The following is a 56,886-nucleotide window of genomic DNA, read 5'->3' as shown; positions in this document are numbered from 1 at the left end:
TGGCGGCATGCTCTACTCCCTGCCATCGCGGGAGCTGATCGCCGACTCGGTGGAGTACATGGTCAACGCCCACTGCGCCGACGCCATGGTCTGCATCTCCAACTGCGACAAGATCACCCCGGGGATGCTGATGGCCGCCCTGCGTATCAATATCCCGGTCATTTTTGTCTCCGGCGGCCCGATGGAAGCGGGCAAGACCAAGCTCTCCGACCAGATCATCAAGCTGGATCTGGTGGATGCCATGATCCAGGGCGCCGATCCCAAGGTGTCGGACGCCCAGAGCGAACAGGTTGAGCGCAGTGCCTGCCCCACCTGCGGCTCCTGTTCCGGCATGTTTACCGCCAACTCCATGAACTGTCTGACCGAGGCGCTCGGCCTCTCCCAGCCGGGCAACGGCTCCCTGCTGGCGACCCACGCCGATCGCGAGCAGCTGTTCAAGCTGGCGGGCCAGCGCATCGTGACTTTGGCCAAGCGCTGGTATGAGCAGGACGATGCCTCGGCACTGCCGCGCAACATCGCCACCAAGGCGGCGTTCGAGAACGCCATGGCGCTGGATATCGCCATGGGCGGTTCCACCAATACCGTGCTGCACCTGTTGGCGGCGGCGCAGGAGGCGGGCGTCGACTTCACCATGGCCGATATCGACCGCATGTCCCGCAAGGTGCCGCAGCTCTGCAAGGTGGCGCCCTCTACCCAGAAGTACCATATGGAAGATGTGCACCGAGCCGGTGGCGTGGTCGCCATTCTGGGTCAGCTGGAAAAAGCGGGTCTGGTGCATGGGGATACCCGCACCGTGCTGGGTTGCTCCCTCGTCGAACAGCTCGATGAATATGACGTCAGCCGCCAGCCGAGTCAGGAGGTGGTGGACTTCTACCGCGCTGGCCCTGCCGGGATCCGCACCACCAAGGCGTTCAGTCAGGATTGCCGCTGGCCGGAGCTGGATCTGGACCGCGCCGAAGGCTGCATCCGCTCGCTGGATAACGCTTACAGCCAGGAGGGCGGCCTCGCCGTGCTTTCCGGCAACCTCGCTGTCAATGGCGCCATCGTCAAGACCGCAGGAGTGGATGAGGAAAACCTCACCTTCCGCGGTCCGGCCCGGGTGTTCGAGAGTCAGGAGAGCGCGGTGAACGGCATCCTCGACGGTACCGTGAAAGCGGGCGAAGTAGTGGTGATCCGCTACGAAGGGCCGAAAGGGGGCCCGGGCATGCAGGAGATGCTCTACCCCACTACCTATTTGAAATCCATGGGATTGGGCAAGGCGTGTGCCCTGATTACCGACGGCCGCTTCTCCGGCGGCACCTCGGGTCTCTCCATCGGCCACGTCTCGCCGGAGGCCGCTTCCGGCGGCACCATCGGTCTGGTGGAGGACGGCGACATCATCAGCATCAACATTCCGGCTCGCAGCATGGTGCTGGAGGTGGCCGACAGCGTGCTGGCTGCCCGCCGCGTTGCCGTCGAGGCCCGTGGCTGGAAGCCGCTCGATCGCCAGCGTCAGGTCTCCTTTGCCCTGCGCGCCTACGCCATGTTCGCCACCAGTGCCGACAAGGGTGCGGTGCGCGATCGTTCGATGCTGGGGGAATAAATCATGGTCTCTGCGGCGGATTATCTACGCAAGGTGCTGCTCTCCCCCGTCTATGAGGCGGCGCGGGTGACCCCTTTGCAAACCCTGAAGAAACTCTCCGAACGGCTCGGCAATCACGTCAGCCTGAAGCGGGAGGACCTGCAACCGGTCCACTCCTTCAAGCTGCGCGGCGCCTACCACAAGATCGCCACTCTGACCGAGGAGCAGAAGGCGCGCGGCGTCATCGCCGCCTCCGCCGGCAACCACGCCCAGGGGGTCGCCCTGTCGGCTGCCAAGCTCGGCATCAAGGCGATCATCGTGATGCCCAAGACCACGCCGGATATCAAGATCGACGCGGTGCGCCGTCAGGGCGGCAACGTCATGCTGTTTGGCAACAGCTTCGACGAGGCCTACGGCGAGAGCCGCCGCCTCGCCGAGTTGGAGGGCTACACCCTGATCCCGCCGTTTGACGACGTCGAGGTGATCGCCGGGCAGGGCACCATCGGCAAGGAGCTGCTGGAGCAGGATACCCACCTCACCCACGTGTTCGTGCCGGTGGGCGGCGGTGGTCTGGCCGCCGGGGTGGCGGTCTATATCAAGCAGCTGCTGCCGGATGTGAAGGTGATCGGGGTGGAGGCGGAGGGCTCCGCCTGCCTCAAGGCTGCGCTGGCGGCCGGCGAGCCGGTCAATCTGGAGCGGGTCTCGCTGTTTGCGGACGGGGTGGCGGTCAAGCGCATCGGTGAGGAGACCTTCCGCCTGTGCAACCAGTATCTGGACGAGGTGGTGACCGTCTCCAACGACCAGATCTGTGCCGCGCTGAAAGACATCTTCGATGACTGCCGCGCCATTGCCGAGCCGTCTGGCGCCCTGTCCTTGGCCGGCCTCAAGGCCTACAGCGAGCGGGAGCAGGTCAAAGGGGGGCGGATGGCGGCCATTCTCTCCGGCGCCAACGTCAACTTCCACAGCCTGCGCTACGTGTCGGAGCGCTGCGAGATCGGCGAGAAGCGTGAGGGCATGCTGGCGGTGACCATCCCCGAGCGCAAGGGGGCCTTCCTCGACTTCTGCCGTCAGCTCGGGCCGCGCATGGTGACCGAGTTCAACTATCGCTACGCCGATGCCGAGCAGGCGTCGCTGTTCGTCTCGGTGCGCCTCACCGGCGGTGACGAGGAGCTGGGCCAGATCATCGATCAGCTCGGTGGCAACGGCTACCCGGTGGTCAACATGACCGAGAGCGAGCTGGCCAAAAACCACGTGCGTTACATGATTGGCGGCCGCCCGGCCCGGCCTCTCGGTGAACGGCTCTACAGCTTCAAGTTTCCGGAGCAGCCGGGCGCCCTGATGCGCTTCCTCGAGACTCTGGGCTGTCGCTGGAACATCAGCCTGTTCCACTACCGCAACCACGGTGCCGACTACGGCCGGGTGCTCTGCGCATTCGAGCTGCCGGACGAGGACGTAGCAGCCTTCCACGACTACCTGCGCGAGATTGGCTACGGCTGGAAAGAGGTGAGCGACGACCCCGCCTACCGGCTCTTTCTGGCTAGTTGAGCAAGGGGGGCTTCAAGGGAGGCGTTATGCCTCCCTTTTCTATTGCTGCGTGTGGATAGGTCCACTCCGTACGACGCAACGTCATGGTTTAACTGGCAAAACAGTGTGAATAGGTACACAGGTGATTTTTACGCCGGATATTGCTGGCAAGCTCACACTCCTGATGGCTTGGTCATTTGAGGCTGCGTTCGGATGGGATACCCTGAATAGCGGAGAGGCCGCCTGACGGCTTCACACAGGGAAAGTGCGCACTCAGGCGCCCATAACGACTTATTGCAGAGGCGAAAATATGAATAAATCCATGCTTGCCGTATTGGTCAGTGGTTTGCTGGCGGCCGGAGCCGTGCAGGCCGCCGCTCAGGACAATACCTGGTATGTCGGTGGCAAGGCCGGTTGGTCCAATTACTATGGCGTTGACCACAACCAGTATGCCGAGTCGATTGCCCAGACGTTGGGTAATACCAGCGAGAACACGGATGATCTGGGTCTGGGCCTGTTCGCCGGTTACCAGCTCAACCCCAACCTGGGTTTCGAGCTGGGTTATGACTGGCTTGGCAAATACGACACCACTTCGGGCACTGGCGCCAATACCCTCAAGACCGAAGCCAAGAGCCAGATGATTCAGGCCACCATGAAGATCAGCTTCCCGGCAACGAATGTGCTCGATCTTTATGGCCGACTGGGCGGTGCTTATGCCTGGACGGATAGCGAGATCAGCTTCGCCAATACCAGCGAGACCGGCAAGAAGCATGGCGCCGCCTTCGTTGGTGCGCTGGGTGCCGAATATGCCATCGATCGTGACTGGGCCGCCCGTCTGGAGTACCAGTACACCACGCCGCTGGGAGATGCCTCTCTCGATCGCTCCGGTATCGAGATGGATAACGGCCTGATTTCGTTCGGGATGCTCTATCGCTTCGGTCAGCAAGGTGGCGAGGTCGTAGCACCGGCGCCCGCTCCGGCCGCCGAACCGGCACCTGTAGCCGTGGTTGAGCCCAAGACTTTCAGTCTGAGTTCCGATGTGCTGTTCGAGTTCAACAAGGCGACCCTGAAACCGGCTGCCAATCAGGCGCTCGATGCCCTGTTCAGCCAGATTGTGGCGGCCAATCCGAAAGATGGCGTCGCAACTGTCATCGGTTATACCGACCGCATCGGCTCCGACAACTACAACCTGGCCCTCTCCGAGAAGCGGGCCCAGAGCGTGGCCAGCTATCTGGTATCCAAAGGCTTGTATGCCGACAAGGTACGAGTCGAGGGACGTGGCAAGGCCAATCCGGTCACTGGCAGCAGCTGTGCCAGCCGCTCCAAGCAGGAGCTGATCGCCTGTCTGGCACCGGATCGCCGGGTAGAAATCCATCTGGAAGGGGTTTCCCAGCCTGTCCAATAAGCAGAGCAACGGGAGCAATAAATGTAAAAACGGGAGGCTTGGCCTCCCGTTTCTTATGGGGTGTTTACGATGTTGAGCCTCAGAGCCCGAACAGCGGGCGCAGGCGGATGCCGATGAGGCTGCCAGCGAGGGCCATCAGCATCCAGACCCAGCCGTGCAGGCTGCCAGAGGCGGTGCCATCGAAGAAGCCGCCGAGGTTGCAGGCGGCGTACATGGCGCCCATCCCCATCAACAGGCCGCCGATGATGGAGGCCAGACTGTTGCCGATCCGCATCGGGGCGAAGGTGCCGCCACCGCTCAAACAGCGCGCCAGCATGGCCCCCAGAATCCCGAGCCAGAACATGCCGACCATGGGGTTGATAAAGAGTGGCTGGGCCAGCTTGGGGTTGCCCTCGAACAGGCCGAACAGGGAGGCGCCGCGCAGCGCCATGTCATAGACGGCGCCGGTGATGGTCCAGGCCGAGCCGTGCAGAGCGACCACGGACGAGTTGAGCAGGGCGATGATGATGCCGCCGGTCAGCACGGTGAAGCGACCATCGCGCCAGAACAGGTTGCCGCCGCTGAAGAGGGGCTTGAGCTCGCCGGTGCGCTTGAGTTCGCTCTTGCGAAACAGCAGGAACAGCGCGGCGACCAGCGCCAGGTTGAGCAGCATGCCGCTCCAGATATTGCCGGTCAGATCCCGGGCCAATACCACATGGCTGGAGAAGGTAGCCTCCAGTTCGGGGCGGAACTGGTTGCTGATGAGGGTGCCAATGCCGTAGCAGATCAGCACCAGCCAGAAGCGGGGTTGCCCCTCACCGCAGCAGTAAAGAGTGCCGGTGGCGCAGACGCCAGCCAGCTGCATGCCGATGCCGAACAGGAAGGCACCGACGATGAAAGGAATGCCGATAGCCATCACGTTACCCACCATGGCATCGCCAAAGAGGGCGTGGCTAAAGGAGAGAAAGGTGGTGAACAGCAGAATTTCGATGGCGATGGTGAGCAGGTGAACCCGCACGTAGTAGCTGTTGCGCTTGGTCAGCATTTCGCGCCAACCGAATACGATGCCGAAGCGACTGAAGGAGAGGGTGAAGCCGAAGCCGAATCCGATCAGGGCCATCAGAGCCCATTTCATACCAAAGGTGTTGCCAAGCCAGAGTAACGCTCCCCCCGCGATTGCCACGATGGGGAGCGACCATTTTCGAGTCATGTCAGTTGATCCTTGAAGTTGGTTTTTAGAGGGGCGGATCCTATTCCCTCATGGAGTCTAATGCTACCCATTTAACCAGTGCAGAGAAAAAGGGGAGCGCTGACTCCCGTCAGCGCCGGGGATCAATGGCGGGTGGTGTCGAGATGGAAGTGGTGAGTCTGCCTGGTCAGGATGCGGGCGTGCTGGGCGACCATGGTCGCCTCTTCGGCGGCCTGACTGGCGCTCTGGTTGGCCTCGGCCGCCAACCGCGACATCTCGCCGACCTGATGGTGGATCCCTTGTACCAGCCGGGTCTCATCGCTCATCAACTGATCGACCTGAGCGATGCGCTGGTTGATCTCCTCGCAGCTCTGCGCGATCCGGGCGACACTTTGGCGCGCTGTCATCGTGTGAGTGACCGCCTGTTCGACCCGGGCCAGCTCGGTATCCATCTCGCTGGCGGCGCGCAGGCTGACATCCTGGATCTTGCCGATGATGGTGTTGATCTCGGTGGTGGCACTGCCGGTGCGGGTCGCCAGCGAGCGCACTTCATCGGCCACCACGGCAAAACCGCGCCCCTGTTCACCTGCCCGCGCCGCTTCAATGGCGGCGTTCAGCGCCAGTAGATTGGTCTGCTCCGCTATATCGTGAATGGCGCCCGCCAGCCCGGCAATCTGCTGCGAGAGGCCAGCCAGATCCGAAATGGTATGGGAGACCTGCTTCACGCCCGTGACTTGCTCCCCGATCACCTGTTCCACGGTGTGGATGGCGAGTGTCGCCTCTTGTGCCCGCTCTGCTGACTGCAGGGTTTGCTCCCCCACCTGATGCAGCTGGCTACCCGCCTGTTCAATGGAGTGGGTGAGCTGTTCGATGGCCTGTTCGATATGGTGGGCCGCCCCGACCTGTGCCTGACTGTCATCGGTGTGCCGTTGTGCCATGGCGGTCAGGCTGGTGGCGCGATCATCCAGCGTACTGGCGCTGCGCTGCAGCGACTCCACCAGGGTTGCCAGCTGGTCACGCATGGCCCCGATCTGGCGGATCAGCTCGCCGATGGCGTCGAGGCCCGGCTCCGGCATGGGGCGGTTCAACTCCCCTTCGGCGATGGCGGCGGTGGCTTTGCCTGCGGCCAGCAGCCGCTGTTGGGTGGGGCGTCCCAGCCAGAAGATGAGCCCAGCCCCCAGCAGTGCGGCGCACAACAGCAGTCCGTAGCAGAGTCGGGTGGTGTTGGCGAGATGGGCCATCTGCTCGGCGGCATACTCGTTGCCGTGGATGACGGTGGCGTCCACTCCTATCCGGTGGGCGTTATAGAGGGTGTGCAGGCGCGCCGCAATCGCGCCCGCATGCGCCAGATCCCCCGCCTTGATGGCGGGGACAAACTTGTCGTTGAGCAACTGCCAGAACAGCTCTCCCTGCATTTTTTGCTCCCCCAGCAGCAGCTCTCTGAGGGGCTCGTTCAGGCTGCTCTCTTGCCAGAAGCGGTTACGGCTCTCGAACTCTTGCTGAAGCCGGGTGAGGGTTTGCAGCAGGTGCTCCCGCTCCTCCGGTTTGGCATGGAGCAGGGTGTAGACCTGCAACTGGGATTCGATGAGGTAGAGAGGCGGCGGCAGAATATCGGCTACCACATCCTTCCCCTGTCCCATCTGATCGGCTGCGCTCCGGACCGAATAAAGCCCGAAAAAGCTGATGGAGATCAGCGTGATAATGACCATGATCCCCAGAACCTGACCAAAAAGCAGGGATCTGTCGTGAATGTGCTTGAGCATGTTGCCTCCATTCGGCTCCGTTCATGGATAGCATAGCTCTCTGGCGGGATAGTGAGACTCGGGTATGGTCTGTTGATGGCGAGTCGGCTCTGGAGAAGGGGAAGTCGCAGTCTGAAGGCCGCTGGTGGCACGAAAAAGAACCCCGGCTGATGAGCCGGGGTCGATGGTGGTGAGGCGGTGTCAGGTCCGGCTTGGCGCGGCTTTGCCGCTGCGCAGCCCATCCAGACTGAACAGTACCAGCGCGCTCCAGATGCAGGCAAAGGTGAGCAGTTTGTCCATCGCCAGCGCTTCCCCATAGAGGGTGACCGCGAGGATGAACATCAGGCTGGGGCCTATGTACTGGAAGAAGCCCAAGGTGGAGAGCTTGAGCCGGGTCGCGGCGGCGGTGAAGCAAAGCAGGGGGGCCGTGGTGACGGCGCCTGCGGCGATCAGCAGCAGGTTGAGATGCCAGTCGTTCTGGGTGAGATGGCTGGTGGGGCTGTCGGCAAAGCCCCACAGATAGATGGCCGCTGGCGGCAGCATGATCATGGTTTCGATCAGCAGACCGGTGAGGGCATCGAGGGCCAGTTTTTTGCGCACCAGCCCATAGATGGCAAAACTCGACGCCAGCACCAGCGCAATCCAGGGCAAGGAGCCAAAGGCGATAAGCTGGATCGCCACGCCGGCAAAGGCCAGCGCCACCGCCCACCACTGCAGGCGGCGCAGCTTCTCGCTCAGAAACACCATTCCCAACAGTACGTTGAACAGCGGGTTGATGTAGTAGCCGAGGCTGGCATCCAGCATATGGCCGTTGTTGATGGCCCAGATGAACAGCAGCCAGTTGCCGCCGACGGTAACCGAGGTAAACGCCAGGGTGAGCAACACTTTTGGCTGGCGCAGCACCGCCTGCACCTTGTGCCACTGGCGTCCTGCCAGGGTGAGTACCATCAGCAGCACGCAGGACCAGATCATCCGGTGGGTCAGGATCTCGGCGGCCGGAACGGCAGAGATGGTCTTGAAATAGATGGGGGCTATGCCCCAAAGGGTATAGGCGCACAGGGCGTAGATGACGCCCTGACGCTGGATCTGTTGCGGCATGCGGATGACCTTTACTGAAGCGTTGGATGCGGGAAAACATCGCAAAAAATCAGTGTAGCGATCCTTTTGCGGGGAAAGAAGCGAATAAACGAAGTTTGAGGGATAAGAGGAGTGTGGCTGACCGGTCAGCCTTTACCGCGGCGGATCTTGTCGACATCCATCAACAGCCACAGCATCAGGGCGATGGCGGAGATCCAGGGGCCCCAGGTCACGTAGGCCTCGCCGTGCCCCAGCACGAAGAACAGCAGGGGCAAACCGATCACCAGAAAAAGTACGCTTCCCAGAAAAAATAGCATTTTTGTCTTTATATTTAACATGTTGGCTTTTTTATCATTATAAGGATTGAGCCCGGTGATGGAAGGCCAAAAATGCAAAAGGGGGATTTCTCCCCCTTTTTGATCCGATAGTGCTGCTTTGTCGTGTTAATCCAGCTGAATCCAGGTGCTTTTCAGCTCGGTGTACTTCTCCAGCGCATGAAGTGACTTGTCGCGACCGTTACCGGACTGTTTGAAGCCGCCAAATGGCATGGTCATGTCACCACCGTCCCAGTTGTTGACGAACACGGTACCGGCGCGCAGGGCGCGCGAGCCTTTCACCGCCTTGTTGAGATCCGCCGTCCAGATCGCCGCCGCCAGCCCATAGTCGGTGTCGTTGCCCAGCGCAATGGCTTCTTCCAGGGTATCGAAGCCGGTCACCGCCAGCACAGGGCCGAAGATCTCCTCGCGGAAGATGCGCATCTGCTGGGTCACGTCGTCGAAAATGGTGGGTTCGATATAGAAGCCGCCACTCTCCATATTGGTGCGGTTGCCGCCCAGCAGCAGCTTGGCCCCCTCCTGCTTGCCAATCTCGATATAGCGCAGCACCTGCTCCATCTGGATGTTGTCCACCATGGCGCCAATGCGGGTCGCAGGGTCGAGCGGGTTGCTCGAGATCCACTCGCGGGCATGGGCCAGCAGTCGCTCCATAAATTGCGGTTTGATGCTGTTTTGCACCAGCAGGCGGGAGGCTGCGGTGCACACCTCGCCCTGGTTGTAGAAGATGGCGCCAGCGGCGCTCTTGGCCGCGGCGTCCAGATCCGGCGCATCCGCCAGTATGATGTTGGGGCTCTTGCCGCCGCACTCCATAAAGGCGCGCTTGAGGTTGGACTTGCCGGAGCACTCCACCAGATGTTTACCGATCTTGGTGGAGCCGGTAAAAGTGATGCAATCCACGTCCATGTGCATGGCCAGCGCCTCGCCCACGGTGTGGCCAAAGCCCGGCAGCACGTTGAACACACCGTCCGGAATGCCCGCTTCCTTGGCCAAACTTGCGATACGCAGGGCGGTCAGGGGGGATTTTTCGGAAGGCTTGAGAATGACCGAGTTGCCGGTAGCGAGCGCCGGGCCCAGCTTCCAGCAGGCCATCACCAGCGGGAAGTTCCAGGGCACTATGGCTGCGACCACCCCGAGCGCTTCGCGGGTCACCAGTGCCAGGGCGGACTCCTCGACCGGCGCGACCTGATCGTAGATCTTGTCGATCGCTTCGGCGTTCCAGGCGATGCAGTTGGCGGCGGCGGGAGCGTCATAGCCCATGGCATCGCCGATGGGTTTGCCCATATCCAGCGACTCCAGCAGCGCCAGCTCCACCTTGTTGAGACGCATCAGCTCGGCGAAGCGCTGCATGATCTGTTTGCGCTGTTTCGGCGGCAGGCCGCTCCAACGCTTGTCGTTGAAGGCGTCACGGGCAGCCTGTACCGCCAGTTCGGCATCGGCGGCATCGCAGGCCGCCACCTTGGTCAGCAGCTTGCCGTTGGCCGGGTTGATGCAATCGAAGGTGGCGCCATTGACGGCATCCCGATAGCTGCCGTTGATAAAGGCTTGCGAGGGCAGGGTCAGATGGGCGGCCTTGTGTTGCCACTGGGCCAGGGTCAGGTCACTCATGTTCACTCCTTGAACCGGCAAAAGTCAGTTTCCGCGTATCAATATGCTAAACATCCTGCTGCTTGTAAATCCATCTTGTAACAATTCATTAAACATTGCTCTCCTGCCGATGCGCGTCTGAATGTCAGAAACTGGCGGGGGTGTTGGCCGAGATCAGCACGCACTCCTGCTCGCCACTATTGCGAAAACGGTGGGGGGTGCGGCTGTCGAAGTAGTAGCCATCCCCGGCGCCCAGCAGGTAGATCTGCTCGCCCACGGTCACTTCAACTTCGCCCTTGATGACGATGCCGCACTCTTCACCCTCGTGGCTCAGCATGTCGTCGCCGGTGTCGGCGCCCGGTGGCAGCACCTCCTGCAACATGCCGATGGCGCGGTTGGCACGGCTGTGCCCGACCAGCCGGTAGCTGATGGGATGCGTGCCGAGATCCGGCATATCGGCGGCGCGGAAGATCACTTCGGTGCCCATTTCGGTCTCTTCGGTGAAGAAGCTGGCCAGCGACATGGGGATGCCTTCCAGCACCTTGCGCAGGGAGGCGACAGAGGGGCTCACCTGATTTTTCTCGATCTGGGAGATAAATCCGTTGGTCACACCGGAGCGCTTGGCCAGCTCGCGCTGGGAGAGGGCTGCCTTGGTGCGAACCGCCTTGAGGCGGTGACCGATATCCATCTATAGACACTCCTTGACTGTTTACTATTATTAAAATTGTGTTAAATATCTTACACCACCCTGCTGATGCGTCTAGCTAGGGGTGGCACCAGACAGGGCGATAACGGGCCCTTTTTTATGGATTTAGGTGTTTAATTTAATAGGCATTGGCCGACAGTTGCTAAACACCTTAAGGATGAGGTGACCATGAAACCGATCAGCGACATCAATACGCCCTCCGACATGTCCGCGTTCTGGATGCCGTTCACCGCCAACCAGCAGTTCAAGGCGGCGCCGCGTATCCTGAAGTCGGCAGAGGGGATGTATTATCACTCAGAGGATGGCCGCAAGATACTGGATGGCACAGCCGGACTCTGGTGTTGCAACGCGGGCCATGGTCGGCGCGAGATTGCCGAGGCGGTCTCCCAGCAGATTTCCCACCTCGATTTCGCTCCGACATTCCAGATGGGCCACCCCCTGCCGTTTGAGCTGGCCAACCGGCTGGTGGAGATCGCTCCCAAGGGGTTTGGCCACGTTTTCTATACCAACTCCGGTTCCGAGTCGGTCGATACCGCGCTCAAAATCGCGCTGGCCTGGCAGCGGGCTCGCGGTCAGGGCACCCGCACCCGGCTGATTGGCCGCGAGCGTGGCTATCACGGGGTCGGCTTTGGCGGCATCTCTGTGGGGGGGATTCCCGGCAACCGCAAGTGGTTCGGCTCCCTGCTGACCGGGGTGGATCATCTGCCCCATACCCTCAACATCGCCAAAAACGCCTTCACCAAAGGGCTGCCCGAGGAGGATGTGGCGCTGGCCGACGAGCTGGAGAAGATCGTCTTTCTGCACGATGCCAGCAATATCGCGGCGGTGATCGTCGAGCCCATCGCTGGCAGTACCGGCGTGCTGATGCCGCCCAAAGGCTACCTCAAGCGGCTGCGGGAGATCTGCACCAAGCACGGCATTCTGCTGATTTTTGACGAGGTGATCACCGGTTTCGGTCGCCTTGGCTCTCCCTTTGCGGCACAGGAGTTCGATGTCATCCCCGACATGATCACCTGCGCCAAGGGGCTCACCAACGGCGCCATCCCCATGGGGGCGGTGCTGGTGCAGAAGCACATTTATGACGACATGATGGCGGCAGGCAAGGGGGCCATCGAGCTGTTCCACGGCTACACCTACTCCGGCCATCCGGTGGCTGCTGCTGCGGGTCTCGCGACCCTCGAGATCTATCGCAACGAGAACCTGCTCAGCCGCGCCGCCGATCTGGCTGGCTACTGGGAGGAGGCGGCCCATTCGCTGAAGGGCTGCAAGCATGTGAAGGATGTGCGCAACTACGGGCTGGTGGCGGGTATCGAGCTGGAGTCCATGCCGGATGCGCCGGGCAAGCGCGCCTACGAGGTGTTCGTGCGCTGCTTCGAGAAGGGGGCATTGATCCGGGTGACCGGCGACATCATCGCGCTGTCGCCGCCCCTCATCATCGAGCGCAGCCAGATCGACGATCTCTTCACCCTGCTGCAGGATGCCCTGCAGGCACAACCTTAACCCATTTGATGGCCCCGCACTGGCGGGGCCTTGCGTTGATTTGCTCAGCGCATTTACCGCATCAGTTATCACGGAGGATACATGACATACAGGGTCAGCAACTTCATCAACGGCCAGCCGCAGGAGAGTCGCAGCGAGCGCCAGGGGGCCATCTTCAATCCCGCCTGCGGCAAGCAGCAGGGGAGCGTCGGGCTGTCCAGCGCCGCCGAGTGTCAGGAGGCGATCGCCATTGCCGAGCGCGCCTTTGCCGACTGGTCGCAAACTCCGCCGCTGGTGCGGGCCCGGGTCTTTTTCCGCTTCAAGGAGTTGATGGAGCAGCACAGGGACGAGCTTGCCCAGCTCATCAGTCGCGAACACGGCAAGGTCTTCTCCGATGCGCAGGGTGAGTTGACCCGCGGGCTGGAGGTGGTGGAGTTTGCCTGCGGCATTCCCCATCTGCTCAAGGGGGATCACTCCCTCAACGTCGGTCGCGGGGTAGACAGCTACTCCATGATGCAGCCGGTGGGGGTCTGCGCCGGCATCACCCCGTTCAACTTCCCGGCCATGGTGCCGCTCTGGATGTTCCCGGTCGCCATCGCCTGCGGCAACACCTTCATTCTTAAGCCCTCTGAGAAGGATCCCTCCCTCTCGTTGCGGATGGCTGAACTGCTCAAGGAGGCCGGTCTGCCGGACGGCGTGCTCAACGTGGTGAACGGTGACAAGGAGGTGGTGGATGTGCTGCTGACCGACCCGCGAGTGGGTGCCGTCTCGTTTGTCGGTTCCACCCCCATCGCCCAGTATATCTATGCCACCGCCTCGGCCCACGGCAAACGGGTACAGGCGCTGGGCGGCGCCAAGAACCACATGGTGGTGATGCCGGATGCGGATCTCGATCAGGCGGTCTCTGCCTTGATGGGGGCCGCTTATGGGGCAGCGGGCGAGCGCTGCATGGCCATTTCGGTGGCCGTGGTGGTGGGTGACGACACCGCCGATGCGCTGGTGGCCAAGCTGACACCGCTGGTGGAACAGCTGCGGGTGGGCCCGGGGTTGGGCCAGAGCCCGGAGAACGAGATGGGGCCGCTCATCAGCAAAGAACATCTGGCCAAGGTGCGCGGCTACGTTGATCAGGGGGTGGCCGAAGGGGCCGCGCTGCGGGTCGATGGCCGCACGCTGAGCCACGATGAGGGTTACTTTATCGGGGGCTGCCTGTTTGACGAGGTGACCCCCGAGATGCGCATCTACCGCGAGGAGATCTTTGGCCCTGTGCTCTCCATCGTGCGGGTGCCTGACTACGAGACGGCGCTGCGCCTCATCAACGAGCACGAGTACGGCAACGGCACCGCCATCTTTACCTGTGACGGCGACACTGCGCGGGACTTCACGGCGCGGGTGCAGGTCGGTATGGTAGGGGTGAACGTTCCCATTCCGGTGCCGATGGCGTTTCACAGCTTTGGCGGCTGGAAGCGCTCCATCTTCGGGCCGCTCAACATGCACGGGCCGGATGGGGTTCGCTTCTATACCCGGATGAAGACGGTGACGGCGCGCTGGCCCCAGAGCCTGCGCAGTGGTGCCGAGTTCTCCATGCCGACCATGAAGTGACGTGCTGGCGCGTGTTCATGGCCTAACCTCTTGCCCCCGCCGGTCAATGATTGGCGGGGGCGAACTCTGTAAAGGAACAACAGATGCGATTGGGAATTCTCGATTGTGACCGGCTCGATCCCGATCTGGCGGATCGTTTTGGCCCCGTTTACTCCGAGATGTTTATCAGGGGCTTTGCTGCCCTGGCCCCCGAACTGGAATTTCGGGTCTGGTCGGCTCTTGATGGGGAATTGCCGGAGGATCTGCACGAGTGCGATGCCTGGCTCATCACAGGCTCGCGCCACGATGCTTACAGCGATATCCCCTGGATTCAGGCACTGCGGGCGTGGATCCGCCAGGCGCACGATGCCGACGTCAAGCTGGCCGGTGTCTGCTTTGGTCATCAGGTGATCGCCCAGGCGCTGGGCGGAGAGGTGGTGAAGTCCACCAAGGGATGGGGGCTGGGAGTGTCGGTGCACCCCATGCTGGCAGATGAGCCCTGGATGGCGCCGGCGCGGGATCAGATCCGCATTCTGGCCAGCCATCAGGATCAGGTGGCCCTGCTGCCGCCGGGGGCGACCCGGCTGGCGGGCAACGATTTTTGCCCCAACTTCATGTTCCTGCAGGGGAACAACATAGTGGCCATTCAGGGACATCCGGAATTTTCGGTGGAGTATAACCGGGCGCTGATCGAGCGGCGCCGTGGCCTGTTGCCCGACGAGCGCTACCAGAGCAGCCTCTCCTCGCTGGAGGGGGAGGTGGATTCGGCGACCATGATGCAGTGGCTGCTGCAGTTTCTGGGGATCCTGCCGCTGCGGGCTGGCGCGGCCTGAACCCGGTTTGTCAGCCACCCCTTCGGATGCTAGATTTTGTAGCAAAATGAAGGATCAAGCGCTGAGATGTCGGGATCGGATGGTACACTGGCCGCCCATGTGGCGGCCTGTTTGTCAGGCTTGATTGCCTTCCCGGCCTGAGCCAAAGCTGTCTGAGCCAAACCAGTGTGAGAGTGTGACGCCTTGAAACTACAGCAATTGAAGTATTTGATCGCGATCCGGGACCACAACCTCAATGTGTCCGTGGCTTCCGATGCGCTCTTCACCAGTCAGCCGGGGGTCAGCAAACAGATTGGCCTGCTGGAGAGCGAGCTGGGGGTGCGGATCTTCGAGCGCCGTGGCAAGCATTTGCACCGCATCACCCCGGTGGGGGAGGAGATCATCAAGTGTGCCGAGGCGATGCTCAACATCGAGAGCAAGATCAAGGCGATCTCCCGCGAGTATCTGGATCCGACCGTGGGCACCCTCAATATTCACACCACCCACACCATTGCCCGCTATCTGCTGCCCAAATCGGTTACCTACTTCACCAAGAAGTACCCCAAGATCTCGTTCCACCTCCATCCGGTGATGTCGGCGAGCAAGGAGCAGATCAGCAAGGGTTACTCCGATTTCTCCATCGTTGCCCACGAGATTGGCTTCGACAAGGAGCTGATCGCGCTGCCCGCCTACCTCTGGACCCTCTCGCTGGTGGTGCCGCAGGATCACCCGCTGGCCAAGGTGAAGAAGCCGACCCTGGAGCAGCTCTGCCACTACCCGATCCTCAGCTACGAGAGTGGCGCCACTGGCCGACAGGTGCAGGACGAGGTATTCCATGCCGCCGGTCTCACCCCTAGTTACTACATGACGGTGATGGACGCCGGGGTGATCAAGCGCTACGTGGAGCTGGGCTTTGGCATCGGCATCATCTCCTCGCTGGTGGCCAACGACACCGACAGCCCCGGGCTGGTCTCCATCAATCTGGAGCACCTGTTCAAGCCCTGTCCGGCCCAGATCTGCTTCAGCAAGAGCATCCTGCTGCAGAACTATATGTATGACTTCATCAGCTCCTTCTCGCCCCACCTCACCAAGGAGGTGATTCAGAGCGTGATGCAGCAGCCGAGTCAGGCGCGCATTGACGAGCTGCTGGCCGGGGTGGAGCTGCCCATCTATTGATCCCGATCGGATTCCCGATCGCTGCCGGTTGTCTCTTCTGTCAGGCTGGGCTCTACTCGGGGTTCAGCCTGTCTCTTTTGGGCTATCTCTATCGTCCGAGGTCTCTATGTCCCGCATTCTGCTGCTTGCCAATCTCAACTGTGATCATGTGCTCTCCCTCTCCGAACCGCTGGTGGCGGGGGCCCGGCTGCAATATGTGGATCAGGGGCGCAGGCTCGGCGGTGGCGCCGCCAACACCGGCATCGGGCTGGTGTGGGCGGGTCACGAGGTGACCATTGCCTCCCGCATCGGGCTGGACGAGACCGGCGACTGGTTGCTGGAGCAGGCGGCCGGTTACGGGCTGGATTGCAGCCAGGTGGAGCGCTTTGGCGGCGAGACCGGCGAGTTGCTGATCCTGGTGGACTCCACCGGCGAGCGCACCATACTGCGCCGCCCGCGGCGTCCCGACCTGCCCGGCGATCTGCCGCTGGAGGGGATCGACTGCCTCTATGTGAACTATCCCGGCACCGCCATCATCAGCTACATGCGCCAGATGCTCGGCAAGAGCTTCGTGGTGGCCCAGTATCCCAAGGGCGGCCAAGCGCGCCGCCCCTGTCATGTGCTGGTGGCCTCCCGCTCCGATCTCGGTGAGGTGAGCGACCCCTGGCAACATGCCCGCCAGCTGGCGGGGGAGCAGCTCGAATGGCTGGTGCTGACCGAAGGCAAGGCGGGAGCAGTAGCGATCCATGGCGAGGAGCAGATCCGGGTCGCCGCCCGGCCGGTCTCGGTGGTCGATACCACGGGGGCAGGGGATGCCTTCGCTGGCGGATTGATCCATGGTCTGGCGCGGGGCATGGCGATCAAGGATGCGTTGCAGTGCGCGGTGGACTGGGGCGCGTTTGCCGTCGCCTCCGAGAGCTCCATCCCCTCGGTTGCGCTGAAAAACTGGCTGAAACAACCCCACTGAACCATCTCTTTGACAGTCGATTGAGGGGCGGTTTGCGGGCCATATGGCCGCTGGTCGAAGGGGCTTGGCGAGGGGGACTATTCGGTAGATTTACCCGCCATAAAGCGGGCAAACGCCGGGCTAACCCGGCAAGTTTGCGATCAATCAAAGAAAGTGTCGATTTATGTGCATCTTCATCGACACCCGGTTGTGCTGCTCTTAACCTGTCACTCCGCAACTCAGATTAAGAGACAGGCCCCCTCTGGCGAACCAATTGGCAAACAGAGGCAAACCGGTTGTCTCCTGCCTCTTAGCTCAACGTTGTCGTCCTGATTCCTGGCTTGTAGTAAGAGGCAAGTGCGACCATGCAACTGACACGATTTACCGACTACGCCCTGCGTACCCTGACCTTCCTGGCGGTTCAGCCGGGGGATCGTCTGTCGACCATTACCGAAGTGGCCGATACCTTCGGCATCTCTCGCAACCACGTGGTCAAAATTGTGCACCAGCTTGGCATCAAGGGGTACATCGAGACGGTACGCGGCAAGCACGGTGGCATCCGCCTCGGTCGCTCGGCGGTCTCCATCAACCTGCGGGATGTGGTGATGGACATGGAGCATGTGCTCTGTCCGGTCGACTGCAAGCGCGAAAACTGCCGTCTCTCCGGTGGCTGCCGCATTCAGGGCATTCTGCGCCGCGCCATGAACGCCTTCCTCGAAGTGCTGGGTGAGTACACTCTGGCTGATGCGGTGCGCGATCCCAATCGTCTCTGCCACCTGCTGGGTATCGAGCAAGAGACTATTGTGACCATGGCCTGACGGGGCGTGGAATATCGAACAAGATGTGAAAGGGGCCTGATGGCCCCTTTTGCTTTTGTAAGCAGGTGGTTTTTAGCGACTGCCCGGCTGGCGGATCAGGGTGATGGCGCCATGCAGACAGGCGAGGCCGCAGGCACCGCAGCCATTGCAGGCATCCATATTGACGTTGATGCCGTCGGCGGTGGCCTTGATCGCCTGCTGGGGACAGGCATCTTCACAGAGCAGGCAGTAGAAGCCCTGCCGTGCCTGGCAGCTCTCTTCAATCTGCACCCGGGTCTGCACCTGACGGCCCAGTTGCAGGTCGAGGGCGCCGGTGGGACAGGCTCTGGCGCAGCTGCCGCAGTAGCTGCACTGGCCGCAGGCGAGATCGAGCACTGGCGTACCGGCGATGGGACTCCCCTCGTACTCCTCCTGGGTGGCCGGTTTGAGCAGACCGCGCGGGCAGGCCTTGAAACACTCGCCACAGCGGGTGCAGAGGGAGAGGTACTGGGACTCCTCGATGGCCCATGGCGGGCGCGCTTCATGGCAAACCACGGCGGGCTTGCGGGAAGCTTGCCAACCTTGTGTCAGCCAACGGAGGAAATAGTGAGTCATGCTCGCCCCTGATACCTATTAGGGGTTAATTTTATCGAAGTTTCGGGAAGCAGGCCAGAGAATAGCGGCCGTCAGGATCGCAAGCGCAGTTGCCCTTGTGTAAGCTAGGCGGGTCTTTTTACGTGGTTGAATGAAAACATATGTGGCTATTTCTCTGGCGTGCGTCCCTGCTCTATGTCTTTCCCCTGCTGATGTGGGCCTACTGCCGCATCAAGGATATCGAGTTCGCCGAGCTCGATACCGGCGTCAACACCCACAAGTGGGTGGTGCTGGCCGCCTACCTCATCTACGTGGTGATCTGGATTCTGGTTAACCGCTATCTCGAACTCTTCCTGCGTCAGCGGAGCCGCAAATGATCGACCCCGGGCTCTGGGGGATCTTGCTGCCTGCCGCCGTGCTGGCCCTCGGACTGGGCTGGCTGATCGGGCGGCGGGCCGCCACGGCGCAGGCTCAGGAGCTGATGCTGGCGCAGGAGCGTTATCAGGTGCTGCAGGATCGCTTCGACGAGTTGCAGGATGAGCGGATGCAGGGCCAGCAGAAGCTGGATCAGCAGCAGACCCTGCTGATCAAGCTCACCGCCCGCCTCAAGGATGCGGAAGCGACCCTGCGCAGCGAACGGTTGGCCGCCGCCGAGAAGCTGCAACTGCAACAGGAGGCGGAGCAGCGCCTCAGCCAGCAGTTCGAGAACCTTGCCAACCGGATCTTCGAGCAAAACTCCGGCAACTTCCGCGAACTGAACCAGAATAGCCTCGATCTGCTGCTCACACCGCTCAAAGAACAGCTCGAGGGCTTTCGCCGTCAGGTGGGGGAGACTCACGCGCAGGAGACGGCCCAGCGCCACAGCCTCAAGTTCGAACTGGAGCGCCTCGCCGAGCTCAATGCCCGCATGACCGAGGAGGCGGCAGCGCTGACCCGCGCCCTCAAGGGTGACAGCAAGCAGCAGGGCAACTGGGGTGAAGTGGTGCTGGCGCGGATCCTCAGCGAATGCGGCTTGCGCGAGGGCCACGAGTACCACACCCAGGTCAATATTGAGGTGGAGAAGGGCAAGCGCTACCAGCCCGACGTGATTGTCCACCTGCCGCAGGAAAAAGACATCATCATCGACGCCAAGGTGTCGCTGACCGCCTACGAACGCTGGTACAACGCCGATGACGAGCTGGAGAAGGCGGTGGCGCTCAAGGAGCACGTCGCCTCGGTGCGCAACCATATCCGCGAGCTGGGCCGCAAGGATTACCAGCAGTTGCCCGGGGTGCGCACCCTCGACTATGTGCTGATGTTCGTGGCGGTGGAGCCCGCCTTCCTCACCGCCATGGAGGCCGATCCCTCGCTGGTGCGTTACGGCCTCGACAACAATATCCTGCTGGTGAGCCCAACCAATCTCATGGTGGCGCTGCGCACCATCGAGAACCTGTGGCGCTACGAGCGGCAGAACCAGAATGCTCGCCAGATCGCCGAGCGGGCCGGTCGCCTCTACGAAAAGCTGCGGCTGTTTGTCGAGGAGATGCAGCAGATGGGCGGCAGCCTGCACAAAGCGCAGGAGAGCTACGACAAGGCAATGGGACGGCTGGTCAACGGCCGTGGCAACCTGATTGCCCAGGTCGAGCGTTTCCGCGAGCTGGGGGTGGAGGTGACCAAGAGTCTGCCCGAGCCGCTGGTGGAGCGGGCGCTGGAGCGCGACAAGGAGCGGGAGTAGTTATTTCCCAGTGTCGCCATCAGCCAAGGCCCAAACCCTGTTTGGGCCTTTTGCTATCTGCCAGCTGGCCCAGTGCTGACCCATCATCTGAAATCCGCAAAGCAAACGGCCCACCGAAGTGGGCCGTTTTTATTTGCAGTGCCGTTGTGGATCAGCGGCTGGCTGCGCGGGCGCTCAGTTCGGCTTTCTCGCTATCGCTCAGGAAGGCCAGGGTCAGGCCGTTCTGCTGGGCGGTGCGGATCTCGCTGGCGGTCATGCCAGCGGCCGGAGCGGCCACCTCATATTCGTGGGGCAGGTCGATCCCTTCCACCGCCGGGTCATCGGTGTTGAGGCAGGCCAGCACACCGGCGGCCAGGAACTGGCGGATCGGGTGTTCGGTCAGGCTCGCCACCGTGGTGGTCTGGACGTTGGAGGTGAGGCAGGATTCGATGCCGATGCGGTGCTCGGCCAGATAGGCCATCAGGGCTGGATCCTGAATCGCTTTGACGCCGTGGCCGATACGCTCGGCACCCAGCTCGCGAATGGCCTGCCACATGCTCTCGGGGCCAGCGGCTTCACCGGCGTGTACGGTGACGCGCATGCCTGCATCGCGCACCTTGCGGAAGTGGTCGACAAAGAGTTCGCCCGGGAAGCCCAGCTCGTCACCGGCCAGATCGATGGCGACCAGCTTGTCGCGGTGGGCCAGACAGGCTGCCAGCTCCTGATTGCACTGCTCGGTGCCGAAGGTGCGGCTCATGATGCCGATCAGGTTGGTCTTGATGCCGAAGTCACGGCTGCCCGCGGCCACGCCGTCGATGATGGCTTCCACCACTCCCTGCGGGTGCAGCTTGTGGGCCATCGCCATATAGGCCGGGCTGAAGCGCAGCTCGGCATAGTCGATACCGGCGCGCAGCAGATCTTCCACATTTTCGTAGGCAACCCGGCGGCAGGCGTCATAGTCGGCAAGCACGGCCACGCCCCAGTCCAGTTTCTTCAGGAAGGCAACCAGACTCGGCTCGTTTTCGACGATCTGCACGTGGGGACGCAGCGCCTCCAGCTCGAAGGCGGGTAGCTGGATATTGTGTTGGCGACCCAGCTCGAGGATGGTTTGCGGGCGGATGTTGCCGTCCAGATGGCGGTGCAGGTCGGTCAGGGGGAGAGATCTGTCAATCATGGGGGCGCCCTCGTCGAGTCAGGTTTGAAAGCCTGCCATTCTAGGCGGGGCTTTCAAAAAAGATACCCCGTTTATGGTTAAACGGGGTTCTGGCGGACGGTGATTTGTCAGGGCGTGATGGGAATCGTTTTTCCCCGGGACTCAGGAGAGATCGAGTTCCTTCAGCTTGCGGGTCAGGGTGTTGCGGCCCCAACCGAGCAGGCGCGCCGCCTCCTGCTTGTGGCCGTGGGTGTGTTCCAGCGCCGTCTCCAGCATGATCCGTTCGAACTGGGGCATGGCATCGGCCAGGATGTCTGTCTCTCCCAGCGCCAGCTTGCTGGCCACCCACTCCTGCAACTGTTGCTGCCAGCAACCGGGCAACGCCGGTTGACCCGGTTCGGCGTTGTGGGTGATGGGGGTGAGCAGCTCGGCAGGCAGGTCGCCGACCAGCACTTCTTGCCCCGAGGCCATCACGGTAAGCCAGCGGCAGACGTTCTCCAGCTGGCGCACGTTGCCCGGCCAGGGCAGGCGGCTGATATAGGCCTGGGTATCGGGGTGCAGGCTCTTGGCCTCGACGTTCAGCTCCTTGGCTGCGCGCAGCAGGAAGTGACGGGCCAGCTGGGGGATATCCTCACGGCGCTCCTTGAGAGCGGGGATGTGGATGCGAATGACGTTGAGGCGGTGAAACAGATCCTCGCGAAACTCGCCATCGGCGACCCGCTTCTCCAGATTTTGGTGGGTGGCGGCGATGATCCGTACATCCACCTGCACCGGCTGATGGCCGCCTACCCGGTAGAACTGGCCGTCGGCCAATACCCGCAGCAGCCGGGTTTGCACATCCAGCGGCATGTCGCCGATCTCGTCGAGAAACAGGGTGCCGCCGTCGGCCTGCTCGAAGCGGCCGTGGCGGATGTTGTTGGCACCGGTGAAGGCCCCCTTCTCGTGACCGAACAGCTCCGATTCGATGAGATCTTTCGGAATGGCAGCCATGTTGAGGGCGATGAAGTTCTTGTGGGCGCGCGGGCTGTGCTTGTGCAGCGCATGGGCGACCAGCTCCTTGCCGGTACCGCTCTGGCCGTTGATCAGCACCGAGATGCTGGAGCGTGACAGGCGGCCGATGGCACGGAACACCTCCTGCATCGCTGGCGCCTCACCGATGATCTCCGGGGTGGCGGTGGCCTCTTGCTGACGAGACTTGCGCTTGGTGCGCTGCTCCTTGAGGTGATTCTCGGCGCGGCGCACCAGGGTAACCGCTTCGTCGATGTCGAACGGTTTGGGCAGGTACTCGAAGGCGCCGCGCTGGTAGGCGTTGACCGCGCTGTCGAGATCCGAGTGGGCGGTCATGATGATGATGGGCAGATCGGCCTGACGACGGTGGATCTGCTCCAGCAGGCTCAAACCATCGATGCCCGGCATCCGGATATCGGAGAGGATCACATCGGGCGAGCGCAGCTCAAGGGCGTGCAGCAGGGCTTCGCCATCGGCAAAGCTCTCGCAGTTGAAGCCTTCGCTGCCGAGAGTGCGCTCCAGCACCCAGCGGATAGAACTGTCGTCATCGACGATCCACACTTTGGCGGTCATGGGGTTCCCTTACTTGCGAAGCGGTAGAAAAATGGTGAATTCGGTGTGACCCGGCCAGCTGATGCAGTCAATTCGCCCCTTGTGCTGGTCGATCAGGTTCTGGGCGATGGAGAGGCCGAGCCCGGTTCCCCCCTCCTTGCCGGTGATCATGGGATAGAACAGGGTGTCGCGAATGGCATCGGGAATGCCGGGGCCGTTGTCGATGATCTTGATCTCCGCCGCCAGCCGGTAGCGCTGGCCGTGGATGGTGATCTGGAACGCGGTGCGAGTCTTGATGCGGATAAGCCCGGTCTGATCCCCCAGCGCTTCGGCGGCGTTGCGCACTATGTTGAGAAACGCCTGCTGCAGTTGATCCGGCTCCATCTCGAATTCGGGGATGCTGGGGTCGTAATCCCGCTCGATGCGAACAGAGGGAGGGAGTTCGAGCTCCACCAGTCGGCGTACCTGCTCCAGCACCGAATGGACATTGTGCATCTGGTGACGGCCGGGGCGCTGGGGGCCGAGCAGCCGATCGACCAGTACCCGCAGCCTGTCAGCCTGTTCGATGATGATGCCGGTATATTCGCGCAGCGCCGGATCCGGCAGCTCTTTTTGCAGCAACTGTGCCGCGCCGCGCAGGCCGCCGAGGGGATTCTTGATTTCGTGGGCCAGCCCGCGCACCAGCTCCTTGGCCGCCAGCTGCTGGGCATGTTGCTGCTGCTCCTGACTGATCTTCTTCTGCTGGTCGATCTTGCGCAGCTCCACCACCAGCAGACGCTGTTCATGGTCGGCCATCGGGGTCGCGCTCAGTTCCACCAGTCGCGGTTCTCCCTCTACCACCAGAGTCACTTCGCTATCGGTAAAGCCTTGCCCTGACACGAGGCACTGCTTGAGCCGCTGCAAATCGAGGGAGATATGTTCCAGCAGATGGGGCAGTTCGATGCCGATCAGCCTGCGTTCACTGAGGGAGAGCAGCTGTTCAGCCGCCGGGTTGACGAACTGGATGCAGAGCCGCTCATCCATCAGGATCACGGCGGTCAGCAAATTATCCAAGAGTGTTTTGGCGTTGTCCGAGCGGGTTGGCACAGGTTTCTCCCTAAAACGGTGCTACACACCTGTCATGCACCGATATGGTGCATAGAGTTTACCCGCATCGGTGCGCTATATCACCCCTAGTCGGCTTTGGGGGTGGGTTTGGGAGCCGGCGTCACGCTCGCTCTATGCAGGTAAAAGGTGACTGCACTGGATTTAGCAAGGATCGTACCGTCTTTGGCGAGCAGCTCGAGTTGAGCCTCGTGGGCGCCGCGATCGACGTTTTCGACGCGGACAGAGAGGCTGTTGCTGACGATGGGGGCGGCTTTGCCATCCAGGGTCAGGCGCACATCATACTGGGTCGGAGGTTTGGGGCTGATGGTGCCCTGAAAGACGATGTTGCCTGTGTTGTCGCGCAGGGTGCTGCCCTGTTCCGGGGAGAGCAGTTCGATGGTCAGCTTGGCCGCCTCTTTCTCTTTCTTGGCATCGGCGCCGGTCAGGCTGTTGAAGTTATCCACCTGCACCGATCTGGGCGCGCTGCTGCCCAGCAGCGGGGCGACCCGCAGATCGACCTCTTTGGCGTTTTTGCCGGGTGGTGGCGCATCCGAGTAGTGGGTGATGCCATTGCCATCGACCCAGGAGTAGACCTTGGCCGCATCCGTACCGAACGAGGTCAGCAACAGGAGGCTGAGCACCCCTATGCCATGCTTGTTGTTCATCCATCTCTCCTTGACGGTATTTTGCTTAATCCTATCAGAGAAAAAACCCGCCAGATGGCGGGTTTTGTCACGATTAAGCAAGCTGACCTGATTTAAACGGCCAGTCTGCTGAGACTTAGACGGAGTAGTACAGTTCGAACTCCAGCGGGTGCGGGGTCATGCGCACACGGTCAACATCCTGCTGTTTCAGTTCCAGATAGGAGTTGATGAAGTCATCGCTGAACACGCCGCCACGGGTCAGGAACTCGCGGTCAGCATCCAGAGCGGCCAGGGCTTCGTCCAGAGAACCGGCAACGGTCGGCACTTCTGCAGCCTCTTCCGGCGGCAGGTCGTACAAGTTCTTGTCCATGGCATCGCCCGGATGGATCTTGTTGATGATACCGTCCAGACCGGCCATCAGCTGGGCTGCGAAGGCCAGGTACGGGTTGGCAGCCGGATCCGGGAAGCGCACTTCGATACGACGGGCTTTCGGGCTCGGTACCACCGGGATACGGATGGAGGCAGAGCGGTTGCGGGCAGAGTAGGCCAGCATGACCGGTGCTTCATAACCCGGAACCAGACGCTTGTAGGAGTTGGTGGTCGGGTTGGCGAAGGCGTTGATGGCTTTGGCGTGCTTGATGATACCGCCGATGTAGTGCAGCGCCATCTCGGACAGACCGCCGTACAGGTCACCAGCGAACAGGTTGACGCCGTTCTTGGCCAGAGACTGGTGGCAGTGCATGCCGGAGCCGTTGTCACCGAACATGGGTTTCGGCATGAAGGTAACGGTCTTGTTGTAGGCGTGGGCCACGTTGTGGATCACGTACTTCAGTACCTGTACTTCATCAGCTTTCAGCGTAAGAGTGTTGAAGCGGGTAGCGATCTCGTTCTGACCGGCAGTGGCCACTTCGTGGTGGTGAGCTTCAACGACCTGGCCCATCTCTTCCAGCACCAGACACATGGCGGCGCGGATATCCTGGGAAGAGTCGACCGGTGCAACCGGGAAGTAACCGCCTTTCACGAACGGACGGTGACCCTTGTTGCCATGCTCATAGGCAGTGCCGGAGTTCCATGCGGCTTCTTCAGATTCGATTTTCACGAAGCTGTGGCCCATGGTGTTGGAGAAGGTGATGTTGTCGAACATGAAGAATTCCGGCTCCGGCCCGAACAGCACGGTGTCAGCGATGCCGCTGGACTTCAGGAAATCTTCTGCACGCTTGGCGATGGAGCGCGGATCGCGGTCGTAGCCCTGCATGGTGGCAGGCTCCAGCACGTCACAAACGATGTTCAGGGTGGTCTCTTCGGTGAACGGGTCCAGCTTGGCGGAGGCTGCGTCCGGCATCAGTACCATGTCGGATTCGTTGATGCCCTTCCAGCCGCCGATGGAGGAACCATCGAACATCTTGCCGTCTTCGAAGAAATCTTCATCAACCTGGTGAGCAGGGATGGATACATGCTGCTCTTTACCCTTGGTGTCGGTAAAGCGCAGATCAACAAACTTGACTTCGTGTTCCTGGATCAGGGCCAAAACGTTCTGGGCTGACATGCTAAGTAACCTCCGGTGTTAAAACTCTCTGGGTGAATGCGTCGTCGTATTCACATAAGCCAGTATCGTGCCAAGTTTGTGACAGCTTGATTTCAGGGCAATCTCGCTGAAGAGGCTCCCCAAAATCAGGCGATCTCGACTCGCGTTGCATCAATTTAGTGCGGTGGTGGATCGTTTTGGTGCACTGTAATGGTGCGCGAAATACGGTCACCGCCCATCTAAGCAGGGTTTGTCAGAGAGGTCTATGATCCAGATCTGTTGTTATGCGCGAATGTACTGCAATTCTGCTAGGCAGATCACAAAGGCAAGAGTACAATTAGCGCCCAATTTTACCCGGTGATTGAGGCGAGAATGTTAGAGAATTTACGCAATATTGCGATTATTGCGCACGTTGACCACGGCAAAACGACTCTGGTTGATAAGCTGCTGCAGCAGTCCGGCACCCTGGACCGCTCCACGGAAGGCCAGGAACGGATCATGGACTCCAATGATCTGGAACGGGAACGTGGCATCACCATTCTCGCCAAGAACACTGCGATCCGCTGGAATGACTACCGCATCAACATCGTTGATACCCCGGGTCACGCCGACTTCGGTGGTGAAGTAGAGCGCGTACTGTCCATGGTTGACTCCGTGCTGCTGCTGGTTGACGCCGTAGACGGCCCGATGCCGCAAACCCGTTTCGTGACCCAGAAAGCGTTCGCTCAGGGTCTGAAGCCGATCGTGGTCATCAACAAGGTTGACCGTCCGGGTGCTCGTCCTGACTGGGTAATGGATCAGGTATTCGACCTGTTCGACAACCTGGGCGCGACTGACGAACAGCTGGATTTCAAAGTTGTTTACGCCTCTGCACTGAACGGTTGGGCCACCATGGATCAGGACGTCGAGTCCGAGAACATGGAGCCGCTGTTCCAGGCCATCGTTGACAACGTTGAAGCGCCGAAGGCTGATGCCGAAGGTGGTTTCCAGATGCAGATCTCCCAGCTGGACTACAACTCCTACGTGGGCGTTATCGGTATCGGCCGTATCACCCGTGGTCGCGTCAAGACCAACCAGCAAGTCACCATCGTTGGTGCTGACGGCAAGACCCGTAACGGTAAAGTCGGTCAGGTGCTGGGTTACCTGGGTCTGTCCCGTACTGAAGTTACCGACGCGCAAGCGGGTGACATCATCGCTATCACCGGTCTGGGCGAGCTGAAAATCTCCGACACCATCTGTGACAACGGTGCCGTTGAAGCCCTGCCGCCGCTCTCCGTTGACGAGCCGACCGTGAACATGACCTTCCAGGTCAACACCTCACCGTTCGCCGGTAAAGAGGGCAAGTTCGTGACCTCCCGTAACATTCTGGAGCGTCTGAACCAGGAGCTGGTCCACAACGTGGCCCTGCGCGTGGAAGAGACCGATGATCCGGACAAGTTCCGTGTATCCGGTCGTGGTGAGCTGCACCTCTCCATCCTGATCGAGAACATGCGTCGCGAAGGTTACGAACTGGCTGTGTCCCGTCCGGAAGTAATCCTGCGTACTGTTGATGGCGTTCTGCAAGAACCGTTCGAAACCGTAACTGTGGACGTTGAAGAAGCGCACCAGGGTTCCGTGATGGAGCAACTGGGTCTGCGTAAAGGCGAAATGACCAACATGACCCCGGATGGCAAGGGTCGTGTCCGTCTGGACTTCATGATCCCGAGCCGTGGCCTGATCGGTTTCCAGACCGAGTTCATGACCATGACCTCAGGTACCGGTCTGCTGTACCACACCTTCGACCACTACGGTCCGCACAAGGGTGGCAGCATCGGCGAGCGTCAGAATGGTGTGCTGATCTCCAACGCAACCGGTAAGGCTCTGACCTACGCCCTGTTCGGTCTGCAAGACCGTGGTCGTCTGTTCATCGGTCACGCGACCGAAGTGTACGAAGGCCAGGTGATCGGTATTCACTCCCGTTCCAACGACCTGACTGTTAACTGCCTGAAAGGCAAACAGCTGACCAACATGCGTGCCTCCGGTACCGACGAAGCTCAAGTGCTGACTCCGCCGATCCGCATGACTCTGGAACAGGCTCTCGAGTTCATCGATAACGACGAACTGGTAGAAGTGACTCCGAAGAACATCCGTATCCGCAAGAAATTGCTGACCGAGCTGGATCGCAAGCGCTCTGGCCGTGGTTAATGCCATGTGCTGAGTCTCGGCAGCCCTTGCGGCCGCTGACGGTTCACTGATAAACGGACCCAAACCTCTGGTTTGGGTTCGTTTTTTTATGCCAGTGATCCGCTCTGTCCATCCTGATGAGCTCGTTCAGGCTATCCGGTAATGGGGCTGATGAGCGTTGAGCGAAGGTCGTGGGGATAGGTGAGATAAAAAAGCCGCAGCGGATGAACGCTGCGGCTTTTTGCTGGCTTGCAGTAAGGGATTACTGGCGCCAGAAGGAGGGGAAGAAGAGCACTGCGACCGTCAGGATCTCCAGTCGTCCCAGCAGCATGCCGAATGACAGCAGCCATTTGGCCGATTCCGGCAGGCTGGCAAAGTTGGTGCTGGGGCCGACCACCGGGCCCATGCCCGGGCCAACGTTGGCAACGGCGGTGATGGAGCTGGATATGGCTGTCAGGGGGTCAAGCCCGATGGCGCCCAGCAGTGCGGCTATCACCAGAATGATGGCGAAGTAGGCTAGTACGAAGGAGATCATCGAGCGGATGATGGCGTCATTGACTGTCCGGCCGTTGTACTTCTGGGGGAATACGGCAGAGGGGTGCATCAGCTGGCGCATCTGCTTTCTGAACAGGGCGAATGCCACCTGTACCCGGAAGATCTTGAGACCGCCCGCAGTAGAGCCGGAGCAGGCCCCAAGAGCCAGCAGCACGATGAAGACGATGCTGGCGAGCGGTCCCCAGGTGCCGAAGTCACCAAGGCCGTAGCCGGTGGTGGTGAGTACCGAGACGATGTTGAAGCAGCTGATGCGCAGGGCATCCCAGAAGCCGAACAGATCTCTCTCCCACAGATAGAAGGTCATGATGACGGTGACCCACACCACCAGCCAGAAGAAGCCGCGCACCTGGGCATCCTTGAACAGGCTGTAGTCCCTGTGGTTGAGGCTCTGCACATAGAGCAGGAAGGGCAGGCCGCCGAGGAACATGAACAGGGTGCCAATCCAGTGTGCCGAGTTGGAGAAGTGGGACATGGATTGATCGGAGGTGGAGTAGCCGCCGGTACTGAGAGTGGTCATGGCGTGGTTGATCGCCTCGAACATGTTCATGCCGCTGGCCCAGTAGGCCATAAAGCAGAGCATGGAGAGCACCAGATAGACCACGACGATATTGTTGGCCACCGTCTTGGCACGCGGGGCGCTTTTGTCCGACCAGTCCGAGCTCTCGGTCTGGAACAGCTTCATGCCGCCGACGTTGAGGTAGGGCAGCACGGCTACCGCCATCACGATAAAGCCGACCCCTCCCAGCCACTGCAGGATGGATCGCCACAACAGGATGCTGTGGGCCATGTTGTCGAGGCCGGAGAGCACGGTGGAGCCCGTGGTGGTCACCCCGGACATGGTCTCGAAATAGGCATCGGTGAAGTTGATGTGGGTGATGAAGACAAAGGGCAGGGCGCCGAAGATGCAGGCCACCACCCAGACCGAGGTGGTGAGCAGGAACATCTCCCGCACCCCCAGATGAAACTCCGCCTTGCGACCGTAGTGGAGGCAGAGCAGGGCAGCGCCGTGGGTGATCAGCACGGACTTGAGAAACTCGACAAATCCCTCTGACCCGGTGAGCAGTGCCAGCAAGGTGGGCAGCCACATGAAGAGCGCCAGCTTGGAGAGCACCAGCCCGAGGGTGAAGATAATGGGACGCAGCTTGATCATGTTCGATAACCTGGTCGTTGATTAACAAAAGACCCGGACCATCCCCTTGGGGGAGCTGAGCCGGGTCTGGTTTGACAGCCTGTGCGCATGAAGACGTTACAGGAAGAAGGGGCTTGGCTGGAACAGCCGCTCCACTTCCGGGATGTACTTCTTGTCCACCAGGAACATGACCACGTGGTCATCCTGCTGGATCTTGGTGCGATCGTGGGCGATCAGCACCTCATCCCCGCGCACCACGGCACCGATGGTGGTGCCCGGCGGCAGCTTGAGCTCGCCCACCGTCTTGCTGACCACCTTGGAGGTGTTCTCATCGCCGTGGGCAATCGCCTCGATCGCCTCGGCCGCGCCGCGGCGCAGGCTGTAGACGTTGGCGATATCGGCCCGGCGCACATGGGTCAACAGCGCCGAAATGGTGGCCTGCTGCGGCGAGATGGCGATATCGATGGAGCCACCCTGCACCAGATCGACGTAGGCGCCGCGCTGGATCAGCACCATGGTCTTCTTGGCGCCCATCTTCTTGGCGAGCAGCGCCGACATGATGTTGGCCTCATCCTCGTTGGTCACGGCGATGAAGACGTCGATCTGGTCGATGTGCTCCTCGGCCAGCAGCTCCTGATCCGCCGCATCGCCGCAGAAGACGATGGTGTTCTCCAGCAGTTCGGAGAGCTGCTCCGCCCGCTTCTGGTTGCGCTCGATGAGCTTGACGCTGTAGCGCTTCTCCAGCTGGCGGGCGAGACCGGCGCCGATGTTGCCACCACCGACGATCATGATGCGACGGTAGGGGCTCTCGAGGCGCTGCAGCTCCGACATCACGGCACGGATATGGCCCGCGGCGGCGACGAAGAAGACCTCGTCATCCGCTTCGATGATGGTGGTACCTTGCGGACGGATCGGGCGGCCCTGACGGAAGATGGCCGCTACCCGAGTTTCGATGTTAGGCATGTGCTCGCGCAGGGTCGAGAGGGCGTTACCCACCAGCGGGCCACCGTAGTAGGCCTTGACCGCGACCAGACCGACGCGGCCACCTGCAAAATCAACCACTTGCAGGGCGCCCGGATATTCGATCAGGCGACGTACATAGTCGGTCACCAACTGCTCCGGCGCGATCAGGTGATCCACCGGCACCGATTCCGGCAGGAACAGGCGATCCCGCTCGGTCAGATAGGCCGGCGAGCGGATCCGTGCCACCTTGTTCGGGGTGTTGAACAGGGAGTAGGCCACCTGACAGGCGATCATGTTGGTCTCGTCACTGTTGGTGACGGCGACCAGCATGTCGGCATCCTGAGCACCCGCTTCGCGCAGCACCTTGGGGTGGGCGCCGTGACCGTTGACCACCCGCAGGTCAAACTTGTCCTGCAGTTCGCGCAGGCGTTCGCTGTCGGTGTCGACGATGGTGATGTCGTTGTTCTCCCCGGCCAGGTTCTCGGCCAGAGTGCCGCCGACCTGGCCGGCTCCCAAAATGATGATTTTCATAGGGAACGTCTACTCACGTTGATGCTGTAAAGGGGAGCGCCAGAACGGAGCTGGCGGCTCTCCCGAATGAGGTTTGTCATGCCCGGTTCAGAGCTTGACCAGTTTGGCGTAGTAGAAGCCATCCATCTCGGCTTCACCCGGCAGGAACTGGCGACCCGGGCAGTCCGGGGTGTCCTGTTCGTGCAACGGTACCAATTTGGCATCTTTGGTCGCGGCAAGGAAGGCGCGGATCTGTTCGCGGTTCTCTTCCGGCAGGACAGAGCAGGTGGCGTAGAGCAGGGTGCCGCCGCTCTTCAGCTTGCCCCAGAGGGCGTTCAGAATACGGCGCTGCAGCTCGGCCAGCTCGCGGATGTCCTGATCACGGCGCAGCCACTTGATGTCGGGGTGGCGGCGGATCACGCCGGTGGCGGAGCAGGGGGCATCCAGCAGGATGCGGTCGAACTGGCCCTCCGGCCACCACTGTTCCGGCGCCGCGGCATCGCCATGGATCACCTTGGCGCTCAGGCCGATGCGGTCCAGGTTCTCCTGCACCCGCTTGAGGCGGTTTTCGTCGGCATCGACGGCAACCACGCCAGCCAGCTTGGGCTGACGCTCAAGCAGGTGGGCAGTCTTGCCGCCGGGGGCCGCGCAGGCATCCAGCACCCACTCGCCCGGTTGCGGGTCGAGCAGTGCCGCGGCCTGCTGTGCTGCACCATCCTGTACCGAGCAGTCACCGACCTCGAAGCCGGGCAGCTTGGTCACATCGCAGGGACGCTCCAGCAGGATGCAATCCTCTCCCTCTTCACCGGCCACGGCATTGATGCCGGCTTCGGCCATGCGAGCCAGCATGGCATCGCGGCTCTGGCGCTGGCTGTTGTTGCGGATCCACATGGGGGGGCGCTGGTTGTTCGCCTCCATGATGAATTCCCACTCATCGTGATAGGCCTGACGCAGGCGCTTGGTGAGCCACTCCGGATGACCGAGGCGAATGCTGGGAACGCGGTCGATGCGCAGCAGAATGACTTCGGCGCTGCGCTGGAAGTTGCGCAGCACGCCGTTGATGAGGCCACGCAGGGAGGTGCCCTTGAGCAGTTTGACGGCGTTGACGGTCTCGGCCACCGCAGCGTGAGCCGGAATGCGGGTGTAGATGAGCTGATAGAGACCGACCAGGATGAGGTAGTGGAAAATGCGGCTCTTGTTTTTGAGCGGCTTGTCCATCATCTCGTTGACTGCCGCATCGAGGCGGGGCAGCCAGCGCAGGGTGCCGTAGCAGAGTTCTTGCAGGAGAGCGCGGTCGCGAGGTGCAACCTTCTCCTGGGCAGCAGGCAGAACAGCGGAGAGGGATTGACCCTGATCCAGCACCTGTTGAATAACGAGAGCGGCCTGTGCACGTGTTTTCATAGAGTTACCTTAGATGCGCAAGTCGGGGCCTGGGCCCCGCTTGTGTCAATTCAATCCAGTTCAATTCAATTGCGTGCCGGGTTCAAACCAGTCGCGGCGAGAGTTGAGCAGATCCGAAACGGACATCGCCTTCTTGCCGGGCGGTTGCAGGGTCAGCAGGCGCAGTACCCCTTTGCCGGTCGCGATATCGATCCCCTGCTTGTCGGCCTTGAGCAGGGTGCCGGCGGGTTGGCCGTGGTCGCTGTCAATGACGGCGGCTTGCCATACCTTGACGGTCTGGTCAGCCACTTCAAACCAGCTGATGGGCCAGGGGTTGAACGAGCGGATGCAGCGTTCGATGGCAACAGCCTCCATCGACCAGTCGATGCGGGCCTCTTCCTTGGAGAGCTTTTCGGCGTAGTTGGCCAGCGCATCATCTTGCGCCTCGGCAGCGGTTTCACCGGCGGCCATGGCATTGATGGTGTCGACCAGTGCCTGCGGGCCCAGCTCGGCCAGCTTGTCATAGAGGCTGGCGGAGGTCTCGTCGGCGGCGATGGGGCAGGTCACTTTGCGGATCATGGCGCCGGTATCCAATCCCACATCCATCTGCATGATGGTGACGCCAGTTTCGGCATCGCCCGCCCAGATAGAGCGCTGGATCGGTGCGGCACCGCGCCAGCGAGGCAGCAGGGAGCCATGGACGTTGATGCAGCCCAGACGCGGGGTATCGAGCACCACCTTGGGCAGGATCAGGCCATAGGCAACTACCACCATCAGGTCGGCGCCAAGGGCGGCCAGTTCGGCTTGCGCCTCTTCCTTGCGCAGAGAGGCAGGTTGGTAAACCGGCAGGTTGTGGACCAGCGCCAGCTCTTTGACCGGGCTGGCGGTGAGCTTCTGGCCACGGCCAGCGGGCTTGTCAGGCTGGGTATAAACGGCAACGACCTCGTGGTCGGAAGACAACAACGCCGCCAGGTGACGGGCGGCGAAGTCGGGAGTACCGGCAAAAATCAGTTTCAGCTTATTCAATGGGGCAGATCCTCAGAGGACTTTGCGATCTTCACGGGCCATCTTTTCCAGCTTCTGGCGAATGCGCTGGCGCTTGAGCGGGGACAAGTAATCCACAAACAGCTTGCCGACCAGATGATCCATCTCATGCTGGATGCAGATGGCGAGCAGATCGTCCGCTTCCAGCTCGAACGGCTTGCCGTTGCGATCCAGGGCGCGGATTTTGATCTGTTCGGCGCGAGGCACCAGAGCACGGCTGCCGGGCACGGAGAGGCAACCCTCTTCAATGCCGGTGCTGCCGCACTGCTCGATGACCTCCGGATTGATCAATACCAGAGGATCTTCACGGTTTTCAGAGACATCGATCACTATGATGCGCTGGTGAATGTCGACCTGAGTCGCGGCCAGGCCAATGCCTTCCTCCGCGTACATGGTTTCGAACATATCATCTACAATCTGTTGTAACTCGGGTGTAAAGGTCTCGACAGGGGCTGCAACGGTGCGCAGGCGCTCATCGGGAAAACGCAATACATCTAGAATGGCCATAGTTTTTTCTTTAGTTTCGTATAAATGCAGTCAATATTGGCGTAATTCTAGTCATTTACGCCGACAAAAAACAGCAACACTTTGCGTACAGAAGTAACAGGGAGTGTTATGTATCTGAAGCAAACCATCCTCGCCTGCCTGCTGGTGACCGTGAGTCAGGCAGCAGTGGCCGATCAGCTGAGGCTGAAAGTGGGTTACCCCGAAAGCTATGTAGTGCAAAAAGGCGACACCCTGTGGGATATCTCCGGCAAGTATCTTTCCGAACCTTGGCTCTGGCCCCGACTCTGGAACATCAACCCGCAGATTGCCAATCCTCACTGGATCTACCCCGGTGATGTACTGCATCTGAGCTGGGTCAATGGTGAACCCCGGCTTGGCAAGGCGATGCACGGTGGCAAGCAAGTCATCCGTCTCGGCCCGAAAACCCGTTACGAGAACAAAGCCAACCCCATTCCGACCCTGCCTATCAGCGAGATAGGCCCCTTCCTGCAAACCGACCATATTCTGGCTGACAACCAGCAGCAGAAAACCTTGCCCTATCTGCTGGGGTCGGATCAGAAACATATCGGCATGCTGGAGGGGGACACCCTCTATGTACAGGGCTCCCTGACACCGGGGCAGGTCTATGGCATTTATCACCCCGGAGTGGTCTACAAGGATCGCGAAACCGGTGAACTGCTGGGCCAGGAGGCGATCTTTGCCGGTGTGGTGCGGGCCGTGGCGCGTCTTGATGGCGATCGGACCGAGGTGACTCTGACTCATAACCAGCGCGAAGTGCTGCAGGGCGACAAGGTGATGCCGCTGCCCGCTCAGGAGAACATGCCCGCCGTCTTCACACCGAAAGCGGCACCTGCCATCACGCCGGGCTATATCATCGATTTGCCGAATAAGACCCGGGGCGGTGGCAAGTTTGATGTGGTGCTGATCAACCGGGGTGGCCGCGATCAATTGGTCGCCGGGGATGTGCTGGATGTCAGACGGCCCGGTGCTGCTCTGGTCACCAAGAATGGCGATGTACAGTACAAGGAACTCTCGTCGGTTTTTAACCGGGTGTTTTACAGCAGTAACAAGAAGGCACCACTGCCCTCTGAAGCGATTGCCCGTGTCATGTTGTTCAAGGTGTATGACAAGCTGAGTTACGGTCTCATCATGCAGAGTAACGACATGGTGAGTGCGGGCTATCAGGTCACTCACTTCTGAGGTGAACTACCCCGACGCGCGTCTGGCGCTCTGGCTAACTCTCGATGCGGTCACCGGTATCGGTCCGGTGACCGCTGCACGTCTGTTGGAGCGGGCCGGGGGAAGTATTGAGACCCTGTTCCAGAGCGATGAAGCGCAACTGCATGGTATGGGGTTATCGTCAGAGCAGATCAAACAACTGCGCTGGCCCTCGCCAGTGGTTGAGCAGAGCCTGGCTTGGGCCGCTTTGCCTGACAATCTCCTTATTCCGCAAGATCACCCGATTTATCCACCCTTGTTGCGGGAAATTCCCGCGGCACCCCTGTTGCTCTACTGTCGTGGCGATCTTGCTGCGCTGTCGCTACCCCAGCTGGCAATGGTGGGGACACGCCATCCTACCTATGCAGGCAAAGATAATGCTTCCCGCCTCTGTAGCGAGCTGGTTGGATGCGGGTTAGCGATCACCTCGGGCCTTGCGCTCGGTATCGATGGTGTTTGCCATCAGCAAGCGCTGGCTTGTAGCGGTATCACCCTTGCCGTGTTGGGTTCCGGGCTGGATTGCCTCTACCCCAAACGCCATCAGGGGCTGGCTGGTCAGATTCTGGAGAGCGGTGGTTTGCTTATCTCCGAGCTGGCGCCGGATAAAGGACCGCTGGCTGAACATTTTCCTCGTCGCAACCGTATTATCAGTGGTCTGTCGCTGGGAACTCTGGTGGTGGAGGCGACCGAGCAGAGCGGTTCGCTGATCACCGCCCGCTATGCGCTTGAACAGGGGCGTGAAGTCTTTGCGGTACCCGGCGCCCCGCAAAATGCCCAGGCGATAGGGTGCAACAGATTAATTCAGCAGGGGGCCAAACTTGTGCTGAGTGCGGCCGATATAGTGGAAGAGCTGCCAGAGTGGGTCGCACGGCCAGATCCGTCGGTTACATCATCTGAGCAACCGCATAATAGCGAATTGCCTTATGCCGATTTGTTGGATAACGTAGATTATGAGACCACGAGCGTGGATACCGTTGCCGAGCGGGCCCAGCTTCCTGTCGAAGTGGTATTGGGCAGGTTGGTAGAGCTGGAGCTGGCCGGTGCAGTGATGGCGGTAGCCGGTGGATACGTCAGAGCGAGGAGGGCGAATCATGTTTGATGTATTGATGTACCTTTTCGAGACCTACATCCACAGCGATGCAGATGTGATGGTCGAGCAGGATGAGCTCACCGACGAGTTGAGCCGGGCCGGTTTCGATAAAGAAGAGATCGACAAGGCACTCGACTGGCTGGAGCGGCTGGCCAATCTGCACGATAGCGAGCGGGAGGTCTATGTCACCGCCAGCGCGCAAGGCTCGATGCGTATCTATGCTCCGCAAGAGCTGGCGCGCCTGAGTACCGAGTGCCGCGGCTTCCTGCTCTTTCTGGAACAGGCTCAAGTGCTGAATGCCGAAACCCGCGAGATCTGTATCGAGCGCCTGCTCGAGCTGGACAAGCCGGATATCGAGCTGGATGACCTGAAGTGGGTCGTCATGATGGTGCTGTTCAACGTACCGGGCAGTGAAAATGCCTACCAGCAGATGGAAGAGCTGGTGTTTGATGAGTCAGACGGCGTCATTCACTGACAGTCCGGTACCGCGCTGGTAGAATTCAGGCCATCTGGATTTCAAGGCGCGGCCCATGTCAAAAATCGATCATCACCTCTTTTCAGCCCACGAACATGCCTTCGAGCGCGAGCCGTGCCCGCAGTGCGGGGCCGAGCTGGTGATCCGCCAGGGCAAACATGGCCCCTTTCTTGGCTGTTCTGCCTATCCTGCCTGTGATTACATCCGCTCCCTGACGCCATCCGGCCGCGACATCGAAAAGGTGCTCGAAGGCTCTGCCTGTCCCGATTGCGGAGAGCCGCTGGCGATCAAGAAGGGGCGTTACGGTCTGTTTGTCGGTTGTACCCAGTATCCGGCCTGCCAGCATATCGAATCCCTGCAGGAGAGCGATGATACCCAGATCCTCTGCCCCGAGTGCGGCAAGGGGCATCTGGTGAGCCGTACCTCCCGCTACGGCAAGCAGTTTTACTCCTGTGATGGCTATCCCCATTGCAAATATGTGGTGAACGACAAGCCGATCCCCATGCCTTGTCCCGCGTGTGGCTGGGGCATCATGATCGAGAAAAAAGTGAGGGGAACTCTGCGTTGGGTCTGTCCGCAAAAGAAATGCGGCCACCAAAGTGAGCAGGTATAATCCCGCCGCCGCAACCGGATTGAAACGTTTTCGGTGAACTTCAACCCCCCACTTGGAGTAAGGAAATTCCCACCATGAATAAACCCTTTGTTGCCGTATTGATGGGCTCTGATTCTGATTTCCCCGTGATGCAGACCACCCTCGAGGTGCTCAAGTCATTTGATATCGCAGTGGAAGTCAAAGTCACCTCCGCGCACCGCACGCCGGCTGCGACTCATCAGTATGTGACCGATGCCGAGGCCCGTGGCTGCAAGGTCTTTATCTGTGCTGCCGGTCTGGCGGCGCATCTGGCGGGTGCCGTAGCCGGCATCACGACTCGTCCCGTGATCGGGGTGCCCATCGATGGTGGCCCGCTCAAGGGGCTGGATGCGCTGCTCTCCACCGTGCAGATGCCGGGTGGTGTACCGGTGGCGACCGTGGCGATCGGCAAAGCCGGTGCCAAGAACGCAGGTTATCTGGCAGCCCAGATGCTGGCAGTAGCCGATGATGAACTGGCGGCCAAGGTTCGGGCCGAACGCCAGAAGAATGCCGAAGAGGTGATGGCCAAGGATGCCGCCCTGCAGGCTCAACTCAAGTAAGTGAACGGGTGGCGATCCGGATGTGTCGTATTTTTCCTGTGCAACAGCAACACGTCACTTTGCCATGGTCGCCGCCATACGGATTCAACTTGCTACTAAGCGACGAGGCGGCAGCCAGGCTGCCGCATTTTTCCTATGCCAAATGAATTTGAACAGGCGGTTGCCGCCCTCCAGCAGGAAGGGGTGATCGCTTATGCGACCGAGGCCGTGTTTGGTCTGGGTTGTGATCCCGACTCCGAAGTGGCGGTGCAGCGACTGCTGGCCATCAAACAGCGTCCGGTGGAGAAGGGGTTGATCCTGATTGCTGCCGATTTGGCGCAATTGCAGGACTACATCGATCTGAGCCAACTTAGCGGTGAGCAACTGGCTCGGGTTGAAGCCAGCTGGCCCGGTCCTTTTACCTGGATCATGCCTGCCCGTGCGACGACGCCGACCTGGCTGACCGGGCAGTTCGAGACCCTGGCGGTGCGCGTGACGGCTCATCCTCAGGTGCAGGCGTTGTGTCGCGCCTTTGGCAAGCCGCTGGTCTCTACCAGCGCCAACCTGACCGGTGAGGAGCCTGCCCGTCGGGTGGCCGATATTGGTGAGCGGCTGGCAAGCAAGTTGGCCTATATCCTGCCCGGTGAAGTGGGTGGTCAAGCCAACCCCTCCGAGATCAAGGACGCTAGAACCGGCGCCATTATTCGCCCCTCCTGAGCAGGCGGATACGTCATGATTTGCCATCAATCCGCTGAGCGGTGAGCTCATCGGATTGATTTAACTATAAAAATGGACAGGGCGTTCACGATCCTGCCTGACTGGAGACAAGATGAGCAAACCGGATGTGGCCCAGGTCAAGGCCTTCCTGTTGCAGTTGCAGGACGAGATCTGCCGTGGTCTGGAACAGGCCGATGGCAGTGGACACTTTGTGGAAGATGCCTGGAGCCGTGAAGGCGGTGGCGGTGGTCGCACCCGTGTGCTGCGCCACGGTGCGGTGATCGAGCAGGGGGGCGTCAACTTCTCCCATGTCTATGGCGATGCCATGCCTGCCTCTGCTACAGCCCATCGGCCCGAGTTGGCCGGTCGCAAGTTCGAGGCGATGGGCGTGTCGCTGGTGATCCATCCGCACAACCCCTATGTGCCGACCAGCCACGCCAATGTCCGTTTCTTCATTGCCGAGAAGGAAGGCGAAGATCCCATTTGGTGGTTTGGCGGTGGCTTCGATTTGACGCCCTTCTACCCGTTTGCCGAGGATGTGCAGCACTGGCATCAGGTCTCCCATGATATCTGCCAGCCCTTTGGTGATGAGATCTACCCCGAGTTCAAATCCTGGTGCGATCGCTACTTCTTCCTCAAGCACCGCAACGAGACGCGAGGGGTGGGCGGTCTCTTCTTCGACGATCTGAATCGCTGGCCTTTTGCCGACTGCTTTGCCTTTATGCAAGCGGTAGGTCGGGGATATCTCGATGCTTACCTGCCGATCATTGAACGACGCAAGGTTCTACCCTATGGCGAGCGGGAGCGGGAGTTCCAGCTCTATCGTCGCGGCCGTTATGTGGAGTTCAATCTGGTGTATGACCGGGGCACCCTGTTCGGGTTGCAGACTGGCGGACGTACCGAGTCGATCCTGATGTCGATGCCACCGCTGGCACGTTGGGAGTATGACTGGCAGCCGGAGGCGGGCACTCCTGAAGCCTTGCTCTACACCGATTACCTCACGCCGCGAGAGTGGCTGTGACCCGAGGGGCCTTGATGGCCCCTTTTTGCTGGCCGATATTCGGCTTGTTCCCGAGTGCGAAAACCCGTTAAATCGGAATATTGCCCTCTGATGGAACTCTTTGATGGATCGTTATCTGGTTTTTGGCCACCCGGTGCGCCACAGCAAGTCCCCCTTTATTCACACCCTGTTTGCCAGACAAACCCAGCAAGAGCTGGAGTATGGGCTGGCTGAACCCGCCGTCGACGAGTTTGCCCAAACTCTGCGTGCTTTCTTTGCCCAAGGGGGCAAGGGGTGCAATGTCACCGTTCCCTTCAAGGAGCAAGCATTCACTCTGGTCGATCGCTTGAGCCCGAGGGCCAAACGGGCGGGAGCGGTCAATACCATCAAGCTGACCGATGATGGCGTGTTGCTGGGGGATAATACCGATGGCGCCGGATTGGTCGCCGATCTCAAGTCCCATGGTGTGACGCTGGCGGATAGCCGGATCCTGCTGCTGGGTGCCGGTGGCGCTGCTCGCGGTGCATTGGCGCCGCTGCTGGCTGAGTTGCCGAGCGAGCTGGTGATCGCCAACCGCACCCACACAAAAGCGCAACAGTTGGCTGCCGAATTCCACGATCTGGGGCCTGTGACTGCCCAGGCCTATGAGCAGTTGGCTGGTCCGTTCGATCTCGTTATCAATTCGACTTCTGCCAGCCTGCAAGGGGAGCTGCCGCCGTTGACTCCCGCCCTGATCCACACTGATATTGCCATCTACGACATGATGTATGGCGCCTCGGATACGGCCTTTATCAGTTGGGCCAAACAGCATGGGGCCCGTCAAACCATGGATGGACTCGGCATGCTGGTGGAACAGGCCGCCGAAGCGTTTACCGTGTGGCGCGGAATTCGTCCCGGGACTAAACAGGTATTGAGAGAGTTGAAGCGTAACTTGGGGGTGATATGAACCAGGGTATTCTGTTTCCCGACCTGATGGAGTGGCAGGCTGACGAACAGCGGGTGCGTTTTCCTGCCCAGCAGATGGGGGCGCTGATAGATTGTTACATCAGCCAGCGGCGACTGGAGAGAATGACAGGTCTGGCGCTGACGAGGGAGGATGATATCGTCAGAGCCTTTGAAAGTGTGCGTTTTGACATTGAAGATCTGGCTGAAAAACTCATTGAAGAACAAGAGTTTGCCGAAGATGGTGCTATCTACCTCTGATTTTTCAAAGTTTTTTTGTTTTGTAGCGGAACTACTTTGAAATGGCGCTGACTAACTAGATAGTTGAGGAAGTGCTAGCTAGTCACCTTTATAACTCCCCAGTATTCGTACTGGGGATTTTTTTATCTACATGAAAATAAAAGATTTTTTCTTAATCTGTAAGTTGTGAAACTAAATTACATAAATTACTTTCACTTTCTGCTGCTTTGCTGTACAGTTGTCTGCGTAGGGTACAGAGGTAAGATGTTCTATCTTTCAGACCTTTTATTTCACGTAATTGAATGTGGCTGAATAGCTGCCCCGATGAGGTTCTCGTCGGGGTGTTTTTTTATGCGCACCATTTAGAGTAAATGCTTTAAATTGGCGATGCATTTGATAGAATGAGGCTGCTTCTTGAGGAATACCTGTCGTCTGGTACTCAAGATTCAGCTTCTTCCCAATTTTTTGAACTTATTATTTCAGGCTGGATGGCATCACTGTCGTCCGGCCTCATTTTTATCCCTTTCGGTTAGAGCTTGTAATTAAATTTCATTTTTGTCTCTTTTTGTAATTCTGGTTCGTTTTGAAAGAACGAATTTGAAAACGCTATCAACGCCTGCTTAAGTTAATTATTTTTGTGAATTAACTGCCTATCTATATGAACTTTAAGCAGTATTGGATATAGCAGGGGAGGCGAATGCGGGGTATTTGTCGTGAGGCAGGTGAAAGCGGCAATCTGAAACCCTTTCAATCAGCGGAGGAGTGCTCCGCCAATTGCAAGGAGAGCGAGGAGTAGACTACTCCTCGGCAGGTTGCTGTTCATCAGCGTCCAGCAGGTCGGTATCGTCACCACTGACGTACCATTCGGTCAGGGTTTGCGCCAGCTTCTCCACACCGATATTGGTGAGGGAGGAGAACGCTTCGACCTGGATCTGGGAACCGAGGTTGGCAACGGCCTGGCGCACCTTGATCACCTGGTTGTTGCGCGGGCCTGGGCTCAATTTGTCAGCCTTGGTCAGCAGCAGCATGACGGGCAACTGACGATGCGAGCTCCACTCCAGCATGTTCATGTCGGTATCTTTGAGCGGGTGGCGGATGTCCATCAGGATCACCAGACCTTTCAATGACTCACGGCGCTGCAGATACTCTGCCAGTGACTTTTGCCACTTGAGCTTCATTTCCAGCGGAACTTGCGCATAACCATAACCCGGCAAGTCGACCAGACGCTTGCCCGGTTCCAGCTCAAACAGGTTGATCAGCTGGGTACGACCGGGTGTCTTACTGGTGCGCGCCAGGTTCTTGTGTTTGGTTAAGGTGTTCAATGCAGATGACTTACCGGCGTTGGAACGGCCGGCAAACGCGATCTCGACACCCCCATCATTTGGCAGGTGACGGATGTCGGGTGCGCTGGTCACAAAATGCACCTTATTGAAATTCAGAGTTTGTGTATCCAACGTAAATTCCCCATGGAGATAGAGGGTTATAGAGTTACTTTTTTGTAAAATGGTGTAAAATAGCGTCGCTTAAACGCGTTTATTTTAACATGCCTTCAGCGGCATGGGATCTGGAAGCCTAATAACGAAAAGTTGGAACGCCATGAAGAACCTAGTCATTACTCTTGCTCTGATGGTTGGCGTAACGGGGATGGCACAAGCCAAGGGCGATGCCGCTGCGGGACAGACCAAGGCTGCCGTTTGTGCGGCTTGTCATGGACCGGACGGAAACAGCCTGGTTGATATGTACCCCAAAATTGCTGGTCAGCACGCATCATATATCAAAAAGCAGTTAGTTGAACTGAAGGCTGCCGCTTCTGGTCAAATTGGCCGGGTTGCGCCAGTGATGGGGCCGATGGCGTTACCTTTGTCGGAACAGGACATGGATGACCTGGCGGCTTATTTCTCCAGCCTGAAGGTTACCCCTATCGCTGTCCCTGACGACGTGGTCGAAGCGGGCAAGGCACTCTATATGGGTGGTGACATGAGTCGCGGTCTGGCAGCTTGTACGGCTTGCCATGGTCCCCGTGGCTCGGGTGTCGAACAGGCGAAGTATCCCAACCTGTCCGGCCAGCATCCTGCCTATATCAAGGCTCAGCTCACCGCATTCCGTGCCGGCACGCGTGACAACGATCCGAATGGCATGATGCGGGACGTTGCCAAGAAACTGACTGATCAGGATATCGAAGCCCTCTCCAAATATGTGGCGGGTCTGCACTGATATAGTCGATACGGTCGATTTGAGTTGAAACGGGGAGCCTGGGCTCCCCGTTGTTTTTATGGCTTTCAGATAATTCTCGGTTTAATCCCCCCGTTCTGTAAGAGATCTCCCATTCTCAAGGCAGGTCAAGGCTCATAAAATTGCATAAAATATTAAATAATCATTATTTATCAATGAATTATATAAATATTGATATTTTTCGACATGTTGAGAATGTTTTGAGTGGATTGAGCCGCTTTATAGAGTTGGTACAGTAGGCTTAATGGATTCACCCACGGATTGGGTGGCGGTTTCACGACAGGGTGTTGTGAGCAGAGGATGGCTAGCGTGGCGGGATGCCATGGGCTCGGATGAGCTGGCAAAGGATTGAAGGATCAGGATGGTGACCATCTCCGGAGCGGGATGGGGTTGCGGGATGCAGACTCCCCGGCACGATGGCAGGATGCGGTCGAGACGGGTCAAACAGGCACACGCACATTCAGGAACGACCAATATAAGGTCAGGATGACCACACAACGATATGATGCGGCGACAAGTTGTCACGGAGAGGACGAAACAGATTGTTTTGCCATTCAGGATGGCGCACGCATGAACATATCAAGGCAGCTTCGGCTGCCTTTTTTCTTTTGGGTCATTAACCCGATCAGCCATTCTGTGTCAAAATACCAGCAACATGCCCAGAGGATACCGATCCTGCGGTGTTCAGTGGCCTGATTGGGCCTGATTGGTGCGGGATCCTGCTCTTGTTCCAGCCTTACTGTTCCTCGCATCGTATCCCACCGGGTGAGATCATCCCGGGTACGGGTCAAACCAGTTTTTTTTTCGGAGTTAGCCATTCATGTCTGCCAAACAACCCACTCGCAAGCCTACTGGCAAGCGCAAAGAATCTGATGTCAGTGCTCAGGAAGGCCGTGAGCGTAAACGGGCTGCCAAGCGCAAGGGCCTGAAGGCTGGTTCTCGTCAGCAAGTTGAACAGCCGAAGAACAAGTCTGGCAACAGCCAGTCCAAAGATCCGCGTATCGGTTCCCGCAAGCCGGTAGTTCTGGTGGTGGATGACAAACAGAAGAAGCCGGCAGCACCCAAGGCGGTGAAAGAGAAGAAGCTGGTGATGACGCCCGAGCAGGAGCTGGCTTCCATCGAAAACGATGACCGCTTGAATGATCTGCTGGATCGTCTTGATGCCGGCGAAACCCTGGAAGCGGCCGAGCAGGCCTGGGTTGATCAGCGTGTCGACCGTTATCAGGAGCTGATGGATGAGCTGGGCATCATCGACAACGACGATGATGAAGATGATGAGCTGCCGTTTGATGATGGCGATGACGCCGAGTTCGACGAGCAGAAACCGGCCTCCGAAGAGGAGTTGTGGGACCGTTTCAACCAGGTCGATTTCAAGCCGGAACCCAAGCCTGAGCCGAAGAAAAAGTGATGAGTGGATGGATGCTGGCCGCCCTGTTGGGCGGCCTGATTTTGTCAGGATTGGCCATCTATGCAGGTATGCTGCTGGCCAGGCTGAGACGACAGCAAGCGATGCAGTGGCAGGCGATTACCGCTCGCAATGAACGAATTCTGGAGAGCGTGCGGGTCATTGCTCATGCGGTGCAGGAGGGGCAGTGCGATTACTCCGAAGGCGCCATTCGGCTGACCAATCTGCTGGATGCGTTGCAGATCAAGGGGGGGCGAGCGTTCGTGGCCGAGTTCCCGGGTCTGTACGGGCTGTATGAGAAGGTGAAAGATATGCCGACTCATGAGGCCAGACGTGCCCTCAAACGCAATGAAGTGATGAAGATGGATCTCGAACGCAGCGGCTACGAGGCCGAGCTGGAGGCTCAGATCCTCAAGGATGTGGCCCAGCTGAAGGATTTTCAGTTAGGTCGGTGAGCCAACAATAACAACAAGAGAGGAAGCGAGCGTGCAAGCAGAACAGATTGTGTGGGATCAGGCCCTGATCGAAAAATATAACTACAGTGGCCCGCGATACACCTCTTATCCCACTGCGCTGGAGTTCAACGAGAGCTTCGGCTATCCGGATTTTGTCCGTGCTGCCGGTCAGTATCCCGAGCGCAATCTGTCGCTCTACGTGCACATCCCTTTCTGTCACAAGCTCTGCTACTACTGCGGCTGCAACAAGGTCATTACCCGTCATCAGCACAAGGCTGACGAGTATCTCGACTACCTGGAGCAGGAGATCAAGGCGCAAGCCCCGCTCTTCAAGCGCCGTCTGGTCACCCAGCTGCACTGGGGTGGCGGTACACCCACCTATCTGGATGAAGCGCAAACGCGCCGCCTGATGGCCATGCTGCGTGAGCACTTCCATTTCGCCGAAGAGGGGGAGTTCAGCATCGAGGTCGATCCGCGCGAGATCGCCATTACCATGCTGGATGTGTTGCGAGACGTCGGCTTCAACCGCATCAGCCTTGGGGTGCAGGACTTCAACAAGGATGTGCAGGTTGCGGTCAACCGCGAGCAGGACAACGACTTTATTAAAGCCATGTTGGAACGGGCCCGTGAACTAGGCTTCCGCTCGACCAACCTCGACCTTATCTATGGCCTGCCGCATCAGGATCGTGCCAGCTTCCACCATACGCTGGAAGAAGTGCTCAAGACGGATCCGGCGCGCCTCTCCATCTTCAACTATGCCCATCTGCCGAGTCGCTTTGCTGCCCAGCGCAAGTTGAAAGAGGTGGATATGCCTGCGCCGCAGGAGAAGCTGGTCATGTTGCAGGACACCATTGCCTTCCTCACTGGCCAGGGTTACCAGTTCATCGGCATGGACCATTTTGCCAAACCCGATGACGAGCTGGCAGTGGCGCAGCGCGAGGGCAAGCTGCACCGCAACTTCCAGGGTTATACCACTCAAGGTGATTGTGATCTGCTGGGGCTGGGGGTTTCCTCCATCAGCATGATCGGTGATGCCTACTCCCAGAACCAGAAAGAGCTCAAGACCTATTACGCACAGGTTGCAGAGCTGGGTCATGCCCAGTGGAAAGGCTGCTCGCTCAATCAGGATGACCTGATCCGCCGTGAGGTGATCAAGCGGCTTATCTGTGATTTCCGTCTGAACTTTGCCGCTGTCGAGCAGGCGCACGGGCTCAATTTCAGAGAGTATTTTGCCGACGATCTCAAGTTGCTGCAGACCTTCATCAACGATGGATTGGTGCGTATGACGGAGGATGGTCTGGAGGTCTCCTCCACGGGGCAGCTGCTGATCCGCAATATCTGCATGTGTTTCGACGTGTACTTGCGCAACAAGGCGCGCCAGCAGCAGTTTTCTCGCGTGATATAAGCTTGTTTGCCGATCAGAAAACAGAAAGGGGCGCCATTGTGGCGCCCCTTTCATATGTATTTTTGCTTAAGCAGCGGGTCGGGAAGGTTCTGGTAAGAAGTCTCTGCGCTGAGGCAAGCAATTGAGAGCCAAGCAAGGGGACGGTGAAATGCAGATAAAAAGATGGGGGCGACTTGCGTCGCCCCCGGTAGTCGTATCGCTCAGATCCTTGAACGAAGTTGCTCCCTGCAATCCCTGACTGTTTACCTCTTCCTTTAGGTTTCCCCTTCCCAATCCTTTGGGGTGTCCTTTAGCCATCTTGGCCTGACGAGTCATCCTGTCCCGTCGCACTTTCTCCGTCCTGGGAGGTGTCCTTTACCACATCCTGTGGTGAGTCCATTTGCCCAACCCTGGCAGCCAGTCTTCCTGACCGACTTCATTGCGTCCGTGCATGAGTAACTATAAGGATTTTCTAACCGGCTACAACGCCAGATTGGAAAACGTTTTTGTCATTAGCTATTTCGAAAGTGGTGAGTTTCGATTTATTCATTTATAAACAGCTAGTTAAGTTTCTCTTCTTCATGTTTTAAGATCCTATCTTCCGATTATCTCGGGGATCTTTTTGGCCGTTAGCTTACATCTGGAATGGCAGATCTCTTACACGGCGTTTTGGTTGCTTCAGAAACAGATTTTGCAGTCTGATGATGGTCATTCGGGGTGAGTTGGCGAGGCACACAAGAGCGGTTGAATGGAGAAATTATGAGCGCTGGTTGAGCCGCTCATAGATGGTCTGGCGCTCTTCAGGAGTCAGCGAAGAGAAGTAGTGGGTAAAGAGGCGCAGCAACAGGGACTTGTTCATGCCGTCTTGCTGGGTCAGATTACCCAGCTCGTCGATGGCCACCGTGCTCATGGAGAAGGTGGCTTTTTTGTAGCTGGGCTTCAGGTGCTCGCCGCTCTCGATAAAGGCCAGCGCCGACAGGGCTTCGTCACGATGCAGGCCCAGTTCAAGGCTGACCACCTTGGGTTTGCCTTTGGCGTAGAACTCCGCATCTTCGATAAATTCGTCGACGGTGAACTTCTTCTGGTGATGCAGCTGGTGCTTTTTCTTCAGATCGGCCAGACCCATCTCACACCCCCACTTGCAGGAACTCTTTGGCGATGGCCCGGATCTCTTCGGCGGATTTGCCATCCGGCTCGATCTCCATCACCGACAGTCCCTTCTCTTCGCTGTCGTCATAGACATTGCGGCCGTAGGTGATGGCGTTCAGGACGTCGACACCGAACGAGGAGCAAACCTCTTTCGCTTCCAGAATGCGTTTTACCTGATTGGGCAGGGCGGGGCACTGGGTCAGCACTACTGCTGCATTGAGGGTCGGGTTGACCATCTTGCAGGTGGTGATGAGATCTTCCATGTGGGGCAGGGTCTTAAGGTCGCGGCGTTTCGGACGCAAGGGGATCAGGGCGTGGGTGGCGACAGCCATGGTGGAGCGCAGAGCCCGGTTATCTTGCCCGCCGCAATCGACGATGACATAGTCGTAGCGGTTTTTCAGGCTGAGCAGGTCGTTGCGAATATTGCCATAGAGCTGTACGCAGTTGATTTGTGGCAGCTCCGGGTTGTCGTTGCGCTCCTGAATCCAGTCAGATGTGGTGCGCTGCGGGTCGCAGTCGACCAGTAACACCTCCCCCTGAAATTGGGATCTGAGGTAGACCGCCAGATTTTGTGCCAGGCAGCTCTTGCCACTCCCCCCCTTCTCTCCACCGACCAACAAGATCATGACGTTCCCCTATCCATGAGAAAACCGCTGATTTCAGTATAGGAGGGGCCAGTCTCATCACAAGGCGAGAGGAGTGATGCTCCTCTCGTTGTTTCGACTAGTAATGAACGCTGCCTCCCTGCCAGCGGCAGACATAGTCAGGCACCAGCATCTGGGGGGCCTTGTCGACATGGCATACCACCATGGGCATGGTAGGAGCTCCTTCAGCCTGACTGAGGGTGGGGAGCGCAGAGAGCAGCAAAGTCGCGAGCAACAGCATGGGTTTCATCTTCATAACAACTCCTTGGTAGTGCCATTCCTGTGTGATCTGGATCACTTTCTGAGTTAAGTCGAGGTTGGCGCCAGCGCAAGGTGAGACGAATAAATTCAATTAATGAAAAAAGTATCAAAAGGCGTTGTGGTGACCGACGAGGATGGCTGCCCACCTTGATGCGGACTTTGTGCATATTAAGTTGAACTGCACAAAGAGGTGATGACTGATGAGGCCTGGCCTGATGGGGTTGGCATCAATGCCATGATCTGGAACAAGAAAAGATTTATGCAGTGAATGTGGTCGAGGTGAATATTTATTTCTCCCGCGTTCCTCCCGTCACGGCGATGTATTCAATACCTAGGGAGTAATATTCAAATTTTATTTGTAAAGTTATTTATGATAATGATTTTTAACGGTTTTTGTTATTTTCATTTAATCACTCCAGTGAACTGGCATGAATAAAAAATGAATCAATCTGAAATATAGCAGGGTGGTTTTGCATGGTTATTCGGTGCGCTTTGTGTGGAAAATGCGCAATTTGCTACCGGAGTCATAGATTGGATGGTGAATATATTCAGTTCTGGGTGAATGTGATCAATGTCTAAGTTTGTCGTGATTCGCAGGGCTAACCTCGGTCTCGAAAGGCAAGGGCAGGATAGAACATAAGCCGATTACCCTACATAAAGAATATCCCGCCTTAGCCACGAGCATGAATAGAAGGAATCTATTCAATCACTCGCAGGGACCACTGCTAGACGGAATATAATCATGAGCAAATTTTATGTAGGTTCTGAAGTTGGCCAATTGCGCCGTGTCATGTTGCACCGCCCCAACCTCAGTCTGAAGCGTCTGACTCCTTCCAACTGCCAGGATCTGCTGTTCGATGACGTCCTGTCAGTTGAACGCGCCGGTCAGGAGCACGACAAATTCGCTCAGGTACTGCGCGATCAGAATGTCGAAGTTTTCCTGCTGACCAATCTGCTGGCCGAGACCCTGGATGTGCCGGAAGCCAAAACCTGGCTGCTGCAACATCAGGTCTCCGACTACCGCCTCGGCTCTTCTTTTGCCAATGACGTGCGCTGCTTCCTGGCTGACATGCCGCACCGCGAACTGGCCCGCATTCTCTCCGGCGGCCTGACTTACTCCGAGATGCCCTACAGCGGCATCAACATGGTAGTGGGCATGCACGCTCCGACCGATTTCATCATCGAGCCGCTGCCCAACCACCTCTTTACCCGTGACACCTCCTGCTGGGTTTACGGTGGCGTCTCCATCAACCCGATGGCCAAGCCGGCTCGTCGCCGCGAGACCAACCATGTGAAGGCCATCTACCGCTGGCACCCGATGTTTGCCGGTCAGGACTTCATCAAGTACTTCGGTGACGAGGAGCGTGACTACGACAACTCCACCATCGAGGGTGGCGACGTACTGGTTATCGGCCGCGGTGCCGTGCTGATCGGCATGTCCGAGCGCACCACCCCGCAAGGTGTCGAGCATCTGGCTCGCAGCCTGTTCAAACACGGTCAGGCCAAGCAGGTCATCGCCATGGAGCTGCCGAAACACCGCAGCTGCATGCACCTGGATACCGTCATGACCCACATGGATATCGATACCTTCTCCGTCTATCCGGAAGTGATCCGCAAGGATGTGCAGTGCTGGAGCCTGACTCCGGGCGGCGCCACCGGCATGAACATCAAGGAAGAGGGTTACTTCGTCACTGCTATCGAGAAAGCACTGGGCGTGGATCAGCTGAAGATCATCACCACTGGCGGTGACAGCTTCGAAGCCGAACGCGAGCAGTGGAACGACGCCAACAACGTGTTGACCGTGCGTCCCGGCGTGGTGGTGGGTTACGAGCGCAATACCTACACCAACGAGAAATATGACAAGGCCGGTATCACAGTTCTCTCCATCCCGGGTGATGAACTGGGCCGTGGCCGCGGCGGCGCCCGCTGCATGAGCTGCCCGATGGAACGCGACAGCATCTGATGAGACGGCGTGGCGCCGGCAGAAGCTGGCGCCACACAGAACCAAACTCGAGATTAACCACTATGAAAAAACCAACTGTCGTCGTCGCTCTGGGTGGCAATGCTCTGCTCCGTCGTGGTGAGCCACTGGAAGCGGATATCCAGCGCAAGAATATTGCAACTGCCGCCAAGACCATCGCCCTGATCGCTCAGGAGTACAACGTGGTGCTGGTGCATGGCAACGGCCCGCAAGTCGGCCTGCTGGCCCTGCAAAACAGCGCCTACACCAAGGTATCCCCCTATCCGCTGGATGTGCTGGGTGCCGAGTCTCAGGGCATGATCGGCTACATGCTGATCCAGGAGCTGAAAAACCTGATGCCGAGCCGCAACGTCACCGCGCTGCTGACTCAGGTGCAGGTCGACCCCAAGGATCCGGCATTCGCCAACCCGACCAAATTTATCGGCCCCGTCTACGAAGAAGCTGAAGCCCGCACCCTGGCAGAAGAGAAGCACTGGGTGGTCAAGGCTGACGGCAAGTTCTTCCGCCGCGTAGTGCCGTCCCCGCTGCCTCAGCGCATTGTAGAAGGCGACGCCATCGAAACCCTGATTGCCCAGGGCCACCTCATCATCTGTACCGGTGGTGGCGGCATCCCTGTGACCTGGGATGGCCAGAGCCTGACCGGTATCGAAGCCGTCATCGACAAGGACATGTCTGCCGCCTATCTGGCCAAGCAGATCAAGGCCGACGCCCTGCTGATCCTGACCGATGCCGATGCCGTCTATCTGGATTGGGGCAAACCGACCCAGCGTCCGCTGCGGGTCACCAGCCCGGACGAGCTGGCCGGGGTCAAGTTCGACGCAGGTTCCATGGGACCGAAAGTCGAAGCTTCCTGTGAATTTGTCAAAGCGACCGGCGGCATGGTCGGCATCGGCTCGCTGGAAGATGGCCTCGCCATCCTCAAGGGTGAAGCCGGCACCAATATCGTCGCCACCCGCACCGTACATGCGTAATTACCGATATCTGTACTGAGAATGCGTAGTCAACACTACTGCCCGAACTGGTCTGAAACATATATAGAGAGAACTCATCATGGCTTTTAATCTGCGTAACCGTAACTTCCTGAAACTGCTGGACTTCACCCCGCGCGAAATCCAATACATGATCGACCTGGCCATCGACCTGAAGAAAGCCAAATACGGTGGCTACGAGCGCAAGCATCTGGTCGGCAAGAACATCGCCCTGATTTTCGAGAAGACCTCCACCCGTACCCGCTGTGCGTTTGAAGTGGCGGCCTTCGACCAGGGCGCACAAGTCTCCTACCTTGGCCCGAGCGGTTCCCAAATCGGTCACAAGGAGTCCATGAAGGACACCGCCCGTGTACTGGGTCGCATGTATGACGGTATCGAATACCGCGGCTACGGTCAGGAGATCGTGGAAGAGCTGGGCGCCTACGCCGGTGTTCCGGTCTGGAACGGCCTGACCAACGAATTCCACCCGACCCAGATCCTGGCCGACTTCATGACCATGCTGGAGCATGGCAAGGGCAAGCGTCTGGATCAAATCAAGTTCGCCTACCTGGGTGATGCCCGCAACAACATGGGTAACTCCCTGATGGTCGGCGCCGCCAAAATGGGCATGGACATCCGTCTGGTCGCGCCGAAAGCCTTCTGGCCGGAAGAGGAGTTGGTTGCCAAGTGCCGCCTGATTGCCGAAGAGACCGGCGCACGCATCACCCTGACCGAAGATGTGAAAGAGGGTGTGCTGGGTGCTGACTTCCTCTACACCGACGTCTGGGTATCCATGGGTGAAGCGAAAGAAGCCTGGGATCAGCGCGTCAAACTGATGACCCCGTATCAGGTCAACATGGATGTCATCAATGCCACCAAGAACCCGGATGTGAAGTTCATGCACTGCCTGCCGGCGTTCCACAACGACGAGACCACCATGGGCAAGGAAGTGGCTGACAAATATGGCATGAAAGGCCTGGAAGTGACCGAGGACGTGTTCGAATCCGAGCACAGCATCGTGTTCGACGAGGCCGAAAACCGGATGCACACCATCAAGGCAGTGATGGTTGCTACGCTGGGCGACTAAGGTCGCAGTAGTGGTGCCGGGGGGCGACCCCCGGCTTTTCGACCATGTGACAGCGGCATAATACCTCTAACCCTACAACCCGCAGCCTGCATGGATACCACACCCACAGAAGGAAGCTGGACCATGACCAAATTCAAGTTCCCGTCAGCCTACACGATACTGTTTGTGCTGATCGCCCTGGTGGCCGCCCTGAGCTGGATAGTGCCGGCCGGCAAATACGAGATGACCATGAACGAAGCCCTCGGCAAAGAAGTGCCGGTGGCGGGTACCTACAAACTGGTGGAGGGGAATCCCCAGGGGATCGTCGACGTGCTGCTGGCACCTATCGATGGCCTCTACAACCACGACACCTATGAGGCTGGCGCCATCGACGTCTCCCTCTTTATCCTGATCATCGGTGGTTTTCTTGGCATTGTGACCAAGACAGGTGCCATCGATGCCGGTATCGAACGTGTGACCGACCGTCTGCGTGGCCGTGAAGAGTGGATGATCCCGATCCTGATGGCGCTGTTCGCCGCAGGCGGCACCATCTACGGGATGGCCGAAGAGTCGCTGCCGTTCTACACCCTGCTGGTGCCGGTGATGATGGCCGCCCGCTTCGACCCTGTGGTGGCAGCGGCAACCGTATTGCTGGGTGCCGGTATCGGTACTCTCGGTTCTACCATCAACCCGTTTGCCACCGTGATCGCCGCCAACGCGGCCGGTATCTCCTTCACCGATGGTATCTGGCTGCGCGTTGCCATGCTGGTCGCCGGTTGGCTGCTCTGTGTTGCCTACGTCATGCGTTACGCCAAGATGGTGCGCAGCGATCCGAGCAAATCTCTGGTGGCTGACAAGTGGGAAGAGAACCGTGCCCACTTCCTCGGCAACAAGAGCGACCAGATGCTGGAGTTCACCCTGACCCGTAAAATCGTGCTGGGTATCTTCGTCGCCGCCTTTGCCGTGATGATCTATGGTGTGGCCGTGCTGGGCTGGTGGATGGCGCAGATCTCCGGTGTGTTCCTGGCTGCCGCTATCATCGTTGGTCTCATCTCCCGCATGAGCGAGGAGGAGTTGACCTCCAACTTTATCGACGGTGCCCGCGACCTGCTGGGTGTGGCGCTGATCATCGGTATCGCCCGCGGTATCGTGGTAGTGATGGATAACGGCATGATCACTCACACCATTTTGCACAGTGCAGAAGGGATCGTGACCGGCCTCTCCACCATCGTCTTTATCAACGTGATGTTCGTGCTGGAAGTGGTGCTCTCCTTCCTGGTGCCGTCCTCCTCCGGTCTGGCCGTACTGACCATGCCGATCATGGCGCCGCTGGCCGACTTCGCCAACGTGGGCCGCGATCTGGTGGTGACTGCTTACCAGTCTGCTTCCGGTCTGGTGAACCTGGTGACTCCGACCTCCGCCGTGGTCATGGGCGGTCTGGCCATCGCCAAGGTGCCTTATGTGCGCTGGCTGAAGTGGGTGGCTCCGCTGCTCGGTATCCTGACCGTGCTGATCGTGGTCTGCCTGAGCCTGGGCGCCGTGCTCTCCTGAGGGATAACAAGCAAGATGAAACGGGAGCCTGCGGGCTCCCGTTTTTTATGGGCGCAAGAAGTGATGGGCACAAAGTTGCAGGCAACAAAAAGGCGACCCGCGGGTCGCCTCGATGTATTTAGGGGAAATGGCTTAGCGGGCCTGCGCCAGGGTGCGCACCACGGCGGCGTGAGCCTGACGGGTACGGCTGATATGGCGCGGCGCGACCAGCACCACATCATTACCTGCGACGGCACCCATGATCTCGGGATTGGCGTTGCGATCCAGCAGGCGAGCCACCACGGTGGCGGCCCCCGGAGTGGTGTGGATCAGCACCATCTGCTGGTTGTGTACTACTTCGCGCACCATGTCGTGGATCGAGCGGGTACTGCCGGCGGGTTCCAGCTGCTCATCGACCAGGGTGTAGACCTTCTTGCCGTTGGCATTCTGCGCCTTGGCAACGCCGAGGCGGCGCAATAGACGGGAGATGGTGGACTGGCTGATGTCGGCAAAGCCGCGCTCCGACAGCTCGCGGCGGATCTCTTCCTGGGTGCTGTAGCAGTGCTGACCGATGATCTGGCGACAGGCATCCAGCTGGGCCAGATCGGGCTCTTGGGCAACGGGACGACTGAGGGTTTTGACCACGGCGAATTCCTTTGATGATGACCGGAGGTAAACGCGCGATATCTGCCATAGCAGTCAGTTATCAGGCAAAAACACTGATAATCCATCTATATGCAGGGAATGAGCGTGCATTACCATCTTGCGATGGCAAATTATAGCTGACTGGAAATTCGGTGATGTGACAGGGTTCAAAAATGGGCCCCGTGGGGCCCAATCAGATATCAGTAACGCTCGCTGACGATGTCCTGAGTGAAGGACTTCTCGCAATATTTGCACTTCATCCGCACCACGCCTTTCACTTCGCGCACCCGGAAGTAGCTGTCTACCGGCTCGTTGTGGGAGATGCAGTTGGAGTTGGGGCAGTGGAACACCCCTGCGATGAACTCCGGCAGCTCCAGCTGGTGCTTCTTCACCACATTGAAGTCTTCGATGATGTTGACGGTCGCTTTCGGGGCGAACAGCGCCAGCTGGTTGGCTTGTTGCTCGGTCAGGCGGGTGTTCTCAATCTTGATGAGATCCTTCTTGCCCAGCGCGCCGGATTTCAGGTTGAAGCCGACGGTGATCCGCTCCTGGGTTTCGACCAGCTGGAACAGCTTGAGGATCTTGATGCCCTGGCCAGCGGGGATGTGATCGATGACGGAGCCGTGACGGATGGCTTCGACTTGCAGTTGGTTCTTGTCAGACATGATATTCCCCTAAGCTCAGACAGTTTCGTTCAGTACCAGTGCCAGCAGCGCCTGGCGTGCATAGACCCCGTTCTCCGCCTGCTGGAAGTAGCAAGCGTGGGGGGTCTTGTCGACCGCGACATCGATCTCGTCGACGCGGGGCAGGGGATGCAGGATCTTCATGGTGGGCTTGGCCCCTTCCAAGGTCGCCAGCTCCAGAATGAACTTGGCAGCCATGTGCTTGTATTCGGTCTCGTCGAAGCGCTCTTTCTGGACGCGGGTCATGTAGAGGATGTCCAGCTCCGGCATCACCTCTTCCATGGTCTGGTGGACGCTGAACTGGATACCCTTCTCTTCCAGCTCTTCACAGATGTAGTCCGGCATCGCCAGCGCTTCCGGGGAGATGAAGAAGAAGCGGCAGTTGAACAGGCTGAGGGCCTGGGCCAGCGAGTGTACGGTACGGCCATATTTCAGGTCACCGACGAAGGCGACGTTGAGGTTGTCCAGACGACCCTGGGTCTCATGGATGGTGAACAGGTCGAGCAGGGTCTGGCTCGGATGCTGGTTGGAGCCGTCGCCGCCGTTGATGACCGGCACGCGGGAGAACTCGGAGGCCAGACGGGCCGCGCCCTCTTTCGGGTGGCGCATCACCACCGCATCCGAGTAGGAACCGATGATCTTGATGGAGTCAGCCAGCGTCTCACCCTTCTTGGCGCTGGTGTTGCCACCGTCGGCGAAGCCGATGATGTTGCCGCCAAGGCGCTGTACCGCGGTCTCGAACGAGAGGCGGGTGCGGGTGGAGGCTTCGAAGAAGCAGCTGGCAACCAGCTTGTCTTTCAACAGGCTGGTGTCAGGTTCAGCCTTCAACCGTTGTGCGGTTGAGACTACCAGTTCCATTTCTGACCGGGTCAGGTCCGAAATGGAGATGACATGTTTCTTATAGAGTGGATTGGTCATCGTCTGCATTCCCTTTGACATCATTGGAGGTTTTTCGGGCACAAAAAAAAGCCCCTGAAACAGGGGCTTTTTTTAAAAATAACTGGGGATCGTTGGGGTGGGAACCGGAAACAACGGGGCCGCTCTGGTGCGCACCACCCGTCTGCAAGGCTGTTTTCTGAATCAAAAACTGCATCGTTTCGTCCCGACCTTTTTCAAAACCGGACAGATTATAGGGCCGCTTTTTTAATTGTCAAAATTTTATTTCTGATGCCAATTTCAGCATGAAAAACGTTTAAGTGGCGGAAATATGACGACAAATCCACACTCTGTGCGTCTCTTGCAGCGATTCCCCATCG

The 56,886-nt window shown here is 59.0% G+C and carries 55 protein-coding genes (2 of these 55 only partly in view); 29 read left to right on the top strand and 26 right to left on the bottom strand.

Features of this window, described 5'->3' with window-relative positions; all coding sequences use genetic code 11:
* The 3 genes from ilvD to ompA form a co-directional block, all read left to right on the top strand.
* Positions 1-1,582: the 3' portion of a dihydroxy-acid dehydratase gene (ilvD, locus tag AB5Y84_RS17165; protein ID WP_368177437.1), read on the top strand. 260 nt of this gene lie to the left of the window's left edge; only the last 1,582 of its 1,842 coding nucleotides appear in the window; the start codon falls outside the window, past its left edge; it ends in the stop codon at positions 1,580-1,582.
* A 3-nt stretch (positions 1,583-1,585) separates the two neighbouring features.
* Positions 1,586-3,106: a threonine ammonia-lyase, biosynthetic gene (gene ilvA, locus AB5Y84_RS17160; protein ID WP_005342008.1), complete on the top strand. Its 1,521-nt coding sequence runs from the start codon at positions 1,586-1,588 to the stop codon at positions 3,104-3,106.
* Between the two features lie 289 nt (positions 3,107-3,395).
* Positions 3,396-4,490 (top strand): porin OmpA, encoded by a 1,095-nt coding sequence (ompA, locus tag AB5Y84_RS17155; RefSeq protein WP_100647095.1) that lies wholly within the window; start codon positions 3,396-3,398, stop codon positions 4,488-4,490.
* Positions 4,491-4,569: 79 nt separating this feature from the next.
* On the opposite strand, the gene AB5Y84_RS17150 is transcribed toward ompA, so the two are convergent.
* From AB5Y84_RS17150 to AB5Y84_RS17125, 6 genes are all read right to left on the bottom strand, one after another.
* Entirely contained in the window at positions 4,570-5,679 is a 1,110-nt protein-coding gene (locus AB5Y84_RS17150) for a YeeE/YedE thiosulfate transporter family protein (protein ID WP_368177436.1), read from the bottom strand.
* Positions 5,680-5,801: 122 nt separating this feature from the next.
* Positions 5,802-7,421: a methyl-accepting chemotaxis protein gene (locus AB5Y84_RS17145; protein ID WP_368177435.1), complete on the bottom strand. Its 1,620-nt coding sequence runs from the start codon at positions 7,419-7,421 to the stop codon at positions 5,802-5,804.
* Positions 7,422-7,601: 180 nt separating this feature from the next.
* On the bottom strand, positions 7,602-8,498 hold the full coding sequence (gene rarD / locus AB5Y84_RS17140) for an EamA family transporter RarD (RefSeq protein ID WP_005356175.1): 897 nt from the start codon (positions 8,496-8,498) through the stop codon (positions 7,602-7,604).
* A gap of 125 nt (positions 8,499-8,623) precedes the next feature.
* Complete coding sequence (locus AB5Y84_RS17135) at positions 8,624-8,794, bottom strand: hypothetical protein (RefSeq protein ID WP_005341999.1); 171 nt, start codon at positions 8,792-8,794, stop codon at positions 8,624-8,626.
* 126 nt (positions 8,795-8,920) lie between these two features.
* A complete protein-coding gene (locus tag AB5Y84_RS17130; protein ID WP_323893460.1) occupies positions 8,921-10,417 on the bottom strand; it encodes an aldehyde dehydrogenase in 1,497 nt (498 codons plus the stop codon).
* A 124-nt stretch (positions 10,418-10,541) separates the two neighbouring features.
* Positions 10,542-11,084, bottom strand: coding sequence for a cupin domain-containing protein (locus AB5Y84_RS17125; protein WP_005339643.1), 543 nt, complete (start codon positions 11,082-11,084; stop codon positions 10,542-10,544).
* Positions 11,085-11,270: 186 nt separating this feature from the next.
* Here AB5Y84_RS17125 and AB5Y84_RS17120 point away from each other — a divergent pair, with 186 nt between their 5' ends.
* The 6 genes from AB5Y84_RS17120 to AB5Y84_RS17095 all read left to right on the top strand — a co-directional run bounded on the left by AB5Y84_RS17120 (position 11,271) and on the right by AB5Y84_RS17095 (position 17,890).
* Positions 11,271-12,602, top strand: coding sequence for an aspartate aminotransferase family protein (locus AB5Y84_RS17120; RefSeq protein ID WP_064337567.1), 1,332 nt, complete (start codon positions 11,271-11,273; stop codon positions 12,600-12,602).
* Positions 12,603-12,683: 81 nt separating this feature from the next.
* Positions 12,684-14,180 (top strand): CoA-acylating methylmalonate-semialdehyde dehydrogenase, encoded by a 1,497-nt coding sequence (locus AB5Y84_RS17115; RefSeq protein ID WP_368177434.1) that lies wholly within the window; start codon positions 12,684-12,686, stop codon positions 14,178-14,180.
* Between the two features lie 83 nt (positions 14,181-14,263).
* A complete protein-coding gene (locus AB5Y84_RS17110) occupies positions 14,264-14,992 on the top strand; it encodes a glutamine amidotransferase (RefSeq protein ID WP_069527013.1) in 729 nt (242 codons plus the stop codon).
* A 183-nt stretch (positions 14,993-15,175) separates the two neighbouring features.
* The gene (locus AB5Y84_RS17105; RefSeq protein ID WP_005356189.1) at positions 15,176-16,147 is read left to right on the top strand and encodes a LysR substrate-binding domain-containing protein; all 972 of its coding nucleotides are present in this window, start codon (positions 15,176-15,178) and stop codon (positions 16,145-16,147) included.
* Between the two features lie 106 nt (positions 16,148-16,253).
* Entirely contained in the window at positions 16,254-17,093 is an 840-nt protein-coding gene (locus tag AB5Y84_RS17100; RefSeq protein ID WP_368177433.1) for a PfkB family carbohydrate kinase, read from the top strand.
* A gap of 344 nt (positions 17,094-17,437) precedes the next feature.
* A complete protein-coding gene (locus AB5Y84_RS17095; protein WP_005339654.1) occupies positions 17,438-17,890 on the top strand; it encodes an Rrf2 family transcriptional regulator in 453 nt (150 codons plus the stop codon).
* Positions 17,891-17,962: 72 nt separating this feature from the next.
* Here AB5Y84_RS17095 and AB5Y84_RS17090 read toward each other — a convergent pair whose 3' ends face one another.
* On the bottom strand, positions 17,963-18,484 hold the full coding sequence (locus AB5Y84_RS17090; RefSeq protein ID WP_005339657.1) for a ferredoxin-type protein NapF: 522 nt from the start codon (positions 18,482-18,484) through the stop codon (positions 17,963-17,965).
* Positions 18,485-18,624: 140 nt separating this feature from the next.
* On the opposite strand from AB5Y84_RS17090, the gene AB5Y84_RS17085 reads away from it, so the two are divergent.
* Both AB5Y84_RS17085 and rmuC read left to right on the top strand, forming a co-directional pair.
* Entirely contained in the window at positions 18,625-18,840 is a 216-nt protein-coding gene (locus AB5Y84_RS17085) for a hypothetical protein (RefSeq protein ID WP_021231493.1), read from the top strand.
* Complete coding sequence (rmuC, locus tag AB5Y84_RS17080) at positions 18,837-20,177, top strand: DNA recombination protein RmuC (protein ID WP_368177432.1); 1,341 nt, start codon at positions 18,837-18,839, stop codon at positions 20,175-20,177. Before AB5Y84_RS17085 ends, rmuC begins: the two co-directional genes overlap by 4 nt.
* A 151-nt stretch (positions 20,178-20,328) precedes the next feature.
* Here the strand turns inward: rmuC and add are convergent, their stop codons facing one another.
* From add to glnA, 5 genes are all read right to left on the bottom strand, one after another.
* Positions 20,329-21,330 carry an adenosine deaminase gene (gene add, locus AB5Y84_RS17075; protein WP_075116081.1) on the bottom strand — a complete coding sequence of 334 codons (1,002 nt, stop codon included), beginning with the start codon at positions 21,328-21,330 and terminating at the stop codon, positions 20,329-20,331.
* A 141-nt stretch (positions 21,331-21,471) separates the two neighbouring features.
* Complete coding sequence (gene glnG / locus AB5Y84_RS17070; RefSeq protein WP_005339666.1) at positions 21,472-22,890, bottom strand: nitrogen regulation protein NR(I); 1,419 nt, start codon at positions 22,888-22,890, stop codon at positions 21,472-21,474.
* Between the two features lie 9 nt (positions 22,891-22,899).
* Positions 22,900-23,955, bottom strand: coding sequence for a nitrogen regulation protein NR(II) (glnL, locus tag AB5Y84_RS17065; protein ID WP_005356202.1), 1,056 nt, complete (start codon positions 23,953-23,955; stop codon positions 22,900-22,902).
* Between the two features lie 86 nt (positions 23,956-24,041).
* Positions 24,042-24,620 carry a DUF4124 domain-containing protein gene (locus AB5Y84_RS17060; RefSeq protein ID WP_005339670.1) on the bottom strand — a complete coding sequence of 193 codons (579 nt, stop codon included), beginning with the start codon at positions 24,618-24,620 and terminating at the stop codon, positions 24,042-24,044.
* Positions 24,621-24,735: 115 nt separating this feature from the next.
* Positions 24,736-26,145: a glutamate--ammonia ligase gene (gene glnA / locus AB5Y84_RS17055; RefSeq protein WP_005339672.1), complete on the bottom strand. Its 1,410-nt coding sequence runs from the start codon at positions 26,143-26,145 to the stop codon at positions 24,736-24,738.
* Positions 26,146-26,496: 351 nt separating this feature from the next.
* Between glnA and typA the strand changes: the two genes are divergently transcribed.
* Positions 26,497-28,308 carry a translational GTPase TypA gene (gene typA / locus AB5Y84_RS17050; RefSeq protein WP_005339679.1) on the top strand — a complete coding sequence of 604 codons (1,812 nt, stop codon included), beginning with the start codon at positions 26,497-26,499 and terminating at the stop codon, positions 28,306-28,308.
* Positions 28,309-28,549: 241 nt separating this feature from the next.
* Here typA and AB5Y84_RS17045 read toward each other — a convergent pair whose 3' ends face one another.
* The 5 genes from AB5Y84_RS17045 to def all read right to left on the bottom strand — a co-directional run bounded on the left by AB5Y84_RS17045 (position 28,550) and on the right by def (position 34,375).
* On the bottom strand, positions 28,550-29,992 hold the full coding sequence (locus AB5Y84_RS17045; protein ID WP_150390117.1) for a TrkH family potassium uptake protein: 1,443 nt from the start codon (positions 29,990-29,992) through the stop codon (positions 28,550-28,552).
* A 96-nt stretch (positions 29,993-30,088) separates the two neighbouring features.
* Complete coding sequence (gene trkA / locus AB5Y84_RS17040) at positions 30,089-31,465, bottom strand: Trk system potassium transporter TrkA (protein WP_368177431.1); 1,377 nt, start codon at positions 31,463-31,465, stop codon at positions 30,089-30,091.
* An 87-nt stretch (positions 31,466-31,552) separates the two neighbouring features.
* Positions 31,553-32,845: a 16S rRNA (cytosine(967)-C(5))-methyltransferase RsmB gene (gene rsmB, locus AB5Y84_RS17035; RefSeq protein WP_128834727.1), complete on the bottom strand. Its 1,293-nt coding sequence runs from the start codon at positions 32,843-32,845 to the stop codon at positions 31,553-31,555.
* A gap of 60 nt (positions 32,846-32,905) precedes the next feature.
* On the bottom strand, positions 32,906-33,850 hold the full coding sequence (gene fmt / locus AB5Y84_RS17030; protein WP_236272004.1) for a methionyl-tRNA formyltransferase: 945 nt from the start codon (positions 33,848-33,850) through the stop codon (positions 32,906-32,908).
* 12 nt (positions 33,851-33,862) lie between these two features.
* The gene (def, locus tag AB5Y84_RS17025) at positions 33,863-34,375 is read right to left on the bottom strand and encodes a peptide deformylase (RefSeq protein WP_005357510.1); all 513 of its coding nucleotides are present in this window, start codon (positions 34,373-34,375) and stop codon (positions 33,863-33,865) included.
* A 108-nt stretch (positions 34,376-34,483) separates the two neighbouring features.
* On the opposite strand from def, the gene AB5Y84_RS17020 reads away from it, so the two are divergent.
* From AB5Y84_RS17020 to AB5Y84_RS16980, 9 genes are all read left to right on the top strand, one after another.
* A complete protein-coding gene (locus AB5Y84_RS17020; RefSeq protein ID WP_368177430.1) occupies positions 34,484-35,575 on the top strand; it encodes a LysM peptidoglycan-binding domain-containing protein in 1,092 nt (363 codons plus the stop codon).
* 1 nt (position 35,576) lies between these two features.
* Complete coding sequence (gene dprA, locus AB5Y84_RS17015) at positions 35,577-36,692, top strand: DNA-processing protein DprA (RefSeq protein ID WP_368177429.1); 1,116 nt, start codon at positions 35,577-35,579, stop codon at positions 36,690-36,692.
* Positions 36,685-37,158, top strand: a complete 474-nt coding sequence (locus tag AB5Y84_RS17010) for a DUF494 family protein (RefSeq protein ID WP_005339699.1) — start codon at positions 36,685-36,687, stop codon at positions 37,156-37,158. The genes dprA and AB5Y84_RS17010 overlap by 8 nt, the downstream gene beginning before the upstream one ends.
* Before the next feature lie 55 nt (positions 37,159-37,213).
* Positions 37,214-37,771 (top strand): type I DNA topoisomerase, encoded by a 558-nt coding sequence (locus AB5Y84_RS17005; protein ID WP_181223191.1) that lies wholly within the window; start codon positions 37,214-37,216, stop codon positions 37,769-37,771.
* Between the two features lie 74 nt (positions 37,772-37,845).
* Entirely contained in the window at positions 37,846-38,349 is a 504-nt protein-coding gene (gene purE / locus AB5Y84_RS17000; protein ID WP_005339704.1) for a 5-(carboxyamino)imidazole ribonucleotide mutase, read from the top strand.
* 135 nt (positions 38,350-38,484) lie between these two features.
* Positions 38,485-39,045, top strand: coding sequence for a Sua5/YciO/YrdC/YwlC family protein (locus AB5Y84_RS16995; RefSeq protein ID WP_064337557.1), 561 nt, complete (start codon positions 38,485-38,487; stop codon positions 39,043-39,045).
* 112 nt (positions 39,046-39,157) lie between these two features.
* Complete coding sequence (gene hemF, locus AB5Y84_RS16990; protein WP_368177428.1) at positions 39,158-40,066, top strand: oxygen-dependent coproporphyrinogen oxidase; 909 nt, start codon at positions 39,158-39,160, stop codon at positions 40,064-40,066.
* Between the two features lie 103 nt (positions 40,067-40,169).
* Positions 40,170-40,991, top strand: coding sequence for a shikimate dehydrogenase (gene aroE, locus AB5Y84_RS16985; RefSeq protein ID WP_144715827.1), 822 nt, complete (start codon positions 40,170-40,172; stop codon positions 40,989-40,991).
* The gene (locus AB5Y84_RS16980) at positions 40,988-41,248 is read left to right on the top strand and encodes a DUF1488 domain-containing protein (protein ID WP_005339708.1); all 261 of its coding nucleotides are present in this window, start codon (positions 40,988-40,990) and stop codon (positions 41,246-41,248) included. Before aroE ends, AB5Y84_RS16980 begins: the two co-directional genes overlap by 4 nt.
* Positions 41,249-42,024: 776 nt before the next feature.
* Here the strand turns inward: AB5Y84_RS16980 and yihA are convergent.
* A complete protein-coding gene (yihA, locus tag AB5Y84_RS16975; RefSeq protein WP_026034975.1) occupies positions 42,025-42,681 on the bottom strand; it encodes a ribosome biogenesis GTP-binding protein YihA/YsxC in 657 nt (218 codons plus the stop codon).
* A 142-nt stretch (positions 42,682-42,823) separates the two neighbouring features.
* On the opposite strand from yihA, the gene AB5Y84_RS16970 reads away from it, so the two are divergent.
* The 4 genes from AB5Y84_RS16970 to hemN all read left to right on the top strand — a co-directional run bounded on the left by AB5Y84_RS16970 (position 42,824) and on the right by hemN (position 46,724).
* The gene (locus AB5Y84_RS16970) at positions 42,824-43,441 is read left to right on the top strand and encodes a cytochrome c (RefSeq protein ID WP_005339710.1); all 618 of its coding nucleotides are present in this window, start codon (positions 42,824-42,826) and stop codon (positions 43,439-43,441) included.
* An 838-nt stretch (positions 43,442-44,279) separates the two neighbouring features.
* Complete coding sequence (gene yihI / locus AB5Y84_RS16965) at positions 44,280-44,867, top strand: Der GTPase-activating protein YihI (protein WP_019445784.1); 588 nt, start codon at positions 44,280-44,282, stop codon at positions 44,865-44,867.
* A gap of 11 nt (positions 44,868-44,878) precedes the next feature.
* Entirely contained in the window at positions 44,879-45,319 is a 441-nt protein-coding gene (locus tag AB5Y84_RS16960; protein WP_005339712.1) for a DUF2489 domain-containing protein, read from the top strand.
* 31 nt (positions 45,320-45,350) lie between these two features.
* Positions 45,351-46,724, top strand: coding sequence for an oxygen-independent coproporphyrinogen III oxidase (gene hemN, locus AB5Y84_RS16955; RefSeq protein WP_368177427.1), 1,374 nt, complete (start codon positions 45,351-45,353; stop codon positions 46,722-46,724).
* A 736-nt stretch (positions 46,725-47,460) separates the two neighbouring features.
* On the opposite strand, the gene AB5Y84_RS16950 is transcribed toward hemN, so the two are convergent.
* The 3 genes from AB5Y84_RS16950 to AB5Y84_RS16940 form a co-directional block, all read right to left on the bottom strand.
* Positions 47,461-47,829, bottom strand: a complete 369-nt coding sequence (locus tag AB5Y84_RS16950; protein WP_005339715.1) for a hypothetical protein — start codon at positions 47,827-47,829, stop codon at positions 47,461-47,463.
* 1 nt (position 47,830) lies between these two features.
* Complete coding sequence (locus tag AB5Y84_RS16945; protein WP_005339716.1) at positions 47,831-48,478, bottom strand: AAA family ATPase; 648 nt, start codon at positions 48,476-48,478, stop codon at positions 47,831-47,833.
* A gap of 97 nt (positions 48,479-48,575) precedes the next feature.
* Positions 48,576-48,752, bottom strand: coding sequence for a hypothetical protein (locus tag AB5Y84_RS16940; protein ID WP_368177426.1), 177 nt, complete (start codon positions 48,750-48,752; stop codon positions 48,576-48,578).
* Between the two features lie 747 nt (positions 48,753-49,499).
* Between AB5Y84_RS16940 and arcA the strand changes: the two genes are divergently transcribed.
* The 4 genes from arcA to AB5Y84_RS16920 all read left to right on the top strand — a co-directional run bounded on the left by arcA (position 49,500) and on the right by AB5Y84_RS16920 (position 54,323).
* The gene (arcA, locus tag AB5Y84_RS16935; protein ID WP_058056224.1) at positions 49,500-50,720 is read left to right on the top strand and encodes an arginine deiminase; all 1,221 of its coding nucleotides are present in this window, start codon (positions 49,500-49,502) and stop codon (positions 50,718-50,720) included.
* 62 nt (positions 50,721-50,782) lie between these two features.
* Entirely contained in the window at positions 50,783-51,709 is a 927-nt protein-coding gene (gene arcC / locus AB5Y84_RS16930) for a carbamate kinase (RefSeq protein WP_005339719.1), read from the top strand.
* Between the two features lie 79 nt (positions 51,710-51,788).
* Positions 51,789-52,793, top strand: coding sequence for an ornithine carbamoyltransferase (gene argF, locus AB5Y84_RS16925; protein ID WP_005339721.1), 1,005 nt, complete (start codon positions 51,789-51,791; stop codon positions 52,791-52,793).
* A gap of 123 nt (positions 52,794-52,916) precedes the next feature.
* Positions 52,917-54,323 (top strand): YfcC family protein, encoded by a 1,407-nt coding sequence (locus AB5Y84_RS16920; RefSeq protein WP_005339725.1) that lies wholly within the window; start codon positions 52,917-52,919, stop codon positions 54,321-54,323.
* Positions 54,324-54,455: 132 nt separating this feature from the next.
* Here AB5Y84_RS16920 and AB5Y84_RS16915 read toward each other — a convergent pair whose 3' ends face one another.
* The 5 genes from AB5Y84_RS16915 to AB5Y84_RS16895 form a co-directional block, all read right to left on the bottom strand.
* Positions 54,456-54,947: an arginine repressor gene (locus AB5Y84_RS16915; protein ID WP_005339728.1), complete on the bottom strand. Its 492-nt coding sequence runs from the start codon at positions 54,945-54,947 to the stop codon at positions 54,456-54,458.
* Positions 54,948-55,147: 200 nt separating this feature from the next.
* Positions 55,148-55,612, bottom strand: coding sequence for an aspartate carbamoyltransferase regulatory subunit (gene pyrI / locus AB5Y84_RS16910; RefSeq protein ID WP_005339730.1), 465 nt, complete (start codon positions 55,610-55,612; stop codon positions 55,148-55,150).
* Between the two features lie 15 nt (positions 55,613-55,627).
* Positions 55,628-56,548 carry an aspartate carbamoyltransferase gene (pyrB, locus tag AB5Y84_RS16905; protein WP_005339735.1) on the bottom strand — a complete coding sequence of 307 codons (921 nt, stop codon included), beginning with the start codon at positions 56,546-56,548 and terminating at the stop codon, positions 55,628-55,630.
* Positions 56,529-56,723 carry a hypothetical protein gene (locus tag AB5Y84_RS16900; RefSeq protein ID WP_013724188.1) on the bottom strand — a complete coding sequence of 65 codons (195 nt, stop codon included), beginning with the start codon at positions 56,721-56,723 and terminating at the stop codon, positions 56,529-56,531. Before AB5Y84_RS16900 ends, pyrB begins: the two co-directional genes overlap by 20 nt.
* A 99-nt stretch (positions 56,724-56,822) precedes the next feature.
* Positions 56,823-56,886, bottom strand: the 3' end of a protein-coding gene (locus AB5Y84_RS16895; RefSeq protein WP_139741289.1) for a hypothetical protein. Its footprint extends 479 nt past the window's final position; only the last 64 of its 543 coding nucleotides appear in the window; its start codon lies beyond the right edge, outside the window; it ends in the stop codon at positions 56,823-56,825.

Source organism: Aeromonas sp. s11, from assembly GCF_040907945.1.
Taxonomy (GTDB): domain Bacteria; phylum Pseudomonadota; class Gammaproteobacteria; order Enterobacterales; family Aeromonadaceae; genus Aeromonas; species Aeromonas veronii.
Note: the sequence above shows the minus strand (reverse complement) of the source record. Positions and strands in the feature narration are given on the sequence as shown.

Bases quoted from the DNA above. Each gene is read 5' to 3' on its own strand.
- AB5Y84_RS17100 (WP_368177433.1), top strand. From the start codon at position 16,254: ATGTCCCGCATTCTGCTGCTTGCCAATCTCAACTGTGATCATGTGCTC.
- AB5Y84_RS17090 (WP_005339657.1), bottom strand. From the start codon at position 18,484: ATGACTCACTATTTCCTCCGTTGGCTGACACAAGGTTGGCAAGCTTCC.
- yihI (WP_019445784.1), top strand. From the start codon at position 44,280: ATGTCTGCCAAACAACCCACTCGCAAGCCTACTGGCAAGCGCAAAGAA.
- def (WP_005357510.1), bottom strand. From the start codon at position 34,375: ATGGCCATTCTAGATGTATTGCGTTTTCCCGATGAGCGCCTGCGCACC.
- AB5Y84_RS17020 (WP_368177430.1), top strand. From the start codon at position 34,484: ATGTATCTGAAGCAAACCATCCTCGCCTGCCTGCTGGTGACCGTGAGT.
- AB5Y84_RS17120 (WP_064337567.1), top strand. From the start codon at position 11,271: ATGAAACCGATCAGCGACATCAATACGCCCTCCGACATGTCCGCGTTC.
- AB5Y84_RS16970 (WP_005339710.1), top strand. From the start codon at position 42,824: ATGAAGAACCTAGTCATTACTCTTGCTCTGATGGTTGGCGTAACGGGG.
- AB5Y84_RS16980 (WP_005339708.1), top strand. From the start codon at position 40,988: ATGAACCAGGGTATTCTGTTTCCCGACCTGATGGAGTGGCAGGCTGAC.
- purE (WP_005339704.1), top strand. From the start codon at position 37,846: ATGAATAAACCCTTTGTTGCCGTATTGATGGGCTCTGATTCTGATTTC.
- arcC (WP_005339719.1), top strand. From the start codon at position 50,783: ATGAAAAAACCAACTGTCGTCGTCGCTCTGGGTGGCAATGCTCTGCTC.
- aroE (WP_144715827.1), top strand. From the start codon at position 40,170: ATGGATCGTTATCTGGTTTTTGGCCACCCGGTGCGCCACAGCAAGTCC.
- AB5Y84_RS17150 (WP_368177436.1), bottom strand. From the start codon at position 5,679: ATGACTCGAAAATGGTCGCTCCCCATCGTGGCAATCGCGGGGGGAGCG.
- AB5Y84_RS17010 (WP_005339699.1), top strand. From the start codon at position 36,685: ATGTTTGATGTATTGATGTACCTTTTCGAGACCTACATCCACAGCGAT.
- AB5Y84_RS17045 (WP_150390117.1), bottom strand. From the start codon at position 29,992: ATGATCAAGCTGCGTCCCATTATCTTCACCCTCGGGCTGGTGCTCTCC.
- AB5Y84_RS17110 (WP_069527013.1), top strand. From the start codon at position 14,264: ATGCGATTGGGAATTCTCGATTGTGACCGGCTCGATCCCGATCTGGCG.
- trkA (WP_368177431.1), bottom strand. From the start codon at position 31,465: ATGAAAATCATCATTTTGGGAGCCGGCCAGGTCGGCGGCACTCTGGCC.
- add (WP_075116081.1), bottom strand. From the start codon at position 21,330: ATGATTGACAGATCTCTCCCCCTGACCGACCTGCACCGCCATCTGGAC.
- hemF (WP_368177428.1), top strand. From the start codon at position 39,158: ATGAGCAAACCGGATGTGGCCCAGGTCAAGGCCTTCCTGTTGCAGTTG.
- AB5Y84_RS17135 (WP_005341999.1), bottom strand. From the start codon at position 8,794: ATGCTATTTTTTCTGGGAAGCGTACTTTTTCTGGTGATCGGTTTGCCC.
- AB5Y84_RS17060 (WP_005339670.1), bottom strand. From the start codon at position 24,620: ATGAACAACAAGCATGGCATAGGGGTGCTCAGCCTCCTGTTGCTGACC.
- rsmB (WP_128834727.1), bottom strand. From the start codon at position 32,845: ATGAAAACACGTGCACAGGCCGCTCTCGTTATTCAACAGGTGCTGGAT.
- rmuC (WP_368177432.1), top strand. From the start codon at position 18,837: ATGATCGACCCCGGGCTCTGGGGGATCTTGCTGCCTGCCGCCGTGCTG.
- AB5Y84_RS16900 (WP_013724188.1), bottom strand. From the start codon at position 56,723: ATGCAGTTTTTGATTCAGAAAACAGCCTTGCAGACGGGTGGTGCGCAC.
- AB5Y84_RS17095 (WP_005339654.1), top strand. From the start codon at position 17,438: ATGCAACTGACACGATTTACCGACTACGCCCTGCGTACCCTGACCTTC.
- AB5Y84_RS17005 (WP_181223191.1), top strand. From the start codon at position 37,214: ATGTCAAAAATCGATCATCACCTCTTTTCAGCCCACGAACATGCCTTC.
- pyrI (WP_005339730.1), bottom strand. From the start codon at position 55,612: ATGTCTGACAAGAACCAACTGCAAGTCGAAGCCATCCGTCACGGCTCC.
- AB5Y84_RS16960 (WP_005339712.1), top strand. From the start codon at position 44,879: ATGCTGGCCGCCCTGTTGGGCGGCCTGATTTTGTCAGGATTGGCCATC.
- typA (WP_005339679.1), top strand. From the start codon at position 26,497: ATGTTAGAGAATTTACGCAATATTGCGATTATTGCGCACGTTGACCAC.
- arcA (WP_058056224.1), top strand. From the start codon at position 49,500: ATGAGCAAATTTTATGTAGGTTCTGAAGTTGGCCAATTGCGCCGTGTC.
- AB5Y84_RS17125 (WP_005339643.1), bottom strand. From the start codon at position 11,084: ATGGATATCGGTCACCGCCTCAAGGCGGTTCGCACCAAGGCAGCCCTC.
- AB5Y84_RS16950 (WP_005339715.1), bottom strand. From the start codon at position 47,829: ATGGGTCTGGCCGATCTGAAGAAAAAGCACCAGCTGCATCACCAGAAG.
- pyrB (WP_005339735.1), bottom strand. From the start codon at position 56,548: ATGACCAATCCACTCTATAAGAAACATGTCATCTCCATTTCGGACCTG.
- AB5Y84_RS17085 (WP_021231493.1), top strand. From the start codon at position 18,625: ATGTGGCTATTTCTCTGGCGTGCGTCCCTGCTCTATGTCTTTCCCCTG.
- AB5Y84_RS17130 (WP_323893460.1), bottom strand. From the start codon at position 10,417: ATGAGTGACCTGACCCTGGCCCAGTGGCAACACAAGGCCGCCCATCTG.
- argF (WP_005339721.1), top strand. From the start codon at position 51,789: ATGGCTTTTAATCTGCGTAACCGTAACTTCCTGAAACTGCTGGACTTC.
- rarD (WP_005356175.1), bottom strand. From the start codon at position 8,498: ATGCCGCAACAGATCCAGCGTCAGGGCGTCATCTACGCCCTGTGCGCC.
- ilvA (WP_005342008.1), top strand. From the start codon at position 1,586: ATGGTCTCTGCGGCGGATTATCTACGCAAGGTGCTGCTCTCCCCCGTC.
- AB5Y84_RS16995 (WP_064337557.1), top strand. From the start codon at position 38,485: ATGCCAAATGAATTTGAACAGGCGGTTGCCGCCCTCCAGCAGGAAGGG.
- AB5Y84_RS16945 (WP_005339716.1), bottom strand. From the start codon at position 48,478: ATGATCTTGTTGGTCGGTGGAGAGAAGGGGGGGAGTGGCAAGAGCTGC.
- AB5Y84_RS16920 (WP_005339725.1), top strand. From the start codon at position 52,917: ATGACCAAATTCAAGTTCCCGTCAGCCTACACGATACTGTTTGTGCTG.
- glnG (WP_005339666.1), bottom strand. From the start codon at position 22,890: ATGACCGCCAAAGTGTGGATCGTCGATGACGACAGTTCTATCCGCTGG.
- AB5Y84_RS16940 (WP_368177426.1), bottom strand. From the start codon at position 48,752: ATGAAGATGAAACCCATGCTGTTGCTCGCGACTTTGCTGCTCTCTGCG.
- AB5Y84_RS17145 (WP_368177435.1), bottom strand. From the start codon at position 7,421: ATGCTCAAGCACATTCACGACAGATCCCTGCTTTTTGGTCAGGTTCTG.
- ompA (WP_100647095.1), top strand. From the start codon at position 3,396: ATGAATAAATCCATGCTTGCCGTATTGGTCAGTGGTTTGCTGGCGGCC.
- AB5Y84_RS17115 (WP_368177434.1), top strand. From the start codon at position 12,684: ATGACATACAGGGTCAGCAACTTCATCAACGGCCAGCCGCAGGAGAGT.
- glnA (WP_005339672.1), bottom strand. From the start codon at position 26,145: ATGTCAGCCCAGAACGTTTTGGCCCTGATCCAGGAACACGAAGTCAAG.